The organism is Mesorhizobium sp. B2-4-13 (assembly GCF_006658535.1).
Taxonomy (GTDB): Bacteria; Pseudomonadota; Alphaproteobacteria; order Rhizobiales; family Rhizobiaceae; genus Mesorhizobium; species Mesorhizobium australicum.
Genome location: NZ_VFVB01000007.1, coordinates 54,407 through 109,744, shown reverse-complemented (window position 1 = coordinate 109,744; position 55,338 = coordinate 54,407). Strand labels below are relative to the sequence as shown.

Genomic DNA, 55,338 nt, shown 5'->3' with positions numbered 1-55,338 from the left:
GAACAGCTTCTCGACGTCCGCGTCTTTCGCCTGGTGCAAACGCAGCAGCGTGTCGTTGTGGCCGTCAAAGACGGGGACGAGGTCTGTTTCGGTCATATGGGGGATCATTCGGTCTGTTTGTCGGCGGGGCGATGTATCATATCTAGGCAAGATGTGCCGCCGGGGCAAATTACAAAGCCAACGGGACGGCAATGACCGCCCGTTTAGCTCTGTTCCTGCACATCCGCTTTGTGCTTGCGGACCCTACTGCTTCAGCACATCCGCCCATTCCGGGTGACGGCGGAACTGGGCGTTGGCGAACGGGCAGAGCGGGATGATCTTCTTGCCTGCCGCCCGTGCGTCCTCGACGGCACGGGTGACGAGCCGAAGCCCGGCGCCCTGACCGCGAAAGGCGTCCGGCACTTCGGTGTGGTCGATGATCAGCTGGTGCTCGCCGATTTTGGTGAAGGTCATCTCCGCCTCGGCGCCGCCGGCGCCGCGCAGCACGTAGCGACCCTTGGAGCCGCGATCTTCAAGTTCGATCTCTGGCAATTGATCGGGCATCTCTACACTCCTTGGGCGATGGTGGCGAAAAGCCGCCGCGCCGCTTCGATTTCGTTTGGCCGCACCTCGTGCCCGCCTTCGTGCCACTCCACTGTGACATCGGCTCCGTCGGCGCGCAAATAGGCTTCGAGCCGCGCCGTCAGGTTCGGCGGGCAGATCGGATCGCGCCTGCCGGCGGTCACCAGGATGTGACGACCGGCAAGGCTGCCCTTCACCTGCGGCTCGAACGGGATCAGCGGATGCATCAGCACCGTGGCGTCGAACAGGTCAGGGGTTTCGAACACCAGCGAAGCCAGGACGTTGGCGCCATTGGAATAGCCGAGGCCCAGCACGGCCGATGGCTTCGCCGCCTCGACATGGGCCTGGACGAAGCCCGCCATCTTGGCCGTGGCCCGCGCCAGGTCGTCCATGTCATAGACGCCCTCGCCGGTGCGGCGGAAGAAGCGCGCGGCACCTTGCTCCGACACATCGCCCCGCGGCGAGACAATGGTGGCCTGGGGCGCGAGATTGCGCCCCAGCGAGACAAGCTGGCTCTCGTCGCCGCCAGTGCCATGGAAAACGAAAAGCAGCGGACCACCCGGCGAACCAGGCAGCACCCTGTGGGCGTAAGCGTCCTTGCTCATCGTCTCAGCCCTCCAGCTTCTGCAGATGCTGTTCGAGATATGGCCGCAGATGCTGATGCTGCGTCGGCAGCTTCAGCGCCTCGCCGAGATGGGCGGTGTCCTCGTCCTTGTCGAAACCCGGCTCATTGGTGGCGACTTCGAACAGCACGCCGCCCGGCGTGCGGAAATAGATCGCCCAGAAATAATCGCGGTCGATCACCGGCGTCACCCCATAACCCGTATCCATCAGCGCCTTGCGCACTTCGAGCTGCTTGGCGCGATTCTCGACGGCGAAGGCGACATGATGAACGGAGCCGGCGCCGAGATCGGCGAAGGGTGCGGTCGGCAGCGTTTCGATATCGACGAAATCGGCGCCATTGCCGTTCTTGACGGCGAGCCGCCTGACATTGCCTGACTTGTCGACCTCCTCGTAACCCATGAACTTCAACAGCTCCTCGGTGGCGCCGCCATCCTTCAGTCTCAGCGAAACCGAGTGAAAGCCGCGGATCGCCTCGTCCGCGGCAATACCGCCCTTCACCCAGGGCGCTCTGCCGTCGGCCTTGTCCTCGACCAGTGCAAAGCCATCGCCGTCCGGGCCGGCAAATGCGAGCCGCTTCTCGCCAAAGCTTTCCTCGCGGGCGACATTGGTTACGCCTTCGTCGGTGAAGCGTTTTTCCCAAGAGGCGAGCGTGCCTTCCGGCACGGAATAGACCGTGGTGCCGACTTCGCCGACACCAGGACGGCCCTTGCCGATGTTGGGAAACGGGAAATAGGTCATCACCGAACCGGGTGTGCCGGCCTCGTCGCCATAATAGAGATGGTAGACGTCGGGCGCGTCGAAATTGACCGTCTTCTTGACCCGGCGCAGGCCGAGCTTGTGGGTGAAGAAATCATTGTTCTGCCGTGCATCCCTGGCCATCGAGGTGACGTGATGCAGGCCCTTGATCTGGTCGAGCATGGTCTCTGCTCCTTCCCTTGGTGTTTGTGCGGCCCTCGCCGCTCTCCTGGCCAATATGAGGATACGAGCGAGTATGGCAAAGGCTGCAAACACAGGATGGACTGTGCCTTAAAAGTGAACAATCCCAAGATCCTTGTTCACCGTTTAGCAAACAGCCCTGGTCTTGCGCGGTGGATGGAATCGGTTCCATGTGCGCATTCGACGTGCTGGAGAGGGGTAAGCGCAAGTGACTGGAAAAGGCAGGCGGCCGAATGTCCTTCTCATCACTTGCGACCAGTGGCGCGGCGATTGCCTGTCGGCTGTCGGCCATCCCCAGGTGAAGACGCCGAATGCCGATGCGCTGGCCGCCGACGGCGTGCTGTTCAAGCGCCATTACGGCGGCGCGGCGCCTTGCTCACCGGCCCGTGCCTGCCTCTACACCGGCCTCTATCAGATGAACAATCGTGTCTGCCGCAACGGCACGCCGCTCGACGCCCGCCATGGCAATATTGCGCTCGCCGCGCGCAGCGTCGGTTACGATCCGACCTTGTTCGGCTATACCGATGTGTCGCTCGATCCGCGCCAGCTTGCACCGGCCGATCCGCGGTTGCACAGCTATGAGGGTGTTCTGCCCGGCTTCACGGCGCGCCAATTGCTGCCCGAACATCAGAAGCAGTGGCTGTCCTGGCTGAAGCAGCAAGGCATCGATGCCGGCGCTGGAAGTCCTGACATTCATCGTCCGGTGGGCGAGGTCGACGGTGCGGTGACCGAAGCGCCACCCGTCTACTCCAGGGACCAGACGCCGACGGCCTTCCTTGCCGGCGAGTTCATCCGCTGGCTGGGCGAGCAGGACGAGGCCACGCCGTGGTTTGCGCATCTTTCCTTTATCAGCCCGCATCCGCCCTTCATCGTACCGGAACCGTACAACACTCAATACGATCCCGCGGACGGCCCCGCTTTTCACCGCGCGGAAAGTTGGCGCGCCGAATCTCAGGGCCACCCCTACGTCGCCTATGATCTCGATCGCCAAAAACGAGCGAAGTTCCGCCCCGGCGCCACGGGCAAGGTGCACGACTGGAGCGAGGATGATTTCCGCCGCATCCGAGCGATCTATTACGGCATGATCTCGGAGGTGGACGCGCAGCTCGGCCGCCTGTGGCAAGCGCTGAAGACCGAAGCCGCGTGGGACAACACCATCATCGTGCTCACCTCCGACCATGCCGAAATGATGGGCGACCACTTCATGCTGGGCAAGGGCGGCTATTTCGACGGCAGCTACCATATCCCGCTGATCATCCGCGATCCACGCCACCGCAAGGCCGCCGGCGGCGCTGTCGATCGCTTCACCGAAGCGGTGGACATTTTGCCTACGCTCATCGACCTGCTCGGCGTGGCTCCCGAACCGCACCTTGACGGATGCTCGCTGAAACCCTTCCTGAGCGGTGGAACGCCCGCCATTTGGCGCGACGCCGCGCACTGGGAGTTCGACTTTCGCTCGATCGCCGGCGGTGAAGCCGAACGGCATTTCGGCATCACCTCGCGCCAGTGCAACCTCGCTGTCATCCGCACGAAGAAATTCAAATACGTGCATTTTGGCGGCGGCCTGCCGCCGCTGCTTTTCGACATGGAGGACGACCCTGGCGAATTGAAGAACCTCGCCGGCAGCCCGGCACATCGTTCGACCCGGCTGGAATTCGCCGAAAGGCTGCTCGCCTGGCGGGCCGAACATCTCGACCAGTCGCTTGCCCTTTTGGAACTGACGGAAAACGGGGTGGCTGGATATTCCAGATCGCAAGCAGGGCGGTAGGGGGATTACCCTACCGCCCTGGATCCTTGCCTATCGAAGCATCTTGCCTAAGGAAGAACCCTTGCCTACCGGACGATCAGACGCTGCTCGTCCCGCTTCTGGGCGTAGGAGCCCTTGTCGTAAGCCGCTTGCTTCTCGAGTTGCTCCTTGGTGAAGGTCGTATAAAGGTACTTCTTGCCGTTCTTGTCGGTCATGAACTTCAAATTATCCATGCCGACCGCGACCTCCTTCTCGCCAATACCGAGGAAGCCGCCGACATCGACGATCACGGCGTCGGGTTTCTTGTCGGGCGTCAGCACCACATCGCCGATCTCACCCACCTTGGCGTCGTTGGCGCCATAGACCGTCGTGCCCTTCAGGTCGTCGCCCCTGATCTCTCCAACCGGCATCTCGGTAAGCTTGGACTTGTCGATGGCCGCGGTCTGTGTCTGGTCAGGAGCCGTGGCGTCAGCCGGCGCCGCCGCGGTCTTGTCCGCCGGAGCGGCGGCGGGAGCTGTCGCGGCGGACGGCGCCGCTGCGGGCGCGGTTGGCGCCGGTTCATTGGATGCCGTCGTTGCCGGCGCCGGATCATAGGCCTTGCGGTTGAAATCCGGCTGCGCCTGCAGCTCTTCCTTGGTGGTCTGCGCCACCAGCCAGCGGTCGCCGTTCTTCTGTGCCCACTGCGCCTTGGCGAAATCATAAGCCACGTTCTTTTCGCCCATGCCCAGGAACCCGCCGACGCCAATAATCAGCGACTGCGCCTTGCCTTCCTTGGTCAGCACGATGTCGTTCACATCGCCGATCTTCTGGGCGTCATCGCCGGTGCCGTTGTAGACATTTTCACCGATGATGTTTGTGGCCAAGTTGCCATCAGCCTGTTTGACCGGCTCGGCGTTCGTGGACTGCTGTGCGGTGTCGGTCGATGTGGCCGGCGCTTGTGCGGTCGTCGCTGCGGCCGGGGCCGGCGCGTAAGCCTTGCTGTCGAACTCCGGATGCGCCTTCAGTTCGTCCTTGGTGGTCTGCGCCACCAGCCAGCGATCGCCGTTCTTCTCGGCCCATTGCAGCTTGTCGTAGTCGAAGGCGACATTCTTGGTTCCCACGCCAAGGAAACCGCCGACGCCGATGACGACGGATTTCGCCATGCCGTCCTTGTCGAAGACCACGTCAGTGACCTTGCCGATATTCTCGGCATTGTCGCCAGTGCCATTGTAGACGGTTTCGCCGATGATGTTGGTGACGATGCTGCCTTCAGCGCGCGGTACCGGCGCCGTCGCGGCCGGCTCCTGGGCGGCGGGCTGGTTCGCGGGGGCTGGGGTTGCAGCGCTCTGCGCGAAGGCGCCGGTTGCAACCATTGTCGCAAGGGCGGTCGTCGCTAAAAGGGTGCGGATCATGATGGTCTCTCCTCGTGCCTGATTTCGTACATGCCGCGCCCGGTTGAACCCCTCGCTGGGGATCGGACGCGACATCTCTGCAGGTTCACAACGTCGTGACCATGCTGTTGTTCCGACAAAACCGCGATGGCCGAAGTCAAAATCCAAGAAGCGTATCTGACCGCCCGCTGCCGAAAACCAGGGTATGGCCATAGATTCCAGCCCTGCCGGAACTATTCCTGGTTTGCCGCGTTTCAGCCGTCGGCTGGGGTACCCCGGCCCGTATGAAGTGAGCAGCGGAGCGGGGCATGAAATTCGCAGCGGTGCTGAACCGGGACGGAGGCACCTTGCGCACCACCGATCTCGCCGCCTTTTCGGACCGGATGCGTCAGACGCTGGAATCGGCGGGCCACTCTCTAAGCATCGACATCGTTGCCGGCAAGGACGTCGTGGACACTCTCGACAGCGCTGCGTCGCGCCACACCGTCGACGTCGTGCTCGCCGGAGGCGGTGACGGCACCATCTCGGCCGCGGCCGCCAGGCTGATGGGCAGGAAAAAGGCGCTCGCCATATTGCCGGCCGGCACCATGAACCTGTTCGCGCGCGGCCTTGGTATTCCGCAGTCGCTCGATGCGGCGCTGAAATCCTTTGCCGACGGCGAAATCATCGCAGTCGACATGGCTACGGCCAATGGCCAGCCTTTCGTTCATCAGTTCTCGATCGGCATGCATGCCAAGATGGTGCAGCTGCGCCAGGGCATGGAATTCGGCTCACGCCTGGGCAAGATCGGCGCTTCCGCCAAGGCAGCCTGGGCAACGATCAAGAACCCGCCGGCAATGAAGGTCACGCTCGGCATCGGTGAAGCGGAGATGACTGCCCGCATATCCGGCCTCGGCGTGACCAACAATCTCTTCGGCGAAGGTCACCTGCCCTATGCCGACAATCCGGCCGGTGGCGTGCTCGGCATTTACGTCACGGTAGCGCAGCAGCGCGCCGAACTGGTCAAGTTTTTGTTCAACGTGGCGCGCGGCAAGTGGCGTGACAACGAACATGTCGAAATCCACCAGGCCGACAGGGTGACCCTCAAAATCCATTCCGGCGGCAGGAAATTCCGCGCCGTCATGGACGGCGAACTGGTCAGGCTCGATCGTGAGACGACGATCGAAATCAAACCTGGAGCGCTCAATGTGCTGGTGCCGGCCAGCGTCGCCCAGGTGAAGGCCGCCTGATGCTGTGTGAAGTCATCAAGGGACTGACTTCAGCCGGAGGGCGCCGGACTGGTGCTCGGCGGCGTGGGGACATGTTGCTCGTCGCTGTTCGGCGCCTTGATCAACACGCCGTAGATCTCGGCGACGCCCCAGGCGACGAGCACCAGGAGCAGTCCGGCGATCAGGATTCGGAACCCATGCCAGCCCCACCGCCCCTGACGCGCTTTGTTTTCGGGAATGTTCCTGGCCATGGCGGGTCCTCGTCTGGTTTCGCGTCGGCTGACGCGATCGGCAAATCACGCTCGGGTAACGGTCCCTCGCAAGGATGGTTCCGGCTGCAGGGCTGTCCCGGGCCGGCGACGGCGAGGACATCAGCGCAAGCCACGGGAACTTGGTTTGAATAGCAGCGTGGAAACAGCAGCCGATCTGCCGGCCGAGGTTGCGCGCGCCGTGCAGGACGAGCACCGGCTGGCCGTGTTGCACTGGCTTGAGATGCTTGATACGGCGCCCGACCCGGATTTCGACCGCATCGGCGGCTTTGCCGCCGCCGTGATGCGCGCGCCAATCGCCCTGGTCACACTTGTCGACCTCGATCGGCAATGGTTCAAATCCTGTTCTGGCATGGAAGAAACACAGATTACGACAGCCATTTCCTTCTGTGCGCACGCCATCGCCGCTGGCGATGAGCCGATGGTGGTGACGGACGCAGCGGCCGACCAGCGTTTCCACGCCAATCCGCTGGTGACCGGCAAGCATCATGTGCGCTTCTATGCCGGCGTCCCGATCATTGTCGCGGGAGCGCGGATCGGAACCCTGTGCGTCATGCACCGCAAGCCGTGTGCCCACCCGTCCCGGTCCAAGCTGGACCAGTTGAAAACGCTCGCTGGCCTCGCCGGCAGCCTGTTCACCCTGAAGCACGCGACCCGCACCGGCGCTGTCGCCGAAGCCGCGCTCGCGCGCGAGGAAAAGCGGCGCGCCGTCGCCCTCGATGCTGCTTCGCTGGCAAGTTGGGCCTGGGACGTCCGCACCGACGTCATCGACTGCGACGTCCGATTGCCGGAATTGTTCAACCTGCCGCGCTCGACAAGGTTGCGGGCCCGCGATGTTCTGACAGCCATCGATCCACGCGACGTCCACCAGACCGAAACCAGCTTTCGTGATGCCTTGACCGGCAGTGACGACTATTTTGGCGAATACCGGGTGAATGGCTTCCATCCACCGCGATGGGTGGCCACGCGCGGCCGTGTCATCGAGCGCGATGGCGAAGGCAAGCCGACGCTGATTTTCGGCGTCAACTACGACATTTCGGAACGCAAGCTCGGTGACGAACGGCAACGGCTCCTGCTGCGTGAACTCAACCACCGGGTCAAGAACACGCTGGCGACGGTCCAGGCGCTGGCGACGCAGACCGTGCGCCATGCCCGCCAGCCGAGCGAATTCCTCAAAGCCTTCAGCGCGCGGCTTCAGGCCCTGGGTATCGCCCATGGTCTGCTGTCCGACCGCGAGTGGCGCGGTATCGGCATCCGCGAACTCGTCCAGATCGAGATCCGGCCTTTCGACAACGCCGCCCAGCCGCGGCTGGCAATCTCGGGCGCCGATCTGCTGCTGTCGCCCGATCAGGCCGTCGGCCTCGGGCTGATCTTGCACGAACTGGCCAGCAACGCGCTGCAGTATGGGTCATTGTCGGTCGCGTCAGGCAAGGTTGATCTCGACTGGAAAGCGCAAGGCAAGAATGGTGACAGGCGCCTGGTGTTCACCTGGCGCGAAAGCGGCGGTCCTGAAGTAGCGCCGCCCGAGCGGCAAGGCTTCGGCTCGATCATCATCCGGCGCAGCCTGGCCAAGGTCATTTCGAGCGAAGTAACCCACGAATTCCGGCGCGATGGGGTCTTCGCCGAAATATCGATGCCGCTGGAAGATCTGTCGAGATGACGTGAGCATGGCCGCCGGCGCGACTACCCCTCGCCGGCATCCGGGTGGTGGTCGGTGTCGGACTTCACATTCTCGCGGTAGATGGCATAGGCCGCGAGTGCCACGGCCGGACCAAGAATAACCCCGAGCCCACCTTTTCCCTTGAGCCCACCTTTGAGCCCACCTTTGAGCAATGCCGGCAGCACAGCGAGCGCGGCCGTAATGCCGATCGCTTTCATGTCGGTCTTGCGCCGCCTAGCCTCGCGGCGCATCCGCGTGCCCGACATCAGCCGATGGGTCAAAAGAACAAGGCCTGCGATGACCAGAAAGCCGACACCGAAACCAAGCGCCGCCGCCAGCGATCCATAGCGGGCCGATGCCCAGATATAGGCCGCGCCGACCAGGAAGCCGATACCGCAAAACACCGCCAGCGCGGCAAGCATATAGACGATGGCCGCCGTCCGTGCTCGACGTATGGCAGCCATGGTTTCGCCCGAGGCGAAACCCGAGAGCAACGAGGCCAGCAGTCCCATCTCGGCGGAACTAGCGACGCGTGAGCAGCGCGAACAGGAAGCCGACGCCCGCGGCGATAGCCAGCGACGTCACCGGCTTTTCGCGTACGCTTGCCACCATCTGCGCCTCGATATCCCTGGCATTACCGCGCAAGCTGTCGAAGGCGGCCTCCCCTTGGGCGCGCAACTGTTCGACGCCTTCGGCCGCCGCGCGCCGCGCCGTGCCGTAGCCGTGTTCACCGGTCTTGGCCAATTGCTTGGTGAGCTTGTCGATATCGGCCTTCAACTGCCTGATGTCGGCTTCCAGATCCGGATTCGTCCGCGCTTCGTTGGCTGTCTTCCCTGCGACGGTGGCCATTGCTTAACTCCTTGTGATTGCTCGATTTCAAACGCGCCTTGCGTCTCAAGGTTCCGATGTCGGGACAAACTACCCGAAAACCCGGTCACGCGCACCCGATCCGCCCCGGCAAGGTGTCGGTCAGATCAGCGGCCGGCGGCCCTCGGACAGCCCCTCCCAGCCGGCGAGCTGTTTCAGACCTTCAATGTCGACGACGCCGCAACCGCCGTCGCGCCAGACGATCAGCTGACGGTCCATCAGCTTGCGGATCGTCTTGTTGGTGTGAACCAACGACAGGCCAAGCGTATCGGCGATGTGCTGCTGCGTGATCGGTATCTGGATGGACTGCGTGCCGTTCAGGCCCACGACCTTGGCGCGGCTGGCGATGAAGGCGACAAGATAGGCGGCGCGTTCGATTGCGCTGCGGCGGCCGACACTGAGCAGGTTCTCGTCCAGCATCCGCTCTTCACGCGAAGCGATCCAGGTGATGTCGTAGGCGAGGCCCGGATGGTTGCGGTAGATCTCGAGCAGATTGTCGCGTTCGAACACGCAAAGCAGCATTGGCGACAGCGCCTCGACGGAATGCTGCATTTCCCCCATGACGCTGCCTTGCAGACCGATGAGATCGCCGGGCATGAGGTAATTGAGGATCTGCCGGCGGCCGTCCTGCAGCAGCTTGTAGCGGAACGCCCAGCCGGACAGCACCGTGTAGAGATGCGCGCTGTGGCTTCCTTCCACGAGAACCGTGGCACCCTTGTCGACCGCGAGTTCTCCCTTCTTGAACTTGCTGATGAAGGCCAGCTCCGGCTTCTCGAACTCCCGGAACACCGGCAGGGACCGCAACGGGCATTGCTCGCAGGGGTATTGACGGCTTGAGGAAGAGCGCCCGGTCTGGCTCGGCATTTCGACCCCCTGCGAATGCCTGCCGTGAGCAGGTCTGTTTTTGCGTGTTGCCGAGATCGGCCTGTCGGCGGATGTCTTTTTTAAATGACAACACACCAAATTGCGATCATGACTCCCGGCGTTTCAAGGAGCAATTGCCTGTGCCCCAATTACTTGATGGATTGCGCATTCTTGTCCTGGAGGATGAATTCCTCATCGCCATGGATGTCGAGCAACTCTGCCGTGACCACGGTGCAGGCGAGGTGGTGGTTGCCCGCGATTTGGCCGAGGTCGATGGCCGGAAGGTCGCGAAGGATTTCGACGCGGCCATTGTCGACCTGATGCTGGGTGGCGCCTCGACGCTCGAATTTGCCGCGGGCCTTCGTGAGACCGGCGTCCCGTTCGTGTTTGCGTCCGGTTATTCGGATGCGGATGAGATCAAGGCGTCCTTCCCGGGGGTGAGGCTGGTCACCAAGCCCTATTCGGGCGAAGACCTCGTCGAGGCCGTGGCGCTGGCCTATGGTCGCGGCTCCCCTGGCTGAGACTGACGCGACAACGTCCGAATCGCCGTTATGCGGCCCCGCATTTCAATGCGCGGCCGTCCCCGTGACCTGAGCCGAAATCGCGTCGGGGCCATACTCGTCCTCACCTGAGATTTTCAGGATTTCCTGCAGGCGCGTGCGGGCCCTGCTGACGCGGCTTTTGATCGTTCCGACCGCGCACCCGCAGATTTCGGCGGCCTCCTCATAAGAAAAACCCGATGCGCCGATCAGGATGATGGCTTCGCGCTGGTCCTCCGGCAATTGCTCGAGTGCCCCGCGAAAATCCTTGAGGTCGAGCTGGCCGTGCTGGGCCGGGTGCACTGCAAGCCGGGCCGTCATGATGCCGTCGCTGTCCTGCACCTCGCGACCGCGCTTGCGCATTTGCGAATAGAATTCATTGCGCAGTATCGTGAAAAGCCATGCCTTGAGGTTGGTGCCGGGCTGGAAGCTTTCATGCTTGTCCCAGGCCTTGACCAACGTTTCCTGAACGAGGTCATCGGCCTTGTCGGCATTCTGCGTCAGCGACACGGCAAAGGCCCGCAAGCTCGGGATCGCCCCAAGCAGATCGGTCTTGAAGCCTTGGGAGACCGCTGCCATGTCCCTAGTCCTTCTTCTGTGCGGGTTCGGCCTGTTCCAGTTGGCTGAGCAACTGGGCGAAGCGATCCGGCACATTGTCGGAGACCAGCTCGTCGTAATATTGTTTGAGTTTGCGTCCGATTTCGGAATTCGGCCCTAACGGATCGCCGTCGCCGTTCCGGCGCCTGCCCGTGACGCCAGCCAGAATATCTTTGGTCATGTCCTTCATTTCGCCCTTTATTTCCCAGAACTCAAGCCGCTCACAACACAACACAAGGCAAGCGGCACCCTCGTCTGGTTGCCCATCCCGGCACTAAACGCCATTGCCGGTGATTCGTTCCATATCGGCGGAACTTTTTCAGAAAAGCGGCGTTGTTTCCCACGGGGCTTGCAATCGGCATAGCCTGGAATCCGTTCAACGGTCATCTGAGGGAGACGTCTATTATGAGCTTGTCCGCCACCATCGCTCCGCATCTGCCGTTCCTGCGGCGCTTTTCGCGTGCCGTCTCGGGATCGCAGGAGAGCGGCGACGCGCTGGTCGCCGCGATGCTTGAGGCGATCATTGCCGATGTCGACATCTTCCCCGAGGCGTCGAGTGACCGGATCGCACTATACAAGGTTTTCGCCAAGCTCTTCACATCGGTTGCCATCCGCGTTCCGCAAGAGCAGACACAGGCGGGCTGGGAACAGCGCGCGGCCGCCAATCTCAATGCGATCGCGCCGCTTCCCCGCCAGGCCTTCCTGCTGGTTGCCGTCGAAGGTTTCAGCGAGGACGAGGCGGCCGAGATCCTCGATGTCGGCGACCAGCAGTTCTCCGAGCTGCTTGCCCAGGCAAGCAACGAGATTTCCCGTCAGGTGGCGACCGACGTGCTGATCATCGAGGATGAGCCGCTCATTGCCATGGATATAGAGGAGATGGTCGAGAGCCTCGGCCATCGGGTGGTGGGCACGGCGCGCACCCATGCCGAAGCGGTGACGATGTTCGGCAAGACCCGACCGAAGATGGTGCTGGCCGACATCCAGCTCGCCGACGGCAGCTCGGGCATCGAGGCGGTGAACGAAATCCTCTCGTCGACATCGGTGCCGGTAATCTTCATCACCGCTTTTCCCGAGCGTCTGCTGACCGGAGAGCGTCCGGAGCCTGCTTTCCTCGTGACCAAGCCGTTCAATCCCGACATGGTGAAGGCGCTGATCAGCCAGGCGCTCTTCTTCGACCGGCAGGCCAAGGCCGCTGCATAAATCGCGGCCTCCGCGAGCCGGACAAGGACATAAAAGGCCACTGGCTGCGACGCATTCGGTGGCCTTCTTGACAAGCCGGATCGGCCGCCAGCGAATTTCCAGCCCGCGCTGCCTGGAACGGTTTGCAAGCATCGGCTTTTTCGGCGAATGGTGGAACAAACCGCATTTACCCACGTTTTCACCGTATCATTGGAAGGAGATGAACCATGCTTTACTGGGCGCTCGTATTTCTCGTCGTGGCGATTATTGCCGGCGCGCTTGGTTTCGGCGGCATCGCCGGCACATCCGCCGGTATCGCGCAGATATTGTTCTTCATCTTCCTCGCATTCCTGGTCATTTCGCTTTTGGCCGGCCTTTTCAGACGGGCGTGAGCCTGGCGACTGAATAGAGGAACACTGGAAGCCGCACCCCTCAAACGGTTTCCAGCCACCGCCGGGCGGCGTCCTTTACTGGACGCCGTCCGGCGGACCGCTTTAGGAAGGGTGGTTATCCCGATTCATTTGGAACCGATGTGGCAGGTGAGCGGTTCAGTCTGAGTTGGGGTGGACAGGTTGACCGATGCGCTCGAGGACTTCAGATAGAGAGGAAGGCGCACGGGGCGATGAAGTGATCGCCTTGCATCCCGCGGAGAGCGGCATGCAGCTTGGCCGGGCTCTTCTCCACGCGCTCCACAATGCCGGCATTTCCGTCCTCTATCAGGATCGCGAGATGAAGACCGTGTGGGCCCGCAACATGCGCGCCCCGTGGGCCTCCGACGATGTCGATGGCAACGGCATTTTGCCGACGGCGCAGACCGACCGCATCGGCGCCGCCAAGCGCGATGTGATCGCGACCGGCAATCCCCAGCGCCTTGAAATCAGTGTCCCGGTCGAGAATGGCGTTCGCTGGTTTCAGATTTGGGTCGACGCGGACCGAGGCGACGATGGCGATGTACAGGGCGTCGTCACCACCATGGTCGAGACGACCGAGCAAAAGCGGCGTGAACAGACGTTGACGACGCTGCTGCGGGAAGTCAGCCATCGCTCGAAGAACCTCCTGGCGATCATCCAGAGCATCGCGACCCAGACCGGTCGCTATTCCGACGGCATCGGCGATTTCCTGACGCGCTTCCGCGGCCGGCTGCAGTCGCTGGCCTCCTCCCAGGATCTGGTGACATCCTCCAATTGGCGAGGGGCAGCCCTTCATGAACTGGTGGCGGGCCAGGTCGGCCGCTATGGCGCGAACCCGTCGCACAGCCTCCGTTTTCGTGGCGCCAATCCTTACCTCAATCCCAACGCCGCACTGCATATCGGGCTGGCGATGCATGAACTTGCCGTCAACTCGTTGAGCTACGGCGCCCTGTCCCGGCCGGATGGCTTCGTCGAGGTCACCGCCCAACTCGACGCTGCTGCCACGGGGGAGGTTGCGCTGTCGCTGACATGGGCCGAAACGATAGAAGTCAATCGCGGTGGTGGCGGTCAACGGCGATTCGGCAGCGTCGCGTTGGAGCGGGTGGTGCCGGCATCCCTGAACGGAACCGCGAACCTGGATATCGGCGAGGGCCACCTCGAATATCGCCTTGTCGTGCCGCACAGCAATTTCGAGACGCAGTGAGAGCCTGGCAAACAACAATCCTTAACCGGCTGTTCACCATAAGCGCGGATGCTGTTTTTCCCAGATACCGTCGGAACCTGCCCCGCCTTCGGAGATTGTTGGCAGGCTCGAAGCACGGTACGGGAGGAATGTCTTGACGATTGCCGACATGAACAGATTGGAACAAGCCGCCCGTATTTCGATGGGCGAATTTCTGGAATCCGAACCCTCCATGGAGGCACTCCCTGAAGCAGGTAGGGGGTTGATGAAGGGGATCGTTCTTGCCGCGGCCGCGATCATGGTGCTGGCCATTTTCTGGCAGTTGACCTGACTAAATCTGCTCTCCTCTCCGTCGCGCCAATTGAAGTCGCCGGGCAGGCCAACGCCGCGGCGTGAGGAGCCGCGGTTTTCTCCGAACTATTCGCGTAACGCCGTTGGAATGACAGGAACTTTTTGACGATGCCGGCCGTTAATGCGGCCAGAGGAACATCTGTCATGGAACACATAGCCGCGTTGTTGCTGGTGATCGGTTGCTCGAACACGATGGCCGAATGTCGGGAATTGCAGGTCCCTGTCAGTGTTTTTGCGACTGCTGACGAATGCACCGCTGAGCGCCCCTTCGCGATGGGCGACGTGCAGGGGCAGGCGCAGCATGTCGTCGCCAAATGCCTCGCGGTCGATCCCGCCTTGGAGGACGACTACGATCAGATTGTCTGGAAGGTGCGGCCAGATGGTAGTCTTGACGCTTCGTTGGCCGTATCCAACGTCGTCATGGCATCGAACACGAACCGCCCAGAAAAAGACGACCTTAGCCAACAATAAATTGCAGCAGCAAAGGCCGTCGTTTCGTGCTAAATGGCGGTTGGAGCTTACCAAAGTGTGGACACAAGTGAGGAGTGACTCTATGCGGAAAATACTTATTGCCATGGTTGCGGTGGTTGCCGTCAGCGGCTGTACCTCGACCGAGCAGGACGTCGTCGGCGGCGGCTTGATCGGCGCGGGCGTGGGTGGGTTGGTCGGCGGCGGCAAGGGTGCCTTGATCGGCGCGGCCGTCGGTGCCGGTTCCGGCCTGCTGGTTCGCAACCTGCGCAACGGCTACTGCCAGTATCGCGACCATCGCGGCCGGATCTACACGGCCCGCTGCAACTGATTCAGCGATAACAAGTCAAAATCCGGAGGCCCCTGGGCCTCCGGATTTTCGTGGCTGGGAGTCGGCCGCTAGGGCCGCTGACGGGTGGGTTTCAGCCGGCCAGTGGAATTTTGATTTCCACCTTGAGGCCATCGGCCTGAAAATCGCGTCTGATCGTGCCGCGCAGCTCGCGCGTGACATTGAGATCGATCAGCTTGGTGCCGAATCCCGTCCGCGATGGCGCCTCTACCCTCTTCTTCCCCGCCTCCCGCCAGTTCAGCGCCAGCGTCCGCTCGCGCCCCCGCCCTTCCAGCGACCAGTTCACCTTGAGAGCGCCAACGAAATTGCCGGCTTCGCCGTATTTCAGCGCGTTGGTGGCGAGTTCATGAAAGGTCAGCCCAAGCGCCTGCGTCGTTGTTTCATCGAGCAGCACCTCCGGGCCTGACAGGAGCCCGTCCGGCAGTTCCTTGCCGAACACCTGGCCAAGCTCGATGCGCAGCAGATCAGCAAGGTCGGCTTTCTGCCAGCGCGAGCGCGTCAACATGTCCTGCGAGGCGGCCATCGCCTGCAGCCTGGCCGAGAAGGAAGCGGAAAACTCATTGACGTCGGTTGCCCGCGAAGCCGTCTGCCGCGCGATCGCCAGCACCCTGGTGATGGAGTTCTTGATGCGATGCTTCATCTCCTGCAGCATCAGGTCCTTTTCGAGCAGGCTTTTTTCCGTCGTCTCGTGCAAGGCCGACACTGCGTCATAGGCTCGCTCCTGATAGCGCGCCACCAGCGCGATGGCGCCTGCCAGGAGCAGGCCGAACAGCCCCAGCATCACGGGGATGGCGCGCGAAGAGGGTTGCGAGAAGGCGCTGGTTGGCCTGAACAATACCGTCCAAGGGCGTCCCGCCACGGTCATCTTGCGGGTGACCAGCAGCCGGTCTCCCAGGGATGAGGCCGGTGGCGTCTCCGAGCGGAACAACAGGTTGTCGCCGTTCACCGCTCCATCATAGATCTCGGTGTTGACCGGCAGCAGCGGCGCACGGCTGAGCGCGATCTGGAACAGGTCCCGGGCCCGAAAGGCCGCATAGAGAAAGCCGGCGGTCGAGGACCGCGATGCGTTGATGACCTCCGGTGCGGTTTCCACATTGAGCCGCACATAGACCAGGAAGCCCGTGAAAGTCTGCGCCACGCCCGTGCCCTGGCCGAGTTGCACCAGCCCGCTCGCATGCTGCTGGTCATCGGCCATGGCTTTTTCGATCGCCGCACGCCGCACCGGCTCGCTGAACATGTCATAGCCGATGATGGTCTGGTTGGACGGATCGAGCGGCTCGAAAAGCGCGATCGGCGTGCGCCAGGCCTGCGTCGTATCCGGATAGACCGGATGACTGGCGCCGAAATCGTGGAGGGTGTCGCGTTCCACCGCTGCCTCGTCGCCCGTCCTGACCAGCCGCAGGAAGCCGATGCCTCGCAGGCCGGCGAAATTGTTGTCGACATCCAGCGCCTTGAAGAATGCCTTGAACTCGTTCTGGGAAATATCGCCGTTGCGTGCGTCGAACAGGGCCTGTGTCGAGCGCAGCAGCGACAGGTGCAGGTCGATGCGGCTCTCGATCCGGTTGAGGGCGTCATCGGCCGCCCCTTCGAACTTGATGCGGGCGGCTTCCTGCGTCGCGAAATAAGCGAACCCCGCCATGGTCATGCTGATCAGTGCAACGGCAATGAACGCGACGATTGGAAAAAGCTTCTTCAACGGATGATGCGGTCCATGAGCAAAACAGGACCTTTTATGGGCAAGTCGCCGCGCCAACACAATGGTCAGGCCACACCATCGTGATCACTGGCATATCACGTGACCGGCAACGGGGCGTGCCCGAAGCGGCCTGACCGGCCTCAGGCGGCGATCTTCAGCGCGCCCGGCCCCGGTATGGCACCTGGAGGACATTTGCCCAGGATGATCATCCCAAGCACCTCGTCCTGCGTGACGTCAGTCGTGCGGGCGGTACCGACCACCTGGCCATTCTTCATCACGCAGACACGGTCGGCCAGCTCGAACACGTCGTGGATGTCGTGGCTGATCAGGAAGATGCCGATGCCATCGGATTTGAGCTGCCTGACCAACTCGCCGACCTGGGCGGTTTCCTGGGGCCCAAGTGCCGCCGTCGGCTCGTCCATGATCAGGATGCGGGCATTGAACAGGATCGCGCGGGCGATCGCCACCGATTGCCGCTGACCGCCTGACAGCTTGATCACCGGCTCCTTGAAGCGCTGGAAGCGGGGATTGAGCCGCCCCATCACCTTGCGCGCCTCGGCCTCCATGGCGACGTCGTCGAGCGTGCCCCAGGCGGTCATCAGTTCGCGGCCGAGGAACAGGTTGGCGGCGGCATCGACATTGTCGGCCAGCGCCAGCGTCTGGTAGATCGTCTCGATACCGTATTTCTTGGCGTCGCGCGGGTTGGAAATCGCTGCCTCCTCGCCATTGACGAAGATCTGGCCCGCATCGCGCTTGTAGGCGCCGGACAGGATCTTGATCAGCGTCGACTTGCCGGCGCCGTTGTGGCCGAGCAGTGCCACGACCTCGCCGGGGAAAAGATCGATCGAGGCGTCGTCGACGGCGCGGATGCCGCCGAAGGCGATCGAGATGTTGCGCATGTCGACCAGCGGCGTGCCAGTGAGCGCAGTTGTGAGGGCCCTTACGGGAGCGGTTTTGTCAGCCATGGTCGTATCCCTAAACCCGCTTGCGATAGACGGTGTCGAGCCAGACGGCGATGACCAGCACGGCGCCGACGACGATGCTTTGCAACGGCGAATCGACACCGAGCAGCACCATGCCCGACTGCAGCGACTGCATCAGCAATGCACCGAGCATGGCGCCGATGATGGTTCCCGAGCCGCCGGCAAGCGAGGTGCCGCCGATGACGGCCGCGGCAATGACCAGCAGCTCATCCAATGTTCCCAGCACATTGGTGGACGAGTTCTGCCGGGCCGACGAAATGGCGGCGGCGATCGTGGCCAGCACGCCCATGATCATGAACACCTTCATGGTGATCCAGCGCGTGTTGATGCCGGCGAGATTGGCCGCTTCCGGATTGCCGCCGATAGCAAAGACATAACGGCCGAAACGGGTGCGGTTGGTGATGAAGGTCATGACCAGACCGACGGCGACCGCCATCAGCACCGGTATGGCGATGCCGTGGGCGATGAACAGCCCGCCCTCCGGCACGGTGATGTTGTTGGCGGCCGCGTACCGGTTCACGATCCCGATCGGCCATGGATAGGAGTTGGCTAGCCAGACCGCGCCCATGATGACGGCGCAGGTGACGACGCCGAGCAGCGTCTCGGCCCAGATCGGCCGCAGGGGGAAGCGGAAGCGCTTGCGCTGAACCCGCCCGTTGAACAGCGCGAACACCACGGCCAGGCAGGCGACGATGCCGACGACCCAGCTCCAGGTGGCGCCGATCGATCCGGCCGGTCCGCCGCCCATAAGCTGGAACGTGGCGTCGAGCGGTGCCACCGTCTGGCCTGACGTGACCCACCAGGCGGCGCCGCGCCAGACCAGCAGGCCACCCAGCGTGACGATGAAGGCCGGCACTTCGAGATAGGCGATGACGAAGCCCTGGAAGGCGCCGATCAAAAGCCCGAGCGCCAGACCGATGACCAGTGCCAGGACCCAGATCCATGGGTTGCCGAGTTCAAGTCCTACGAACCGAACCAGGAAATGTACCTGCGCAAAGCCCATGACCATGCCGATCAAGCCCTCGGCGGAACCGACGGACAGGTCGATGTTGCGCATGACGATGACCAGCACCATGCCGCAGGCCATGATGGCGACCGCGGACGTCTGCACCGACAGGTTCCACAGATTGCGTGGCGTGAGGAACGTGCGGCTGTCGAAATCGAGCGGATTGACACCAAGACGCAGGCTCGAAATCACATGCAGCGCGACCCAGATCAGCAGCAGCGCGCCGATCATGCCGAGCATGCGGGTATCGATCTCGGTCGCCTTCAGGAAACGCGCGACCGCGCCGAGTTCCGACGCACGCGCCGTATCGGCCTGCGAGGTTGAGGTCGTGTCGGTCATGATGTCCTCCCAGCGGCTTGCCGTCTGACGCGGAGCCGGACCAGAGCCCAGAAGTTAGCCGCCAGCGGCGGAAACACAAATCTTGTCGGGAAAACGCCGCGGCTTGGAAGCAATTCCAGGAAAAGTGCGTAAGGGTTTTTGTCCGGAATTGCGAAGACAAGGAAATTGGAACGGCCAGTGTTCAGAACACTGACCGTTCCACGCCGCGGCGTTTCCGACTTTTCAGGCGATCAAGCTCAGTTGCAGGCCGCGACGCTGCCCGCGGCAACGCCCGTGCAGACTTCGTCCTTCTTGATCCAGCCGGCGTCGATGACGAGGTTGAGATTGTCCTTGGTGATGGCCACCGGGGTCAGGAACAGCGACTTGACGGTGTTGCCGCCAGGCGTCGTGAAGTCCTTCACGCCGGCGATGTCGGTCATCTTCTTGCCGTCGGCGAGTTGCGAGGCGATCTCGGCGGCGTTCTTGCCGAGTTCGCGCGCGTCCTTCCACACCGACACGGTCTGGGTGCCGAGCGCGATGCGGTTGAGCGCGGCGTGGTCGCCGTCCTGGCCGGAGACCGGCACGGTGCCGGCGAGCCCCTGCGCCGTCAGCGCCGCGACGACGCCGCCGGCGGTGCCGTCATTGGCGGCGACCACGGCGTCCACCTTGTTGTCGTTGGCGGTGAGGAACTGTTCCATGTTCTTCTGGGCGTTGGCGGGCAGCCAGCCGTCCGTATAGGCTTCGCCGACATTCTTGATCTTGCCGCTGTCTATGGCCGCCTTCAGCACTTCCATCGAGCCCGAGAACAGGAAGTCGGCATTCGGATCGGCGCCGGAGCCCTTGATGAAGACGTAATTGCCCTCAGGCTTCACCTTGAACACTTCGCGGGCCTGCATGCGGCCAACTTCCTTGTTGTCGAAGGTCAGGTAGAAGACGTCCTTGTTCTCGATCAGGCGGTCATAGCCGACGACCGGAATGCCCTCGTCGAGCGCCTTCTGTACCGCCGGGCCGATGGCCGACGCGTCCTGCGCCAGGATGATCAGCGAATTGGCACCCTGCGAAATCAGGCTCTCGACATCGGTCAGCTGCTTGCCGGGATTGGACTGCGCATCGGCGGAAATGTACTTGTCGCCCGCGGCCTCGATCGCCTTCTTCATGGCCGCCTCGTCGGTCTTCCAGCGCTCCTCCTGGAAGTTGGACCACGACACGCCGATGACCTTGTCCTTTGCCTGCGCGACCGACGCCAGCGTCAGCGACATGGCGACACCCGCCAGAATGGCGACTGTGAATCTCTTCATGATATCCTCCCTGCGCCCGCGTGTGGCGCGACCAAACTGGCCCTAAGGCCGGCACAAAGGCCCTAATTTTTTCGAGCCTCGAAAAAACACTGGTCCATCGCCGGAACACTGTCAACATCGATTCTGACGGATTTTGAGGTGCCGGAAGCCTTTTTTCGAGCCCCGCAATAAATAAATGACAGCCCCAGCCGCTTCTGCCAGTATTCGACCCGTTGCCGGAGGTGTTCGAGGGGGCGTCAAGAACCGCGGCGACGGGGAGGGAAATCATGTCGGTCGGAATCCGCCACGACGATCTGCGCCGGCGCAACCGCGCAATGGTGATTGGAGCCGTGCGCCGGGGTGGCCAGCCCTCGCGCACCGAGATCGCCGCCACCACCGCCCTGAGCCACTCGACCATATCGGCGATATCAGCCGACCTGATCGGCGAAGGTATCCTGAGCGAAGGCAAGCCGAACGAGGCCGGCTCACTGAAACGCGGCCGGCCGCAGGTTGGCCTTGGTCTCAACCCCGAGGCCGCGGCGGTCATGACCGTGGTGCTGTCGCTGAATTTCCTCTCCGTCGCCGTCATCGACTACGCCGGCCAGGTGATATCGGAGGAGCAGCGCCGGCTGGACACGCTGACCATGTCCCGCGAGGCGCTGATCGGCGAATGCGTGGCCATCGTCCGCCGCCGCCTCGAAGATCCCGACCTCGACGTCGCCAGCATCGCCCGCATCGCGCTGGCGATCCAGGGTATCACCGACACCGAGGCGCGCGCCATGCTGTGGTCGCCGATCACGCCGCAGACGGACATTGCCTTCGCCGACATACTCGAAGCCGAATTCGGCATCCCCGCCACCATGGAGAACGACTGCAACATGATGGCTGTGGCGCTGCGCTGGCGCGACCCCGAGCGCTACCGCGACGACTTCATCGCCATCCTGCTCTCGCACGGCATCGGCATGGGGCTGGTGCTGAAGGGCGAGCTGTTCACCGGCACCCATTCCTCGGGCGGCGAGTTCGGCCACATGATCCATCGCCCCGGCGGCGCGCTCTGCCGCTGCGGGCGGCGCGGCTGCGTCGAGGCCTATGCCGGCAACTATGCCATCTGGCGTAATGCAGGACAGCTGGGTGAGGACGCCAAACCGGTCGACGTCAGCGACGCCGACATGCGCGCATTGGCGGCTACGGCGCGCGAAAGAGACGGACCGGAGCGCGAGGCCTATCGCAAGGCCGGCGAGGCGCTGGGCTATGGCCTTGGCAGCCTGTTCGCGCTGATCGATCCGGCGCCGGTTGCGATGGTCGGCGTCAGCGCCGCCGCCTTCGATCTGATCGAGCCGGCCTTGCGCGAGGCCATCGCCCAGACCGCCGGCGGCCAGCATTCGAAATCGATTTCCTTCGATACAGAGCCGAACGAATTGCCGCTGATCCGCGAGGGCTGCGCCATGCGCGCGCTCACCTTCGTCGACCAGGAGATTTTCGCGCCGGGCGTGCAGGTGAGATCCGGCAAGAACGTGGCCTGATCTCAATCCTCGCGGATTGCGTAGCCTGCGCCACGGATGGTGCGTATCACATCGGGCATGCGGCCATTGTTGACCGCCTTGCGCAGGCGGCCGACATGCACATCCACGGTGCGCTCGTCGATGTAGATCGTCTCGCCCCAGACATTGTCGAGCAACTGGCTGCGCGAGAACACGCGGCCGGGATGGCGCATCATGAATTCGAGTAGCCGGAACTCGGTCGGTCCGAGCCGGATCTCGCTCTTCTTGCGATAGACCCGGTGCGATTCGCGGTCGAGCACGATGTCGCCGACCTTGAGCACGCTGGACAGCACTTCCGGTTTGGCGCGGCGCAGCAGCGCCTTGACCCGGGCCATGAATTCCGGCGTCGAGAACGGCTTGACCAGATAGTCGTCGGCGCCGGTCGAGAGGCCGCGCACGCGATCGCTCTCCTCGCCGCGCGCCGTCAGCATGATGATCGGCAGTCGCTCCGTCTCGGGCCGCATGCGCAGGCGCCGACAGAGTTCGATGCCGGAAACCGCCGGCACCATCCAGTCGAGCACCAGCAGGTCGGGCACGTTTTCCTGGAGGCGTATCTCGGCTTCGTCGCCGCGTGTCACCACCTCGACCTGGTAACCCTCGGACTCCAGGTTGTAGCGGAGGAGCACGCCCAGCGGCTCCTCGTCCTCCACCACCATGATGCGTGGCGCGATCATCGATCGATCATCCCTGCCGTCAAGCCGCCGGCACCGACATCGCCGTCTCGTCCTGCTTCGGACGGTTGGCGGGCAGTTGCGTGCCGGTCAGCACATAATACGCATTCTCGGCGATGTTGGTCACATGGTCGCCGATGCGTTCGAGATTCTTGGCGCAGAACAAAAGATGCGTACAAGCCGTGATGTTGCGGGGATCCTCCATCATGTAAGTCAGGAGTTCGCGGAAGACCGAAGTGTATTTGACGTCGATGCGTTCGTCGTCATTCCTGAGCTTGGCGAGGGCGGCGGCATCGCCGGCCGCATATTCCTCGACGACGCCCTGCACCTGGATCAGCACCAGCTGCGCCATGGAGTCGATGGAATGCGACAAGTCGCGCGGCGTGGCGGTGAGGCCTACCGAGCCGACGCGCTTGGCGATGTTCTTGGCAAGGTCGCCGATGCGTTCGAGATCGCCCGCCATGCGGATCGAGCCGACGACATGACGCAGATCGTCGGCCATCGGCTGGCGCTTGGCGATCAGGGTGATGGCGCGATCATCGAGTTCGCGCTGGCGCGCGTCCATGATGGCGTCGTCGGAGACGACGCGCTGTGCCAGCGCGTTGTCGGAATTCAGCAGCGCCTTGGTGGCGCCGCCGACCATCGTGCCGGCGAGATCGCCCATGTCGCTGATCAGCTTGCTGATCTGTCCGAGATCCTCGTCGAAGGCTGCGACTGTGTGTTCGGCCATGATCCTGGTCCTCGTATGCGTGAGATCAGCCGAAGCGGCCGGTGATGTAGTCCTGCGTGCGCTTCTCGCGAGGCGACGTGAAGATCTTCTCGGTCTTGTCGAATTCGACCAGCTCGCCCAGATACATGAAAGCCGTCTGCTTCGAGACGCGCGCGGCCTGCTGCATGTTGTGGGTGACGATGACGATCGTGTAGTCGGCCTGCAACTCGTCGATCAATTCCTCGATCTTGGCGGTCGACAATGGGTCGAGCGCCGAGGCCGGTTCGTCGAGCAGGATGACCTCCGGCTTGACCGCCACGGTGCGGGCGATGCAAAGCCGCTGCTGCTGGCCGCCCGACAGGCTGAGGCCGCTGGCATTGAGCTTGTCCTTGACCTCGTTCCACAGCGCGGCGCGTTTCAACGCCTGCTCGACACGGCCGTCCATCTCGGCCTTGCCGATCTTCTCATAGAGCCTGACGCCGAAGGCGATATTCTCATAGATCGACATCGGGAACGGCGTCGGCTTCTGGAACACCATGCCGATCTTGGTGCGCAACAGGTTGAGGTCCTGCGAGCGGTCGAGAACGTTCTGGCCGTCGAGCAGCACCTGACCCTCGGCGGTCTGCTTGGGGTAGAGCTCGTAGATGCGGTTGAAGACGCGCAGCAGCGTCGACTTTCCGCAACCCGACGGTCCGATGAAGGCCGTCACGCTGCGCTCGGGCAGCGACAAGGTGATGTCTTTCAGCGCCTTCGACTGGCCGTAGTAGAAATTGAGGTTCTTGACCTCGATCTTCGCCTTGGCGGCTGCCTCTGTCGCAATCGTCATGTCTGGAGACAACATCTGGCTCATTTGTCCTCTCTGCGTCCGGTCAGGCTGCGCGCAAAGATGCTGAGCGCGAGAACCGTCAATGTGATTATGAGTGCGCCGGTCCACGCCAGTTGCTGCCACTCCTCGTAAGGGCTGAGAGCGAACTGGAAGATGGTCACCGGCAGGCTGGCCATCGGCGCATTGAGATTGCTCGACCAGAACTGGTTGTTGAGCGCTGTGAAGAGTAGCGGCGCCGTCTCGCCGGAAATGCGGGCAATGGCCAGCAATATGCCGGTGACGATGCCGGACATCGCCGCGCGGTAGGCCACCGAACGGATCACCACCCAGCGCGGCGCGCCAATCGCCGTGCCGGCCTCGCGCAAAGCGTTCGGCACAAGGTTGAGCATGTCCTCGGTGGTACGCACCACGACGGGAATGACCAGGATGGCCAGTGCCACGGCACCGGCGATGGCCGAGAAATGCCCCATCGGCCGTACCATCAATTCGTAGACGAACAGGCCGATGATGATTGAGGGCGCCGACAGCAGGATGTCGTTGATAAAGCGCACCACGGTGGTGAGCTTCGAAAAGCGGCCATATTCGGCCATGTAGGTGCCGGCCAGCACGCCGATCGGCGTGCCGACGACGATGCCGATAATGGTCATCACGATGCTGCCGTAGATGGCGTTGAGCAGGCCACCGGCATCACCGGGCGGCGGGGTCATTTCCGTGAACACTGAGAGCGAAACGCCCGACAGGCCCTTATAGAGCAGCGCGCCGAGGATCAGCGCCAGCCAGGCAAGGCCGATGCCGGCGGCGATGACGCAGAGCGTCATCATCACGCCGTTCTTGCGCTTGCGGCTCTGGTGAAGCGATGCGGCTGTCGACATCGGTCAGACTCCGGTACGGGCATCGATGCGCATCAGCATGTAGCGGGCGACGGCAAGGATGAGGAAGGTGATGACGAACAGGATCAGGCCGAGCGCCACCAACGAGGAAGTGTAGAGATCGCCGACGGCTTCGGTGAATTCGTTGGCGATGGTTGCCGAGATCGTCGTTGCCGGCGCGAACAGCGAGGCGCTGATCCGGTGGGCGTTGCCGATGACGAAGGTGACCGCCATGGTTTCACCGAGTGCACGGCCGAGCGCAAGCATGACGCCGCCCATGATGCCGATGCGGGTGTAGGGGACGACGACCCGGCGTGTTACCTCCCAGGTCGTGCAGCCAATGCCGTAGGCGGACTCCTTCAGCACCGGCGGCACCGTATCGAACACATCCTTGGTGATCGAGGTGATGAAAGGCAGGATCATGATGGCCAGGATCATCGCCGAGGTCAGCAGGCCGATGCCATAAGGAGGCCCGGCAAACAGGCTGTTAAGGCCGGGAATGCCGTGGAACACGTTGATGATGAAAGGTTGCACTGTCGTCTGCAGGAACGGTGCCAGCACGAACAGGCCCCAGATGCCGTAGATGATCGAGGGGATGCCGGCCAGCAGTTCCACGGCCATGCCGATCGGGCGCCGGAGCGGACGCGGGCAAAGCTCGGTGAGAAAAATGGCGATGCCGATACCGAGCGGCACAGCGATCAGAATGGCGATGGCCGAAGTGATGATGGTGCCATAGATCGGCGCCAGGGCGCCGAATTTCTCGGTGACGGGATTCCAGCTCTCGGTGGTCAGAAAGGAGAAGCCGAAGGTCGACAGTGCCTGCCAGGAACCGGCGAACAGCGAGATAGCGACGCCGCCGAGCAGCACCAGCACGAGAATGGCGGCGGCGCGGGTCAGCCCATGGAAGATCGAATCGGTCAACGCGAACCGTCTGACGGTGGCGTCGCGTGAACCTCGAATGGCTGGCAAGGCTTCGTGGGCAGCGCTCATGTCAAGCTCGGCTCTTTGTGTTGATTGAAAAGGAGCGCCGCGGGGCGGCGCTCCTCCAGAAAGATATTACTCGCCGGCGTAGACGGGCTTGCCGTCGGCCTTGATGTCGGCCTTCCACGAAGCCTTGATCAGGTCGACGACGCTATCGGGGATCGACACATAGTCGAGCGCCTTGGCGGTTTCCTTGCCGTCCTTGTAGGCCCAGGCAAAGAACTTGAGCGCTTCGCCGGTGGCCGCGGCATCGTCCGGGGTCTTGTGGATCAGCACCCAGGTCGAGGCAGCGATCGGCCAAGTGGCGTCGCCCGGCTCGTTGGTGATGATGACGTTGAAGTTCTTGGCGCCCTTGAAGTCGGCGTTCGAAGCAGCCGCGCCGAAGGATTCGAGCGACGGCTCGACGACCTTGCCGGCGGCGTTCAGCATCTTGGAGTAGGAGAGATTGTTCTGCTTGGCATAGGCATATTCGACATAGCCGATGCCGCCGTCGGTCTGCTTGACGGTGTTGGCAACGCCTTCGCTGCCCTTGGCGCCGACGCCGGTCGGCCATTCGACGGCCGTATCCGAGCCGACCTTGTCCTTCCAGTCGGGCGAGAGCTTCACGAGGTAGTCAGTGAAGTTGAAGGTCGTGCCCGAGCCGTCCGAACGATGAACGACGGCGATAGCGGTCGACGGCAGGGTGAGCGAGGGGTTCAGGGCCTTGATCGCGGCATCGTCCCAGGTGGTGATCGCGCCGAGATAGATCTGGGCCAGCGTCTTGCCGTCGAGGACGAGTTCGCCCGGCTTGATGCCCGTGAGGTTGACGATCGGCACGATGCCGCCCATCACCATCGGGAACTGCACGAGGCCGTTCTTTTCGAGATCGGCGTCGGACATCGGCTTGTCGGTGGCGCCGAAGGTCACGGTCTTGGCGATGACCTGCTTGATGCCGCCGCCCGAGCCGATCGACTGATAGTTGAGGCCGATGCCAGTATCCTTCTTGTAGGTGTCGGCCCATTTGGCGAACACCGGATAGATGAAGGTCGAGCCGGCGCCGGAAAGGTCAGCTGCCATTGCTGCGGAAAGGGTGAGGGTGGACGCCGCAGCCATTGCAATCGCAACGGCCGCCGAGCGGATGAAATGTCTCATGTGGCCTGCTCCTGTTCGGAAGATGGTCTCTCGGCGCCACTTCTTGCCGGCGCCCGCTGAGGCCAATAGCCTTCGATTATAACAGTCGCATGACAGTTTCATGTCAGCCCGGTAACGCGTTGCCGGTAACGCGAAAGACGCCGGTCTCGGGCGCTCGCGGCGCGGTCCGAGTTTGCCGCCGGAATCAGGGGCTTGAGCCCTCCGACGGCTGGAATCACCCCGGACTCGACCAGGCTTTCCCAAATGAAGAAAATCCGGACGGGAGCGCGTTGCTCGCAGCCAGAGCGTGTCATGGCCGGGCCATCGCCAAAAACAGGTCCGTTGGGGTAGAGTGACACTGTTTCTTGCAGGCGGTCGCTGCTCCCGCCCGTAACTGAGAAGAGCGGAATTCGATTTCGCTATTGTTCCGGCTGGACACCGCCTTTGATATGGCGCGATCGCACCATAGTCATTGCACGCAGCGGTAGCAGCGAATCTCCTGCTGATTCCTTGATTGCCTCGCCGGACCCGCAATCCAGGCGACGCGGGCTCTATCCCGCGTTGCGGTGGACCTGACGGCCGGCGCCGACCCAGCGCTCGACCTTCTCGAGCAGGGCCCTGGGGCTGATCGGCTTGGGCAGATAGTCGTCCATGCCTGCCTCCAGGCAGCGCTCGCGGTCGCCCTTGAGCGCATGCGCGGTGACGCCGACGATCGGCACATGCGTGCCGGTCTCCTGCTCCAGCAGGCGGATCGCGGCCGTCGCTTCGAGACCGCTCATCTCCGGCATCGAGACATCCATCAGGATCATGCACGGATTGAGCGTACCGAAGGCGTCGAGCGCCTTGCGGCCATTGCCGACGATCTCGAAACCATAGCCGGTCTCGCCGAGGATTTGCGTGAACACCATCTGGTTCACCTCATTGTCCTCGGCCACCAGTATATCCAGCCTGTGCCCGCCGGCCGTCGCAGGCAACCTGGGGCGAACCTGTGGCAGCTGCAATTGCGCGCGCTGCTCGGATGGCGCCAGGGGCGGCGGCCGGGAAGCCTCGGACGCCTCGCCCGCGAGCGGTTGAACGGCGTGGCCGCTGGTGGCGTGGCGATGGCGCTGGATGGTCGCGACCAGTGTTTCCAGGAGCACCGAGGAGCGCGCCGGCTTGATCAGCTGGGCGTCGATGCCAAGATCGCGGTAGCTGGTGTTGGCAAGCGACTGGTCGACCGATGTCAGCATGATGATCGGCGTGTCCGCGAGGCCCTCGGTGTTGCGCACGATACGCGCCATTTCGGCGCCGCTCATCTCAGGCATCTGGTAGTCGAGCACGACGCAGTCGACCGCCACGCCATAAGCTGCCGCGGCGATCAGCACCTTGAGACCTTCGGCGCCGCTTTCGGCCGCGCAGGAATCGAACGTCCACGAGGTCATCTGCTCGGTCAGGATGGCGCGGTTGACGGCGTTGTCGTCGACGATCAGCACGCGTGCGCCCGTCACGTCCACCGGCGTGATGCGCTGCCCGCTCTGCTGCCCGGCCCCTGGCAACGTTACGGTGAACCAGAAGGTTGACCCCTTGCCTTCGGCGCTCTCGACGCCAATGTCGCCGCCCATCAGGTCGACCAACCGCGAGGTGATGGCAAGGCCAAGCCCGGTGCCCTCGTGGCGCCTTGTCGAGGACGTATCGACCTGGCTGAATTTCTCGAACACCAGTTTCAGTTTTTCCTCGGGGATGCCTATGCCGGTATCGGTGACCGAGATCGTCAGCCTGGTTCCCGTTGGAACCCGTTCGCCGGTCACGTCGACCAGCACGTGGCCTTCATCGGTGAACTTCACCGCATTGCCGAGCAGGTTGGTGACGATTTGCCGGATGCGGCCGACATCCCCGATGAACAGGCTTTCGAGCCGCGGCTCGATGCGCACGATGAGCTCGAGATCCTTTTCCTTGGCCCGTGTCGACACCAACGTCGCCACGTCCTCGATCGCCTCGGCGAGATTGAAGGGCGCCGGGTCGAGCACCAGCTGGCCGGCATCGATCTTGGAGAAATCCAGGATGTCGTTGATGATGGTCAACAGCGCGTTGCCCGATTTGACGATGATGTCGGTGAATGTCTTCTGCTTGGGATCGAGATTGGATTTGGCCAGGAGTTCAGCCATGCCCAGTACGCCGTTCATCGGCGTGCGGATCTCGTGGCTCATATTGGCGAGGAACTCCGACTTGGCGCGGTCGGCGAGCACGGCGCGCCGGCGCGCCTCGCTGAGCTCCGCCTCGCGCTGCTTGAGTTCCGTGATATCGGTGGTCGAACCGATCAGGTAGAGCGAACCGTCGGAGGCGATCATTGCGCCCTTGCGGGCGAACTGATGCCTGACGCTGCCGTCTGGAAGGCGCACCGTCTCCTCGATCTCCTGGGTTTCGCCTGTACGCAGCACGGCGAGATCGCTGGCCACGAAGGCCTCGCCATCCGGCCCGAAGATCTCGACGTCGGTCTTGCCGATCGCCTCCTGCTTGCTGAAGCCGGTGAGATCGCACCAGCCCTTGTTGACATAGAATTGCCTGAGATCGGAGCGCTTGGCGTAGATCGACACCGGCACGTTGTCGATCAGGCTGCGGAACACCTCGTTCTCGCGCATGCTCTCTTCCAGAGCTTGCTCGCGCGCCTTGACGTCGGTGATGTCGGTGCTGGAGCCGACCAGATGCACCGATCCGTCCGTGGCCACCAGGCGGCTCTTGCGCGTCATCAACTGCCGCACCGTTCCGTCACGATGGGTGACGGGCTCCTCGACCTCGCGCACATTGCCGTTCGTCACGACATCGGTGTCGTCCTGGCTGAAGCCCTCTGCTTCCTCGCCGCTGAACAGCTGACGGTCGGTCCGGCCGATGACGTCGTCCTTGGCGAGACCGGTCAGCGCGCACCAGGCCTTGTTGACGAATTCGATGCTCAGGTCCTGCGCCTTGATGAAGGCGGCTACCGGCAACTCGTCCATGACATGGCGGAAGAGATCGATCTGGCGCATCGAGTCATGAAGCGCCGCCTCGCGGCTCTTCAGGTCGGTGATGTCGACGCGCACCCCGATGAACGTGCCGTCGCCTGTGCGCATATCGTAGACCTGGTACCAGCGGCCATCGGCATTGAGGCGCTCATAGGAGGAATTCGGCAGACGGTAACGCGCCAGGATGCCGTCAAGCCAGCGTTCGGAATCGCCTTCGTACAGGCTGTCGATCCCAGGATCGCCACTCGAACGGAAATAACCCACCGAATGGCCGAACTCCAGCGCTTCGCGGAAGGTGCGGCCGGGCTGCCACAAAGGCTTCAGCGCCGGCAACGTATCCTGCAGCCTGTGGTTGGCGAAGACGAACTTGTCGTCGCGGTCGTAGATGATGACCCCCGCCGGCAGCGATTCCAGCACGCTGGCGAGATGCTTGCGCGCATCTTCGGCTTCGGTCTCGCGCCGCTTCATGTCGGAGATGTCGAACAGAAAGCCGGCGACATAGTCGCGGCCGCTTGCCATGCGGACGCGGTTCTTCCTGACGATACGCGAACGGGTGCCGCCGCCGGCTTCGAAGCTTTCTTCCACTTCGTATTGCTGTCCGCCGGCCAGCACCTCGCGTTCGCTGCTTTCGAACAGCGCGACCTCGTCCGGCCCGAGGAAATCGCTTCCCGGCCTGCCAAGCATGGCCTGCGGCGCCTGCTTGAACAGCGCCGCGAAGGCCTCGTTGACGAAGACGAAGCGCAGATTGTCGTCCTTGACGAAGATCGGATCCTTGACCCCGTTGATTACTGCTTCCGCCAGCCGCGCCTTTTCCAGCGCTTCGGCAAGTTCGGCCTCGCGATCCTTCATGTCGGTGACATCGACATAGGAAATGAACCGCTTGCCGCCGGCCAGCGGCGCCATCGACGAGATCAGCGTCCTGCCGTCATTGCGCGGGAACTGCCTCGCTCCAGCTGTGCCGGCTCTGATTTCAGCCTCGCGTTCGGCGACATGCCGGTGCCATGTCGCGTCGTCCGAACCATACGGGTCGATGTCGCGGCTGGCTTCCATCAGATCGCGGAAGCTGCAGCCGGTCTCGGCGCGCCGGGCGTCGATCTGCCAGAAATCGTAAAAGGCGCGGTTGATGACCTCGGCACGCATGTCGGCATCGAGGACAAGAACACCGATCGGCATCTGATCGACCATGGTGCGGAGATTGGCGAAAGTCTCGGCTATCTTGGCGTTGGCATTCTCGATTTCGGCGTCCCGCCGCTTGACCTCGGTGACCTCATAGTAGGTCAGCAGGCGTTTGCCTCCCGAAAGAGCCGTGACGGAGAACATCATGGTGCGCCCGTCGGTGTGGGCAAACTCCCGAGGTGCGACGGTGCCGGCCTTGATCTCTTCGATGCGCGTGGCGAGGTAGCGCTGCCATTGCTCTTCGTTGATGTCGCCATAGATGCCGTTGCGGCGATTAAGTTCCATCAGCAGGCTGAACGGCGCGCCTACCGTCACGGCCCCGTCCGGAATCCTGGAGAGATCGCGGTAGGCCTTGTTGACGATGAGCGTATCGAGCCTGGCGTCCAGAAGCACGACGCCCATATGCATGGCGTCCATCGTCCGCTCGAGATCGGCGAGATGCTGGACGGCATCGCCGCCAGCCGCCGGCTGCATGGCCTCGAAGGCGCTGGCCAGCGCGGTGACGTTGCGGCCCAGGCCGCGATAGCCGACGAATTTTCCCTCGCTGTCGAAACGCGGGAAGCCTGACGTCAGCACCCAGCGGCAGTCGGGGCGGCCCCCCTTCAGTTCGTAGACGAAGTCGCGGAACGGCCGGTGCGCCTGCAAATCCTCCAGATGCGCCGCCGCACCGCGGTTGCCCTTCAGGACCTGGTTGAGAAAATCGAAGCGGAACCGGCCAAGCACCATTGCCGGATCGATACCGGTTGCCGCCTGGTAATCTTGGGAAAGCCAGGAAAAGCGCAATTCCGCGTCGGTTTCCCAAATCCAGTCCGAGCCCGCTTGGACGAGTTGGCGCAGCGCGTCGGCGCAATCCATGTCGACGCCGGATGGCCCATCGCCGCCAGGCGCGGCTGCCTTGCCGGGCTTGCGCTTGCCGCGCACGCCGATTGCTTCGTCCGATTCCGCCATGCTGTCCCCACCCCGAAAATCAAGGCCGAACCCTCCCTCCGCGGTCCGTCGGCGGAATGTGCCGCAGAAGCATTAACGATCCGCTAACCTTAACGGCGCAACCGGCCTGTTCCTGCTGCGTTATTCCGTCCGGTTGTGGCGCGGAGCAAGGCCGCGCTATAAGCATGCGCAGGGGTGTTGCTAATGTACGGACGGATAGGGCCTTTCTTGCTGGGCGTGGCGCTGCTTTTCGGCGGCGGCTGCTCTCGCAGCTATGACGGCACGGTGGTTATTCCGCGGCCGCTCGACGCCAGGCGGATCTGGGACCGGCCGCCGCCCAATGTCGACTACCAGCCGCAGGTCGACAACAGCGCCTTTCCGGGTCCACCCCAGCCTCCTGGGCGGTTTTACGAGCGCAGGGTCGTTAAGCCTGCGCCTCACAGACGGTCTCAGCCCAGGGCGACAACGTCCTCTCCTCCGTCATCGGGCCCCGAAAAACAATTGGCATGCAGGAACGTAAGCGCTCCCGGCCAAAGAGTTCGCATGGTTTGCGACTAATGCATAAAAACAAAGACCTAAAGCGCGGCGCCTGAATCCGCTTCGACGCGGCGTGCTTTGGAACGGTTCGGCTCTATAGCGTTGCCGCGCCCTTCCTCGGTTCCTTGGCGCCGAGCTTGTCGAGAGCAAGCCGAACCTGGCGCAGATCGTCCTGCCAGCCGTCATCGTCGCCCATCGGGCTCTCCGACGCCGCCCGTTGCAGCCCGCGCGCCTCGGATTCGATCTTGCGCAATTCAGCGATCTTCTGGTCGGAAGTCAGGGAGCCGTCTTCGACGATCTCCAGTACCCGCATTTCCCTGAACGTGGCCATGGCGCTCCTCCCTGCCTGATATCGACCACAACGCCGGGAAGCGGACCCCTGTTCCGAAGACGGCCGTTCCCGCGAGAACACTCGTGGGTCATTCAGCCGGGAAAAAGGCGGGGCCGACCACACGCACCGTCCGCTGGCCGGCCTCGATCGACTGGAGCTGGGCGGCCGTCGGCAGGCCGATGCGTCGAGCCTGCGATCAATCAGGCGTTACCGGTGCCCGGCGCTGAAACCTTTGCCCGTGCTGCTGCGTTGAGGCGCAAAGGAGAACGCGGGATGTCGATGCATTTCACCGTATCGGAGCTGACAAGAAGCCTTTTTCACTCCCTCGGGCTGGATCACGGGCGTGCCCCACGGCCGCTCAACCCCGAGCAAAACCTGTTACTGGAGTGCTATCTGGCCGGGCAGATTCCGGAATCGGCCTGGAGCGACTACGTCTTCGAGACCCCGGATCTGGCACGGCATGCCGAAGCACGGCGCCTGAGCCATTGATCTGCGGCGATCGGGGGAAACGACACCCGACCCGGTTCTCCGGTTCGACGAACACCCGTGCCGATGCCCGCTCCATGGCAGGCGTTCTTTGGGCGCTACCGCTATTGCTTGGGCGAAACGAATTGCTGCGTGAACACGTTGCCGGCAATCCCTTGCGACAGCTCCGGCGATAAACTCAGCGGCGTGCAATTCTTCACCGCCGCTATTGCCGCATCGATGAACGCCTTACGTGCCTTGTCGTCGCCAGCCACCTTGGCGGCGGTTGGTCGCGGCGGCCCTATCAGAGTACCGTCGCGCTTGAAACTGAAACTCAGGGTTACAGTCGAATCTCCGGCACCGGCAGGCGGTGTCCAGCAGGACTGGATCGCGGTCCCGACATCGTCCATAGTGTTGAGCGTTGCGGCAGATGCGCATACGACACCTGCCGACATCACACCCGCAATCGCCAGTTTTGCAGCACGTTTCATCGCAAGCCCTCATCGTCACGACGGTCCGGCAACCCGCCGGACTGCTGTGATCGATGGTAGAGCCGACATGGGCAATGACAATATCCCTTGCCAAAAAGTTGTTCGAAGAAAGCCGACTGCGAAGCCGCCCTGGCGCCTGGCCGATGCGAGCCATGTAGCCCGAAAAAGCAAAAAGGCCGGCACGGAGCCGACCTTTCCTTTCCGCCTCGGCAACTGCGCCAGTACATCCGTGGTCGCAGGCCGAAAGCGAATTGTCCCCAGTAGACAGGCTATTGGTAAACCAAACCTTAACCTGCCTGCCATCCCCACCCGCAAGGCTAGGAATAGATGGCCGCTATGTCCATGATTGTCGCGATAGGACGGCCTACGCGACGGCCCTGAACTCGGTTTCTGGTATCGTTCCAAGCCCGGCACACTGCGCGCATATCATGGTCTTTCCCGGGCAACCGCTTTGATGTGTCCCGTGCGGGCAGCAATACCCTTTTGAGGCACGCCATCTCGAGCAGTCGAAAACCTTTCCACCGCCATGGCAGTGCGTGCATGTCGTCCCAACAGAGGCCATTCCAAACTCTACCCGACCCAAAACCCGCGTTGCCGCGAAAGCTATCCCCGCACCGCAAGTATCAGAGATCGCAGTGCTTTCAAGCGTCGCGGCTTGACTTAAATTGGGTGGATTCGGGGTATGGGAAGCCCGGGCTCTCGCAGGCTTTGCGCGCTCTTTCGAGGCATGCGGAGCCCATGCGGGACGGGTCCGAAACTGCAGGATTGTCTGGAGGTCAACGACAGGACCGCTGCCTGGTACGCCCAAGGGGAATCGAACCCCTGTTCCCGCCGTGAGAGGGCGGTGTCCTGACCGCTAGACGATGGGCGCGCTCAAGAAGGGGCGATATAGGCTGACGGCCGGGAAAAAGCAACTGGGGTTCGGCGGCTTTGCCGCATCGAATGAAAAGCCGCCCCCGCGTTACCGTTTCGGCTGGATCAGGTCCCACAGATTGCCATGCAGATCGGCGAAAACCGCCACCGTGCCATAGGCTTCGTGACGCGGCGCCTCGCGGAATTCGACGCCCTTGTCCAGCATCGCTGCATGGTCGCCGGCAAAATCGTCGGTTTCGAGGAAGAGAAAAACCCGGCCGCCGGTCTGGTTGCCGATGCTTTTCCTCTGCGTCTCGTCGGACGCCTCGGCCAGCAGCAGCCTGGCGCCCTGCCCGTCGGCCGGCGCGACCGTGACCCAGCGTTTGCCGCCGCCGAGATCGACATCCTCGGTCAGCGTAAAACCCAGCCGCTCGACATACCAGGCGATCGCCTCGTCATAGCTGGCGACGACCAGCGCCACCGTCGCGACACGACGGTGTTCGGCGAAGCCGGTCATGTCCGTGGCAAATGTGTTTGCCGCATTGGCGCCTGCCTATTTGTTGCGGATCGCAAAACGGCCGATCAGGCGGCGCTCGGCGATATCGTAGACGAAGATCGCACGGCTGCCGTCGGCAAGCTCGGCGTCGATCGAAAGGCGGTTGCCCGACAGTGACTGACCGACCACCCTGGCGCCAACCGGCAGCACGATGTCCCCGCTGAGCGGTTCGCCGGCGGGCACCTGAACGTCGCCGGCCAGCGGCGGGCTCACCGGCGTTGCCTTGCGTGATTTGTAGACAATCGCCGCGATCACCACCATAAGAGCCAGAAAGAGCAGGCCGAGATTGATGGCCATGAAGCGGATGAGCTTGCCGCGCAGCTTGTCGACTTCGGGGGCGAGCGGTTTTTCCTGCTCTTCATCGGCATCGGGCCGGGCCATGGCAAACATTCCGGAATGGTTTTTCGATGAGCGCTCATAGCGAAGAGGCCCCCGAATTGATAGAGGACCTGTTGATAGAGGCCGCGCCCACCTTGCTGGTCGCCGGCGCGGATGCGGCCGGCCAACGGCTCGATCAGTGGCTGGCGGCAGCCCTTGGCCCGGACATGTCACGCAGTCGCGTGCAGATGCTGATCAGGCAAGGCGCCGTCGTCATCGACGGCAAGCCGGTCGACGAAACCAAGCGCAAGATGCGCGCGGGCGAAAATGTGTCCGTAGCCATGCCGGAACCGGAGCCGGCGCAGCCGCAGGGCGAGAACATTGCGCTCGACGTGCTCTACGAAGACGACGAGTTGATCGTCATCAACAAGCCGGCGGGGCTCGTCGTGCACCCCGGCGCCGGCAACTGGACCGGCACGCTGGTCAATGCGCTGATTCATCATTGCGGCGACAGCCTGTCAGGCATTGGCGGGGTGCGCCGCCCGGGCATCGTCCATCGCCTCGACAAGGAGACCAGCGGCGTCATGGTGGTCGCCAAGACCGACCGTGCTCACAAGGCTCTGTCGGAGGCGTTCGCCGACCACGGCCTGACCGGCGATCTCGAGCGCGCCTACCTGGCGCTGGTCTGGGGCATACCGCAGAGGCCGACCGGCACGATCGATGCACCGCTTGGCCGCGCCTCCGACCGGGTTCGCCGCGCCGTGGTGCCGGAAGGCCGCGACGACGCACGCCACGCCGTCACCCGTTTTGCCGTGCAGGAGCGTTTCGGCGAGGGCCAGCGGGAATTCGCTGCCGCTAGCCTCGTCGAATGCCGGCTGGAAACCGGTCGCACCCACCAGATCCGCGTCCACATGGCCCATATCGGCCATCCCGTGATTGGCGACCCGGACTACGGGCTAGCCTTCCGCACCAAGGCCAATCGGCTGCCCGAACCGCTGAAACGCCAGGTCGAGGCATTTTCCCGGCAAGCTTTGCATGCATGGCTCCTTGCATTTCGGCACCCGACTACCCATCTAACGATGAGGTTCGAGGCGCCGTTACCGGGGGACATGGAGGAACTCGTCGGCGGCTTTCGGAAGCTCTGAACCTGCCATCAAAAACCTGAGTGGCATTGTTCACTTAGCGTGACACACTGTTTCGTGTTGAACAAATGCCTGTCTTTTCTGGTTTTGTTCCTGTATAAGATCTGTTGTCGCGAGCGAGCCTTTTGGTGTTCGCGTCACATGCCTGCCGCGTTTCGGGGGCATCACTCCAATAGAGAGGGGGCGCTATCATGGCCCAGTCATTACCCAGTATCGTTTCCGGTGAAGGCGGCCTCAGCCGCTATCTGGAAGAAATCCGCCGCTTTCCCATGCTTCAGCCGCAGGAAGAGTACATGCTCGCCAAGCGTTACGCCGAGCATGAAGACACCACGGCCGCGCACAAGCTCGTCACCAGCCATTTGAGGCTCGTCGCCAAGATCGCCATGGGCTATCGCGGCTATGGCCTGCCGATCGGCGAAGTGATCTCGGAAGGCAATGTCGGCCTCATGCAGGCCGTCAAGAAATTCGAACCCGAGCGCGGTTTCCGCCTCGCCACCTACGCCATGTGGTGGATCAAGGCCTCGATCCAGGAATACATCCTGCGCTCGTGGAGCCTGGTCAAGATGGGCACGACCGCCAACCAGAAGCGTCTGTTCTTCAATCTCCGCAAGGTGAAGGGCAAGATCCAGGCGCTGGACGATGGCGACCTCAAGCCCGACCAGATCGCCGAAATCGCCACGCGGCTGAACGTTTCCGAGGCCGAAGTGGTGTCGATGAACCGCCGTCTGTCCGGCGACGCGTCACTCAACGCGCCGATCCGGGCGACGGAAGGCGAGTCCGGCGAATGGCAGGACTGGCTGGTCGACGACCACGAAAGCCAGGAAGAGATGCTGATCGAGCAGGACGAGCTGGAAAACCGGCGCGGCATGCTGTCGGGCGCTCTGGCCGTGCTCAACGATCGCGAGCGGCGCATCTTCGAGGCGCGCCGCCTCGCCGAGGAGCCGCTGACGCTCGAGGAACTGTCGGCCGAGTTCGACATCAGCCGCGAGCGCGTGCGGCAGATCGAGGTGCGCGCCTTCGAGAAGGTGCAGGATGCGGTCAAGGCCGCCGCCAAGCGCCAGATGCAGGCGCTGCGCACGATCGAGGCACAGCCGGCGGCTTAAAGCCGGCTTCGCGCAGGAAGTAGCAGGGCGGCGTCAGGAAACTGGCGCCGGCTTTTTTTGTACGCCGCAGCCGGGACGACCGTTGCCTCAAAGCGAATCCAGCGGAAATTTGAGGTAGCGCCGGCCATTGGCTTCCGGCTCCGGCAGCCGCCCCCCATTGATGTTGACCTGCAGCGCATGCAGGATCAGCCGCGGCATCGGCAATGTGCGATCGCGCGCCTCGCGTAGCGCGACGAACTCGGCCTCTGTACGCGCGGCGACAAGATGGATGTTGGTCGCCTTCTGCGCCGCGACCGTGCTTTCCCACATCGGTTCGCGCCCGCCGGCCTGGTAATCATGGCCGACGAACAGCCGGGTTTCCTCCGGCAACGCCAGGATGCCTTGGATCGAGCGCCACAACCGCGCGGCGCTTCCACCGGGAAAATCCGTTCTTGCCGTGCCGCTGTCGGGCATGAACAGGGTGTCGTGGATGAAGCCGGCGTCACCGATCACATAGGTGATCGATGCCAATGTATGTCCAGGCGAGAACAGCACCTTGACCGGAAGGGTTCCGATCCGGAAGGTCTCGCCCTCGGCGAACAGCCTGTCCCATTGTGAGCCGTCAGCCCGAAAGTCCGGCCAGTTATAGATCACCTTCCACAGTGCCTGGACGTCGACGACCTTGTCGCCGATCGCCATCGGCGCGCCGGTCCTCTGTTTCAGGTAATGCGCCGCCGAGAAATGGTCAGCGTGGGGATGGGTATCGAGAATCCACTCGAGCTCCAGCCCGTTTTCCCCAATGAAATCGAGCAAGCTATCCGCGCTCATCGTACTCGTCGCGCCGGATTTTTCATCGAAGTCGAGGATCGGATCGATAATGGCGCATCGCTTCGTCGCCGGGTCAGCGACGACATACTGGATGGCCCCGGTCGGCTCGTCATAAAAGCCGCTGACCTGCGGCTTCGCCAAAGTTATCTGCACGTCCGGCTTCCCCAGACCTAGCCGGCAGGAACGATTTTCTCCGCCGGAACCCACCGTGAGCATGGTTGTCCGCCCCGACGAACCAGTCAAGCATGACTTGGTTCGCAGGAGCGGAAACGCCGGAAACCATTCCGGCGTGCTGGCTCAGGCGGAGGGCTGCTTGGTCTTCCTGAGATAGGGCAGGATGGTCTCGTAGGCGCCGAAGCGCTTGATCGCATCCTCGTTGGAAACGGCGGCGGTGATGATGACGTCCTCACCCTGTTTCCAGTTCGCCGGCGTCGCCACTTGATGCTTGGCGGTGAGTTGCATGGAATCGACCGCCCGCAGGATCTCGTCGAAGTTGCGCCCCGTGGTCATCGGATAGGTCAGCACAAGCTTGATCTTCTTGTCCGGCCCGATGACGTAGACCGAGCGCACGGTGGCGTTGTCGGCGGGTGTGCGGCCTTCCGAAGTTTCGCCGGCACCGCCTGGCAGCATGTCATAAAGCTTGGCGACCTTGAGGTCCTTGTCGCCGATCAGCGGGTAATGCACCGAATGGCCGGTCGCCGTCTTGATGTCGTCCTGCCATTTGCCATGGCTTTCGACCGGGTCGACCGAAATGCCGATGATCTTGACGTTGCGCTTCTTGAACTCGCCCTCGAGCCCGGCCATCGTGCCAAGCTCGGTCGTGCAGACCGGCGTGAAATTCTTCGGATGGCTGAACAGGATCGCCCAGCCGTCGCCGATCCAGTCATGGAATTTGATGGCTCCCTGCGTGGTCTCGGCGGTGAAGTCCGGCGCGATATCGTTGATACGAAGACTCATGACCTATCCCTACCCCTTGTGAATGTGGCCGGATCTTCGCCGCCCGGCGCCCGGCACCTGATCGTAGCACCGCAGCGCGACTGATTAAACGCTGGAGATGACGGCCATTCACTCGATGGGCAAAAATTTTTCCCCACACGCGGGATCAGGCCAAAAATACGTCGTGGTATCGGGCATGAGACAAGCGGCAGGGATCAGCGAAGACGCCTCAGGCCTTGTTGATTGCCAGCGTCGCCGACAAATCTTCCATACGCTGCGCCAGGGCGCCGAGCGCGCTGGTCAGCACGCTGTCGCTCTTGTCGGCCTTGGTCAGCGCCTCGTCGCGCGTCTTGCGCAAGGTCAGCACTTCGCTTTCCATGCCCTTGACGCGCTTCTGCAGCTCGGAAAGCTCGTCCATCACCATGATGCCGGCCATGACGGTCAGCCGCTGGTCGCCGATCTCGCCGAAGGAATCCTTCAGGTGCGAGACATAGCGGTCGAAACGCTCGGCGAGATCAATCAGATGCTCTTCCTGGCCCTCGTCGCAGGCCATGCGGTACTGCTTGCCGTCGATTGAAACCGTGACCTGTGCCATCGGGCCAGCTCCTATCTGTCCAACACGGCGCGGATGGTTTCCATCGCGGTCACCAGCCGTCGCGACACTTCCTTGTTGGCGTCTTCCAGCCGTTCGGCGCGCGCTTCGGAATTGTCGAGTTCCTGCGCCAACCGCGAGCGGTCGGCATTCATCCGCTGTACTTCGGCCTCGGCTTCCGAATAGTCGCGTTCATGCTCGAGCTTGGCCGCGACGGCGTTTTCCAGCCCTTCGATGGCCTTGCTCAGCCTGGCGATCACTTCCTTGAGCGTGGTTTCCCCGGTCATGGCTTCGTCCTGTGCCCTGCCCATCACCGAATCGTTCGCGTTCAGAACGCGTTATCCCGGAAACATTAGGCACCGGGTGAAGGCAACGTCAATAAAGCTCTCGCGACTGTCCCCCGCTAACGCTAAAGTAGGTCCACCGCCGACATCACAAGACCGGCAAATCTGCACCCGATTTGTTGACTAAAAGCCCGCGCCTGCTATGTGTCGCGCACCCTTTTCAAGGGCTCTCCCAAGCCCCCAAACCCCCACCCTGGAGGTACCATGACGTCGCGTGAACAACATGACCGGATGGCCAATGCGATCCGTTTTCTCTCCATGGATGCCGTCGAGAAGGCGAATTCCGGCCATCCCGGCCTGCCCATGGGCTGCGCCGACATTGCCACGGTGCTGTTCACCCGCTTCCTGAAATACGATCCCAAGGCCCCGCATTGGGCCGACCGTGACCGCTTCATCCTGTCGGCGGGCCATGGTTCGATGCTGCTCTATTCGTTGCTGCACCTGACCGGCTACGAAGACATGACCATCGACCAGATCAAGCACTTCCGCCAGTTGGGCTCGAAAACCGCCGGCCACCCCGAATATGGCCACGCCACCGGCATCGAGACCACGACCGGCCCGCTGGGCCAGGGCCTCGCCAATTCGGTCGGCTTCGCGCTCGGCGAGCGCATCATGAACGCCGCGTTCGGCAACGACCTTGTCGACCACTACACCTATGTGCTGGCCGGCGACGGCTGCCTGATGGAAGGTGTTTCCCAGGAAGCCATCGCCCTTGCCGGTCACCTCAAGCTCAACAAGCTGATTGTCTTCTGGGACAACAACAACATCTCGATCGACGGTCCGGTGTCGCTCGCCGACAACACCGACCAGGTCGCGCGCTTCCAGGCCTCCGGCTGGAACGCCAGCCACATCGACGGCACCGATCCGGAAGCGATCGCCTATGCCATCGAGGCCGCCCGCCATTCCGACAAGCCGACGATGATCGCCTGCAAGACGACCATCGGCTTCGGTGCTCCGACCAAGGCCGGCACCAACAAGGCGCACGGCTCGCCGCTCGGCCCAGACGAGATCGCTGGCGCGCGCAAGTTCTTCAACTGGGACTCGCCGCCCTTCGAGATCCCGGCTGACATTCTCGATGCCTGGCGCACCGCCGGCAAGGCCGGCGTCAAGGCGCGCACGGATTGGGAAGGCCGTCTGGCCAAGGCCGATCCGAAGCTGAAGGCCGAGTTCGAGCGCCGCACCAGTGGCAAGCTGCCGGCGAATTTCGACGCCGTCATCGCCGACTACAAGAAGAAGCTTTCAGCCGACAAGCCGAAGGTCGCGACCCGCAAATCGTCGGAAATGGCGCTGGAAGTCATCAATGGCGCGGTGCCGGAAACCATCGGCGGCTCGGCCGACCTGACCGGCTCCAATAACACCAAGACCAGCCAGACCAAGAACATCACGCCGGACGATTACGGCCAGCGCTATGTCCATTACGGCATCCGCGAACACGGCATGGCTGCCGCGATCAACGGCCTGACGCTGCATGGCGGCCTTATCGCCTATGGCGGCACCTTCCTGTGCTTCTCCGACTACGCCCGCCCCTCGATGCGGCTTGCCTCGCTGATGGGCATCCGCTCGATCTTCGTCATGACCCATGATTCCATCGGTCTGGGGGAAGACGGGCCGACCCACCAGCCGGTCGAGCACATGGCGGCCCTGCGCGCCATTCCCAACCACAATGTGTTCCGTCCGGCCGACGCGGTGGAAACCGCCGAATGCTGGCAGATCGCGCTCGAATCCGAAAAGACGCCGTCGACCCTGGCGCTGACCCGCCAGAACCTGCCGACGGTGCGCACCGAGTTCACAGAAAAGAACCTGAGCAGCCAAGGGGCCTATGAGCTCGCCGCCGCCAGCGGCGAGGCCGCCGTGACGATCTTCGCCACCGGTTCCGAGGTCGAGATCGCGCTTGGCGCACGCGACCTTCTGGAAAAACATGGCCATCCGACCCGTGTCGTCTCGGTGCCTTGCTTCGAACTGTTCGACAAGCAGACCGACGCCTATCGCAAGAAGACGATCGGCGACGCACCGATCAAGATGGCGATCGAGGCCGGCATCCGCCAGGGCTGGGATCATCTCATTGGCTCGGACGGCATCTTCATCGGCATGACCGGCTTCGGTGCGAGCGGTACGATCGAACAGCTTTATCCGCATTTCGGCATCACCGCCGAGGCGGCCGCCAAGGCGGCGGAAGCCCGCCTGCACGGCGGATGAGGCCCCGGCATGTCGCCCAAAAGTGTGTCGCGGTCTTGAGATAACGACATGCACGAAACAAAATACCCGGCGAGATCGCGTGAAAAGCGGTTTTGCCAGGCTGGCCCAACCTAATCGATTTAAATCCAGCCCGCTGCGGCTGGATTCTTTGCCCGTCCGCCGCTATGAAGCTGCGGATCAATCGTCTGCCCTCCAGCTCCCCGGGAGAGAAAAATGACTGTCAGAGTTGCCATCAACGGATTTGGCCGCATCGGCCGCAACATCCTGCGCGCCATCCATGAGTCCGGCCGCAAGGATATCGATGTCGTCGCCGTCAACGATCTCGGTCCGGTCGAGACCAACGCCCACCTGCTGCGCTTTGACAGCGTGCACGGCCGCTTTCCGCATGAAGTGTCGGTCGACGGCGACCAGATCAGCGTCGGCAAGGAGAAGTTCAAGGTCACCGCGATCAAGGATCCGACGCAGCTGCCGTGGAAGGAACTCGGCATCGACATCGCGCTCGAATGCACCGGCATCTTCACCGCCCGCGACAAGGCCGCCGCGCACCTGACCGCCGGCGCCAAGCGCGTGCTGGTCTCGGCGCCCGCCGACGGCGCTGACTTGACCGTCGTCTACGGCATCAACCACGACAAGCTGACCAAGGACCACATCGTCATCTCGAATGCGTCCTGCACCACCAACTGCCTGGCGCCGCTGGCGGCCGTCCTGCATGAGACGGTCGGCATCGAAAAGGGAATGATGACGACGATCCATTCCTACACGGGCGACCAGCCGACGCTGGACACCATGCACAAGGATCTCTACCGCGCCCGCGCCGCCGCCCTGTCGCAGATCCCGACCTCGACCGGTGCCGCCAAGGCGATCGGCCTCGTCCTGCCCGACCTCAAGGGCAAGCTCGACGGCATCTCGATCCGCGTGCCGACGCCGAACGTCTCGGTCGTCGACTTCAAGTTCATCGCCAAGCGCTCGACGACGGTGCAGGAAATCAACGAGGCGGTCATCGCCGCCTCCAACGGCAAGCTGAAGGGCATCCTCGGCGTCACCCATCACCCGAACGTGTCGATCGACTTCAACCACGATCCGCGCTCCTCGATCATGGCGCTCGACCAGACCAAGGTGATGGACGGCAACTTCGTTTCGGTGCTGTCCTGGTACGACAATGAATGGGGCTTTTCCAACCGCATGGGCGACACCGCGGTCGCTTTCGGCAAGACCATCGCCTGATCGAAGATCGATCTTCCCGACACTCGAAACGCCCGGCCTCGTCCGGGCGTTTTCATTTGCCGGAGCAGCAACGCGAAAATCGGCGGCGCCGGGCAAAAAACCACCCTCCCGCCTTGCACTGGTCACGCCTTCGCCCCACTCTGCCGCGAAGCCAGGAGGCAGAGGAATTCGAGGGGCAAATCACGGATGGAGCATGCGATCTATCTCGTTACGCTGGTCGGCACGGCGCTTGTTGTCGCCGCGGCGTTTTCGAGCCTGATCGCCTTTCGCTTCGGCGCCCCGCTCCTGCTCCTGTTTCTGTGTATCGGGCTCGCCACCGGAACCGACGGGCTCGGTATCCAGTTCGACAATGCCCGCATCGCTTATTTTGCCGGCTCACTGGCGCTCGCCGTCATCCTGTTCGATTCCGGTTTCGGCACGCCGCTTAACGCCCTGCGGCAGGCGGCAGGACCAGCCCTGTCGCTGGCGACCTTCGGCGTCCTTCTCACCACTGGCCTGTTCGGCGCCGCCGCCTACTACCTGCTCGACCTCAGCTGGCTGGAATCCTTCCTGCTTGGCGCAGCCGTCGCCTCGACCGACGCGGCGGCGGTGTTCTTCCTGCTGCGCGCCGGCGAGATCAATCTGCGCGAGCGCGTGCGCTCCACGCTCGAGGTGGAATCGGGAACCAATGATCCGATCGCCATCTTCCTGACCATCACGCTGGTCGAGATCATCGCCGCCCACGCCAACCCCGAAGCCAATGTCCTGGTCACCAATCTGATCCTCGGCTTCCTCATCAACATGGGGCTTGGCGCGATCGTCGGCGTGCTCGGCGGCCTCGCCATCGTGCGCCTTGTCGATCGGCTCAACCTCGACCATGGCCTGCTGCCGATCTTCGTGCTGACCCTGTCCTTGATGGTCTTTGCCGCCGCCGGCGCCATCGGCGGCTCCGGCTTCCTGGCGGTCTATATCGCCGGGCTCATCGCCGGCAATTCCGACATCCGCGCTGTCACCATCCTGAAGCGCTTCCAGGACGGCATGTCGTGGCTGGCGCAGATCATCATGTTCCTCATCCTCGGCCTGTTCGCGACGCCCTCGCAGTTCCCGGCGATCATGGTGCCTGCGATAGCGCTTGGCCTGTTCTTGATGTTCGTCGCCCGTCCTGTCGCGGTCTGGCTCTGCCTGGTCCCGTTCCGCCTGCCGCGTCCCGAAGTCGCCTTCGTCTCCTGGGTCGGCCTGCGCGGCGCCGTGTCCATCCTGCTCGCCATCACACCGCTGCTCGGCGGGCTGGAAAACGGCCGCACCATCTTCAACGCCGCCTTCATCATCGTTCTGGTGTCCCTGGTCATCCAGGGCTGGACCGTCGGCCCGCTGGCGCGGCGCCTCGGCCTGATCGTGCCGGCCCGGCTCGGACCGCTGGACAAGGTCGAACTGGAACTGCCCGGCTCCGCGCATCACGAACTCCTTGCCTATCGTGTGGCGCCGGGCAGTCCGGTGGCGCGCGGCGAACGCATCCCGCGATGGGCGCGGCCCTCGCTGGTGCTGCGTGACGGCCGCTCGATGCGTTTCCAGGACATGGGCCGGCTCGCCGCCGGCGATCAAGTCTACATCTTCGTGCCCGATCGCTATCCCCGCCTGCTCGACAAGCTGTTCGCCAGCCGCGCCGTCGTCGATCCCGAGGATGCCGATTTCTTCGGCGCCTTCGCCGTCGATCCAGCGCGTTCCGCCGCCGAACTGGAAGCCGCCTATGCGCCCGGTCTCAGCGAGGCCGAGCAGAAACAGACCGTCGGTGCGCTGGTCACGGCGCGGCTCGGCGGCCATGCCGAATATGCCGACCGCGTGCTGCTTGGTCCGATCGAGCTGATTGTGCGCGACGTCGACGACAAGGGCAAAATCACCGGGCTCGGCCTGTCCTTCGAGCCGACCGCGCCGGTGGCGCGCGTGCCTGTCTTCCTGAGCGCCGGCGAGATCGGCGACCGTCTCGCCGCCTTTATCCGCAGCTGGCGCAAGCCGGCTGAGGCGCGGGGGGCAACACAGGCGGATGACGCCCCTGAGCCCCCGGTCGAGAAAGCGTCGGCCGAAAGCTGAGGCGGGCGACCGTTTGCCCGCTGACATAGGCCGGGCGGTCTTCACGGACTATGTCCCCGTCCGCCTCAAAATTTCGCACCCGGCCCCAGCCAAAGCCTTGCATCGTCATTGATGCGAGGTATGGTCCCGGCGATTTCAGACGAAAGGGAACCGGCATGGCTGTCTTCAAGACACTGGACGATATCGGCAACATCAGCGGCAAGCGCGTGCTGGTGCGCGTCGACCTCAACGTTCCCGTCGCTGAGGGCAAGGTCACCGACGCCACCCGCATCGAACGCATCGCGCCGACCATCGCCGAATTGTCCGGCAAGGGCGCCAAGGTCATCCTGCTCGCCCATTTCGGTCGGCCCAAGGATGGTCCCTCGCCCGAATTCTCGCTGGAGCCGATCGCCAGGGCGACGGCTGAGGTGCTCGGCCGTCCCGTTGGATTCGCCTCCGACTGCATCGGCGACACGGTAGGCAGCGCTGTCGCCGCCATGGACAAGGGCGACGTGCTGCTCCTGGAAAACACCCGCTTCTACAAGGCCGAAGAGAAGAACGATCCGGCTTTTTCCGAACGGCTCGCCGCCAATGGCGACATCTTCGTCAACGATGCCTTTTCCGCCGCCCACCGCGCCCATTCGTCGACTGAAGGGCTGGCGCACCTCTTGCCCTCCTTCGCCGGCCGCACCATGCAGGCCGAACTCGAGGCGCTGGAGAAGGGCCTGGGCAACCCGGTCCGTCCAGTCGTTGCCATCGTCGGCGGCGCCAAGGTCTCGACGAAGATCGACCTGTTGATGAACCTGGTGAAGAAGGTCGATGCGCTCGTCATCGGCGGTGGCATGGCCAACACCTTTCTCGCCGCGCGCGGCACCGACGTCGGCAAGTCGCTGTGCGAGCACGACCTGGCTCCGACCGCCAAGCAGATCATGATCGAAGCGGCAGAGGCCGGCTGCGCCATCATCCTGCCGGTCGACGGCGTCGTCGCCAAGGAATTCAAGGCGGGTGCGGCCTGCGAGACCATCGCCATCTCCGACGTGCCGGCCGATGGCATGATCCTCGATGTCGGCGCCAAGACCGTGACGACGATCGGCGAGTGGATCGACCGCGCCGCGACGCTTGTCTGGAACGGACCGCTCGGCGCCTTCGAGATTGAGCCGTTCGATCACGCCACGGTGGCGGCGGCCAAGCATGCCGCAGCGCGCACAAAGGCGGGCAAGCTGGTTTCGGTCGCCGGCGGCGGCGATACCGTGGCTGCATTGAATCACGCCGGTGTCGCCGACGACTTCACCTATGTCTCGACCGCCGGCGGCGCCTTCCTGGAATGGATGGAAGGCAAGCCATTGCCCGGCGTGGACGTGCTGAAGCGCTGAGGGCACGACGGCCCACCGGCAATTCGATCAACTCGAAGGGAGCTGGCGGCAGCGCCGGCCACTTTCGCTCGATTCGAGCTTTCCGGCGTCATTCCTTTGGCGGTAGTGTCCTGCTGGCCGATACCAACCGGTTAGGAGAAGCATGATGAGCGAACGTCTCGAAGACATTGCCGCCGCGATTGTGGCCAACGGCAAGGGCCTGCTGGCCGCCGATGAAAGCTCCGGCACGATCAAGAAGCGCTTCGACGTCATCGGCGTCGAATCTACCCCCGACAGCCGCCGCGACTACCGCGAGATGATGTTCCGCGCCAAGGACGCGATGGCCAAATACATTTCCGGCGTCATCCTCTATGACGAGACCATTCGCCAGAAGGCCGCCGACGGCACGCCGCTGGTCGACATCATCAAGGCGGCGGGCGCAATTCCAGGCATCAAGGTCGATGCCGGCGCCAAGCCGCTGGCCGGCTTTCCCGGCGACACCATTACCGAAGGCCTCGACGGCTTGCGCGAGCGGCTTGCCGACTATTACAAGCTCGGCGCCCGCTTCGCCAAATGGCGCGCGGTGATCGACATCGACACCGGCAAGGGCGTGCCTTCGGTCAATTCGATCAACTCGAACACCCATGCGCTTGCCCGCTATGCCGCACTTTGCCAGGAGGCCGGCATCGTGCCGATCGTCGAGCCCGAAGTGCTGATGGACGGCGCTCACGACATCGACACTTGTTTTGAGGTCTCCAAGGCGACGCTGATAAAACTCTATGACGAGCTCCACGCTGCCGGTGTTGTCCTCGAAGGCACGATCCTGAAGCCCAACATGGTGCTTTCTGGCAAGAAGTCGGGCACGGTGGACAGTCCTGAGCAAGTCGCGGAGAAGACGATAAAGCTGTTCCGCGAGACGGTGCCGGCCGCGGTGCCGGGCATTGCCTTCCTCTCCGGCGGTCAGGAGGACGAGGAGGCGACCGCCAACCTCAATGCCATCAACGCCATCGGCCCGCATCCGTGGAAGCTGACCTTCTCCTATGGCCGCGCGCTGCAGGCCGCCCCGCAGAAGGCATGGAGCGGCAAGGCCTCGAACATCGCCGCCGGCCAGGCCGCCTTCACCCACCGCGCCCACATGAACCACCTGGCGGCACTTGGGAAATGGAAGGCGAGCCTGGAACAGGCTGCCTGAAGCCCCTGCTATCCGTCCCTTCGAACCCGGGCAGACGTGCCCGGGTTTTGTTTGGCGCACCGGCCTTGGGTCAAGGCATTCGAATTCTTATTTTCTCTGAGCATTCCTGACAGCGGCGATGTCGGGGCGAGCCCATCCCGTACGTCCTTGGGGTGCAGACAGGGAGAAGTTCATGCATCGCAACAAGGTCGTTTCGCGCGAAGAATGGTTCGAGGCTCATAAGGCACATCTGGCCCGCGAGAAGGAACTGACGCGGCTTCGCGAGCGCGTCGCGGCCGAGCGGCGCGAACTCCCCTGGTTGAAAATTCGCAAGGACTACGTCTTCGGGACCGAAAGGGGGCCGAAGAAACTTGCCGATCTGTTTGGCGCCAACAGCCAGCTGATCGTCTACCATTTCATGTTCGGGCCGGGCTGCGTCAATCATTGCGAAGGCTGCTCCTTTCTTGCCGATCATATCGACGGTGCCAACCAGCACCTCATGCACCACGACGTATCGCTGGTAGTGATCTCGCGCGCGCCGCTGGACGAGCTTGTAGCCTACAGGCAGCGCATGGGCTGGAAGTTCGACTGGGTGTCGTCCTATGCGTCGGATTTCAACTTCGACATGCAGGTCTCCTTCACCGACAGGCAGATCGCGGCTGGCGACACCACCTACAATTTCGAGACCCGACCCCGGACATCGAAGGAGCTTCCGGGCGCCAGCGTTTTCTACAGGGACGAGAACGGCGATATCTTCCTGACCTTCGTTTCGCGTGCCCGTGGCGGCGAACAACTGATCGGCGCCTACCACTATCTGGACCTGACGCCGAAGGGCCGGGGTGAGACCGGCCTCTACCGCAATCTGATGGATTGGGTGCGGCTGCATGACGAATATGCAGGCGAGCCGCAAGCGGAGCACGATTGCCACGATGGCTGACCAGCAAAAGTGCGGAGCGCCTTCGGAATTGCGTAAAACAAAGGGGTAGAGCGTTCGAGGCGATCCTGTTTTCGCCGGAAATGCTCGTTCACCTCTCTCGCGACATGCGTTAGATGCTGGTCGCAAACCAGTTCAATGGACCAGCGATGCGATGCTTTCCGACCTTCCTCACCTGGCTCGCCTTCCCGATCTATGTCTGGCAGGGCTTGGGTGTCCGCCGCCGCACCTCGCGCATGCTGCCGGCGCGGGGACCGGTCATGCACGAGATCTCGGGCCAGGCTCCGGCGATCTCGCTGTTGGTGCTGGGCGATTCCTCCGCCGCCTCGGTCGGCATCGGCAATTCCGAAAACGGGCTTGCCGCGCAGCTTGCCGTCATGATTGCACAGCGCACCGGCGGCGCTGTGCGCTGGCGTGCCGCCGGCTTCAATTCGGCGACATCTGGTCAGATCCGCGACCATGTCCTGCCCAATCTGTCGGCTGATCCGTGGACGCATATCGTGCTCGCCATCGGCACCAACGACACCAAGAATTTTCATTCCGTGCCGCGCTTCAAGAAGGAGTTCGGCGGCCTCCTCTACGCGCTGCGCGCCAAATGGCCGGAGGCGCGCGTGGTATGGTCGCCGGTGCTGGAGTTCACGCGTGCGCCGGCCATGCCATCGCTGCTCGGCAAGATCCTAGAGATCCGCGCTACCGCGATGAACCGGATGGGCGAACGGCTCTGCCTGGAGCGCGGCGCGGTGCCGGCACCGCGCCTGCCGATCACCAACCCCGAGGTCGGTTTTGCTTCCGACGGGTTTCATGCCTCGGAGGCCGGCTACCGGGCCTGGGCGGAACATCTCGTCGGCCCAGTGCTTGCCGACTGAAGAGCGACCGCGGCTGTCACCAAGGCCTATGTCAAGTGCCCGAGCACGGCCGCCAGTGAGATCGCCGCCATGGCGAGCAATGCCAATTTCCAGAAATCGCCGCGGCGCCTGAGCCCCGGCCAGCCGAGCGGCTTGATGAGCTGGATGACCATGAACCCGACGATGACAAGGGCGAGGAGTTTCGTCATGCTGCCTTTGACCAGCAACGCTTGCGCCTGTCAAAGCGGTTCGTTCGGTCTCCGGGAAAGAAAAGGCGCCGCGAACCCGAAGCGGAACGCGACGCACGCCTTGACCGCGCAGCAATCTACTTCAGCGGCTTGAGGCCAGCCTCGATCGATGCGCGTTTTGCCTCCAGGAACGGCGGCAGGGCAAGGCTTTCGCCCAGCGTCTCCAGCGGCTCGTCGGCTGTGAATCCTGGCCCGTCGGTGGCAATCTCGAACAGGATGCCGTTCGGCTCACGGAAATAGAGCGAGCGGAAGTAGTAGCGCTCGACCTCGCCGCTTGACGGCAGCCGGAATTCGGCCAGGCGCGCCGTCCACTGATGCAGCGTCTCCTCGTCCGGCGCCCTGAAGGCGACATGGTGAACCGCACCGGCGCCTTGCCTCGCGGGTGCCAGCCCGGGCTGCACGGCCACATGAAGCTCCGCCGCCGGCCCGCCCGCGCCCATTTCGAAGACGTGGACCTGGCCCTCGCCGTCGGGCGAGGCATAGTCGCGGACCTTGCGCATGTTCATCACCCCGGCCAGCACCGCCTCGGTGTTGGTGATGTCGGGAACACTGATAACGATCGGCCCCAGTCCGCGGATCTGATGCTCGGCCGGTACCGGGCTTTGCGCCCAGGGATGGCTGCCGCCCTGGCCCCCATCGCTGACGAGCCGCAGGCGCTGGCCTTCGGGGTCCTCGAAATCCAGCGACTTGTAGCCGCCGATATCGGCAATCTCTCCTGTCACGATGCCTTCGCTGGCAAGGTGCTGCTTCCACCAGCCAAGGCCCTCCTGGCTGCCGACCCTGAGGCTGGTCCGCGCGACGCTGTGGGTGCCGCGCCGTTCGCGGCCGATCGGCCAGTCGAAGAAGGTGAGGTCGGTACCCGGCGTTGCCTCGCCGTCGGCGTAAAAGAGATGGTAGGCCGAGGTATCGTCCTGGTTCACTGTCTTCTTGACCAGCCGTAGCCCCAGCACCTTCGTGTAGAAGTGAAGATTGCCGGGCGCATTGGCGGTGATGGCGGTCAGGTGGTGAATTCCTGTCAGTTGCAAGCTCATGGTGGTCTCCCTGTTTTTGGGAAGAATTTTCTCCTTTCATATCAGAACTCCGGTCACTTCGCTGAAGGCCGCCTATCCCGACAGTCCGTCACCCCGCTATGAACAATGCTGCCCGATTAGTTCTATCCGTGTGAACAATCCGTCCTCGCGTGACCCGTCACGATAAGAACGGAACAGCCGCCACACGACCTGCCATCCTCCTGACAGACTGCTGTCAGGAGGGGTGTGCGATAGTGTCTCCAGTTAGAGAGAGGAGATTGGACATGAACGGTTTTACCATTCTGCGCGGCATGCAGCATTATGTCGGCAAGATCCGCACGATGCGCAACGAGATCCGCACTCAGCGGTTCATGAACGCGCTGCCCGCAGACATTCGCAAGGATATCGGCTGGCCGGACATGTATGCCGAGCGTCGACATCACGGCAATTGAGACGAAATTTTCAACGCAGCGGTTGGATGCTCACGCGTCAGCACCCAGATATCAAGTCCGGCGCGCGAGGGATGGAGCGAGCTCATGCCCGATCAGAAGACAATCGGCTTTCTGTTCATCGAAGGTTTTGCCGACTGGGAATATGGGCTGCTGGCGGCCTCGGCGGTCGAATGGTTCGGCGCTCGCGCCGTGTCGCTGACGCCCGACGGCAAGCCGGTGACCGGAATCAGCGGTTTTAAGCTGACGCCAGACCGCTCGGCCAGCATCAATGAGAATACCGATCTCGATGCCGTGGCCGTCATCGGTTCCGACCACTGGGCGGGCAAGGCGCCGCCGGATGCTGCCGAACTGCTGATGGCTGTCGCATCGCGCGGCGGTGTCGTTGGTGGCATCTGTGCGGGAACGCTGGCCCTGGCCCGAGCCGGCATGTTTGAGAACGCCAAGCATACCAGCAATGGCCGTGACTGGATCAGCCGTCACGAGTCCGGCTATGCAGGCGACGGCAATTATCAGGATGTGCAGCATGCCGTGGCCGACGGCAAAATCGTGTCCGCGCCAGGTTCGGCGCCCGGCACTTTCGCCCTTGCCTTCCTGCAGACGCTCTACCCGGAAAAAGGCAGCGAACTCGCGCAGATGCGGACGCTGTTCGCCAAGGAGTATGCTGAAGCCTCCTGACAGTATGCTGTCAGGAGGAGCGTGCGATGGTGGGATAATGCGCATGGCCGGCCGAGGACGATCGATGAAAAACTGGAACGACAGGCTGAACGCGCCTGGCATCAACGGCGTGAAGCCAACGCCGCGCACGGTAGGGGACGTCATCGAAGGCCAGCGCTCCATCCCCGACGAAGGCGTCGAGATGGACGTTCGCGCGCCGCGCACGGCCCTTGCCATCGAGCATGGCGCCGAAGTGACATGCCCGGTCACCACGGGCTATCATCTGCGTACGGTCGCCGAGGCTGCCAAGGAGGATCTCGAGCGCGGCATGACGCTCAGCGACGTCGCTCCCTTCTGGCGCATTCTCGATGCGAAGACGCCGACAACGAGGAAACTGTCCTTCGGCGCGGAATTCATCGCCGCGCAGCGCAAGCGCGAAGGGCTGAAGCCGTAATGCATGTCATGTGGAAGTGGATCCGGTCAGGGAGCCACGGCATGCATGGGAAAAACACTGGGGAAGCAAACGATGCGCCGCGCCGACAGGCTCTTTCAAATCGTGCAGCATCTGCGTGGTGGCCGCCTTGTCACCGCCCAGAAGCTCGGCACATGGCTCGAGGTTTCCGAGCGAACCATTTACCGCGACATAGCCGACCTGCAGTCGACCGGAGTGCCGATCGACGGCGAGGCTGGCGTTGGCTATATGATGAGGGAGGGTTTCGACCTTCCGCCGCTGATGTTCACGCGTGACGAGATCGTGGCGCTGGTAGCCGGCGCCCGCATGGTGCGCGCCTTTGGCGGCGCCGCCATGGCGCGGGCCGCCGACGAGGCACTGGTCAAGATCGGTGCCGTGCTGCCCGATGCCGAGAAAGACCGCATCGCCCGTACCGAGATCCACACGCCGATGTGGGTGGTCAGCGATGCCGCCCGCGAGGCGATCGACCTGATCGAGCGCGCGGTCGAAAAGCGCCAGGTGCTGACCATCGACTACTCGGACGAAGCCGGCCGCGGCACCGCGCGCGATATCAGGCCGCTCGGCCTGTGGTTCTGGGGCAAGGTGTGGACGCTGGTCGCCTGGTGCGAGATGCGCGATGATTTCCGCGCCTTCCGCATCGACCGCATTGCCTCCGTGGTCATCGCCGGCCGGATCTTCAAGCCGGAGCGCGGCAAGCAGCTTGCCGATTTCTACCGGGCGGTGGAGCGCAGCGAGGACTACGGCATGGCGCCCGACCGCGCGGCGCGAAGCTGAGACTTGCCGGGCCGCACAAAATAGCCCGCTCGAAGCGGGCTATTTTGTTGCGTTGGCGAAAAGTCTATTCCTCGTCGTCCGTGTCGGTGTCCTTCGACTTCAGCGCCGACAGCTTGGCGAAGACGGCGTTTGCATCGAGCTCCGCGTCCTCATCCTTCGGCTTCTCCGGTGCAGGCACCAACCGCTCGGTCAATGCCGCAGGCAGCAGCGTGTCGCCGACCGGCTGAGCCTGTTCGCGGCCGCGCGAGGCGCGGTTGACTTCCATGTCGAGGTCAATCTGCGAGGCGAGACCCAGCGTCACCGGGTCCATCGGCTGCAGATTGGCCGAATTCCAGTGCTTGCGTTCGCGGATCTGCTCGATCGTCGACTTGGTGGTGCCGACGAGGCGCGAAATCTGCGCGTCCTTCAGCTCGGGATGGTTGCGCACCAGCCACAGGATGGCGTTCGGCCGGTCCTGGCGCTTCGACAGCGGCGTATAGCGCGGGCCCTTGCGCTTGGATTCGGGCACCCGCACCTTGGGATCGGAAAGCTTCAGGCGCTGGTTCGGGTCCTTCTCGGCGCGCGCGATCTCGTCGCGGGTCAGCTGGCCGGTCATGATCGGATCCATGCCCTTGATGCCTTGCGCTGATTCTCCGTCGGCGATCGCCTTGACCTCGAGCGGATGCAGCCCGCAGAACTGCGCGATCTGCTCAAAGGAAAGCGCGGTGTTGTCGACCAGCCAGACGGCGGTCGCCTTGGGCATCAGCAGCGTATTGGCCATGTGCAAATCCTTCTCGTTCGCCCGCGTTCCCGCGCGGGCGGTGGTTTAGAGCCACCAAAATGGGAAATTCGCGGCCTGTATAACCGTTCCAGACTGCTTTCGCAACGTTTTTGGAAGAGCTGGGAACGACGTGGCCAACCAAGGCACGCGGTGGCGGCTAACGTTTGCCACGGCGGTCCAAACCCTGCCACCGCATTTGCCGCGGATCGCCATGGCATATCACCCCGAAGCCGAGATGAATCCAATCCCCCAAAAGACAAAACCCGCCGGACAGGGTCCAGCGGGTTTGGAACCGGCGACGACAAGCGTCTGCGGCGGCTCTGCATTGCGACCCTGCCTTGCGGCGGGTCGCGCTTGCAATCAGATCGCCTGACGGGCGATCCGCTCGATGTCGCCGCGGTTGATGCCGAGGTCGCTGAGCTGACGTGCATTGAGGCGGTTCAGTTCGCGAACGGTCTCATTGTACATGCGCCAGT

The 55,338-nt window shown here is 63.1% G+C and carries 59 protein-coding genes and 1 tRNA gene (2 of these 60 only partly in view); 25 read left to right on the top strand and 35 right to left on the bottom strand.

What is annotated here, in order from left to right; translation table 11 throughout:
* The 4 genes from FJ936_RS19875 to FJ936_RS19860 all read right to left on the bottom strand — a co-directional run.
* A protein-coding gene (locus FJ936_RS19875) for a dipeptidase (RefSeq protein WP_140616741.1) crosses the window boundary here: on the bottom strand, positions 1 to 96 show its start. It extends 963 nt beyond the left edge of the window; only the first 96 of its 1,059 coding nucleotides appear in the window; it begins with the start codon at positions 94 to 96; its stop codon lies off the left edge, out of view.
* Between the two features lie 147 nt (positions 97 to 243).
* The gene (locus FJ936_RS19870) at positions 244 to 543 is read right to left on the bottom strand and encodes a GNAT family N-acetyltransferase (protein ID WP_015315410.1); all 300 of its coding nucleotides are present in this window, start codon (positions 541 to 543) and stop codon (positions 244 to 246) included.
* Between the two features lie 2 nt (positions 544 to 545).
* Positions 546 to 1,166, bottom strand: a complete 621-nt coding sequence (locus FJ936_RS19865) for an alpha/beta hydrolase (RefSeq protein ID WP_140789818.1) — start codon at positions 1,164 to 1,166, stop codon at positions 546 to 548.
* Positions 1,167 to 1,170: 4 nt separating this feature from the next.
* Positions 1,171 to 2,103, bottom strand: a complete 933-nt coding sequence (locus FJ936_RS19860; protein ID WP_140712723.1) for a VOC family protein — start codon at positions 2,101 to 2,103, stop codon at positions 1,171 to 1,173.
* A gap of 226 nt (positions 2,104 to 2,329) precedes the next feature.
* Here FJ936_RS19860 and FJ936_RS19855 point away from each other — a divergent pair, with 226 nt between their 5' ends.
* A complete protein-coding gene (locus FJ936_RS19855; RefSeq protein WP_140789816.1) occupies positions 2,330 to 3,889 on the top strand; it encodes an alkaline phosphatase family protein in 1,560 nt (519 codons plus the stop codon).
* 65 nt (positions 3,890 to 3,954) lie between these two features.
* Here the strand turns inward: FJ936_RS19855 and FJ936_RS19850 are convergent, their stop codons facing one another.
* Entirely contained in the window at positions 3,955 to 5,259 is a 1,305-nt protein-coding gene (locus FJ936_RS19850) for a PRC-barrel domain-containing protein (RefSeq protein ID WP_015315406.1), read from the bottom strand.
* 287 nt (positions 5,260 to 5,546) lie between these two features.
* On the opposite strand from FJ936_RS19850, the gene FJ936_RS19845 reads away from it, so the two are divergent.
* Positions 5,547 to 6,467 carry a diacylglycerol kinase family protein gene (locus FJ936_RS19845; protein ID WP_140662967.1) on the top strand — a complete coding sequence of 307 codons (921 nt, stop codon included), beginning with the start codon at positions 5,547 to 5,549 and terminating at the stop codon, positions 6,465 to 6,467.
* 29 nt (positions 6,468 to 6,496) lie between these two features.
* On the opposite strand, the gene FJ936_RS19840 is transcribed toward FJ936_RS19845, so the two are convergent.
* A complete protein-coding gene (locus FJ936_RS19840) occupies positions 6,497 to 6,697 on the bottom strand; it encodes a hypothetical protein (protein WP_023774118.1) in 201 nt (66 codons plus the stop codon).
* A 145-nt stretch (positions 6,698 to 6,842) separates the two neighbouring features.
* On the opposite strand from FJ936_RS19840, the gene FJ936_RS19835 reads away from it, so the two are divergent.
* Positions 6,843 to 8,375, top strand: a complete 1,533-nt coding sequence (locus FJ936_RS19835; RefSeq protein WP_140789814.1) for an HWE histidine kinase domain-containing protein — start codon at positions 6,843 to 6,845, stop codon at positions 8,373 to 8,375.
* 23 nt (positions 8,376 to 8,398) lie between these two features.
* Here FJ936_RS19835 and FJ936_RS19830 read toward each other — a convergent pair whose 3' ends face one another.
* The 3 genes from FJ936_RS19830 to FJ936_RS19820 form a co-directional block, all read right to left on the bottom strand.
* Entirely contained in the window at positions 8,399 to 8,887 is a 489-nt protein-coding gene (locus FJ936_RS19830; protein WP_140789812.1) for a hypothetical protein, read from the bottom strand.
* Between the two features lie 10 nt (positions 8,888 to 8,897).
* A complete protein-coding gene (locus FJ936_RS19825; RefSeq protein WP_015315401.1) occupies positions 8,898 to 9,224 on the bottom strand; it encodes a DUF883 family protein in 327 nt (108 codons plus the stop codon).
* A 120-nt stretch (positions 9,225 to 9,344) separates the two neighbouring features.
* Entirely contained in the window at positions 9,345 to 10,106 is a 762-nt protein-coding gene (locus FJ936_RS19820) for a Crp/Fnr family transcriptional regulator (protein WP_140789810.1), read from the bottom strand.
* Positions 10,107 to 10,246: 140 nt separating this feature from the next.
* Between FJ936_RS19820 and FJ936_RS19815 the strand changes: the two genes are divergently transcribed.
* On the top strand, positions 10,247 to 10,627 hold the full coding sequence (locus tag FJ936_RS19815) for a response regulator (RefSeq protein ID WP_167331110.1): 381 nt from the start codon (positions 10,247 to 10,249) through the stop codon (positions 10,625 to 10,627).
* Positions 10,628 to 10,672: 45 nt separating this feature from the next.
* On the opposite strand, the gene FJ936_RS19810 is transcribed toward FJ936_RS19815, so the two are convergent.
* Positions 10,673 to 11,224, bottom strand: coding sequence for an RNA polymerase sigma factor (locus FJ936_RS19810; protein ID WP_010911883.1), 552 nt, complete (start codon positions 11,222 to 11,224; stop codon positions 10,673 to 10,675).
* Positions 11,225 to 11,228: 4 nt separating this feature from the next.
* Positions 11,229 to 11,432 (bottom strand): NepR family anti-sigma factor, encoded by a 204-nt coding sequence (locus FJ936_RS19805; protein ID WP_140616734.1) that lies wholly within the window; start codon positions 11,430 to 11,432, stop codon positions 11,229 to 11,231.
* A gap of 215 nt (positions 11,433 to 11,647) precedes the next feature.
* On the opposite strand from FJ936_RS19805, the gene FJ936_RS19800 reads away from it, so the two are divergent.
* From FJ936_RS19800 to FJ936_RS19780, 6 genes are all read left to right on the top strand, one after another.
* Positions 11,648 to 12,442, top strand: coding sequence for a response regulator (locus FJ936_RS19800; protein ID WP_015315397.1), 795 nt, complete (start codon positions 11,648 to 11,650; stop codon positions 12,440 to 12,442).
* A 206-nt stretch (positions 12,443 to 12,648) separates the two neighbouring features.
* Complete coding sequence (locus FJ936_RS19795) at positions 12,649 to 12,813, top strand: DUF1328 domain-containing protein (RefSeq protein WP_010911886.1); 165 nt, start codon at positions 12,649 to 12,651, stop codon at positions 12,811 to 12,813.
* A gap of 187 nt (positions 12,814 to 13,000) precedes the next feature.
* Positions 13,001 to 14,035 carry a sensor histidine kinase gene (locus FJ936_RS19790; protein WP_140712711.1) on the top strand — a complete coding sequence of 345 codons (1,035 nt, stop codon included), beginning with the start codon at positions 13,001 to 13,003 and terminating at the stop codon, positions 14,033 to 14,035.
* A gap of 133 nt (positions 14,036 to 14,168) precedes the next feature.
* A complete protein-coding gene (locus tag FJ936_RS30555) occupies positions 14,169 to 14,345 on the top strand; it encodes a hypothetical protein (RefSeq protein WP_015315395.1) in 177 nt (58 codons plus the stop codon).
* 164 nt (positions 14,346 to 14,509) lie between these two features.
* Positions 14,510 to 14,836, top strand: a complete 327-nt coding sequence (locus FJ936_RS19785; protein ID WP_015315394.1) for a hypothetical protein — start codon at positions 14,510 to 14,512, stop codon at positions 14,834 to 14,836.
* 82 nt (positions 14,837 to 14,918) lie between these two features.
* On the top strand, positions 14,919 to 15,164 hold the full coding sequence (locus FJ936_RS19780; RefSeq protein WP_015315393.1) for a YMGG-like glycine zipper-containing protein: 246 nt from the start codon (positions 14,919 to 14,921) through the stop codon (positions 15,162 to 15,164).
* A gap of 91 nt (positions 15,165 to 15,255) precedes the next feature.
* On the opposite strand, the gene FJ936_RS19775 is transcribed toward FJ936_RS19780, so the two are convergent.
* The 4 genes from FJ936_RS19775 to xylF form a co-directional block, all read right to left on the bottom strand.
* Positions 15,256 to 16,878 carry a CHASE domain-containing protein gene (locus FJ936_RS19775; RefSeq protein WP_140662975.1) on the bottom strand — a complete coding sequence of 541 codons (1,623 nt, stop codon included), beginning with the start codon at positions 16,876 to 16,878 and terminating at the stop codon, positions 15,256 to 15,258.
* Positions 16,879 to 17,018: 140 nt separating this feature from the next.
* Positions 17,019 to 17,843 carry an ATP-binding cassette domain-containing protein gene (locus FJ936_RS19770; protein ID WP_140720105.1) on the bottom strand — a complete coding sequence of 275 codons (825 nt, stop codon included), beginning with the start codon at positions 17,841 to 17,843 and terminating at the stop codon, positions 17,019 to 17,021.
* Between the two features lie 10 nt (positions 17,844 to 17,853).
* Positions 17,854 to 19,206: a sugar ABC transporter permease gene (locus tag FJ936_RS19765; RefSeq protein WP_015315390.1), complete on the bottom strand. Its 1,353-nt coding sequence runs from the start codon at positions 19,204 to 19,206 to the stop codon at positions 17,854 to 17,856.
* Positions 19,207 to 19,442: 236 nt separating this feature from the next.
* Positions 19,443 to 20,483: a D-xylose ABC transporter substrate-binding protein gene (xylF, locus tag FJ936_RS19760; protein WP_140789808.1), complete on the bottom strand. Its 1,041-nt coding sequence runs from the start codon at positions 20,481 to 20,483 to the stop codon at positions 19,443 to 19,445.
* 266 nt (positions 20,484 to 20,749) lie between these two features.
* On the opposite strand from xylF, the gene FJ936_RS19755 reads away from it, so the two are divergent.
* Positions 20,750 to 21,985, top strand: a complete 1,236-nt coding sequence (locus FJ936_RS19755; RefSeq protein WP_140720102.1) for an ROK family protein — start codon at positions 20,750 to 20,752, stop codon at positions 21,983 to 21,985.
* A 2-nt stretch (positions 21,986 to 21,987) separates the two neighbouring features.
* Here FJ936_RS19755 and phoB read toward each other — a convergent pair whose 3' ends face one another.
* The 8 genes from phoB to FJ936_RS19710 form a co-directional block, all read right to left on the bottom strand.
* Positions 21,988 to 22,677, bottom strand: a complete 690-nt coding sequence (gene phoB / locus FJ936_RS19750) for a phosphate regulon transcriptional regulator PhoB (RefSeq protein ID WP_010911896.1) — start codon at positions 22,675 to 22,677, stop codon at positions 21,988 to 21,990.
* A gap of 19 nt (positions 22,678 to 22,696) precedes the next feature.
* Entirely contained in the window at positions 22,697 to 23,404 is a 708-nt protein-coding gene (gene phoU, locus FJ936_RS19745; RefSeq protein WP_140662983.1) for a phosphate signaling complex protein PhoU, read from the bottom strand.
* Between the two features lie 25 nt (positions 23,405 to 23,429).
* On the bottom strand, positions 23,430 to 24,233 hold the full coding sequence (pstB, locus tag FJ936_RS19740; protein WP_140509733.1) for a phosphate ABC transporter ATP-binding protein PstB: 804 nt from the start codon (positions 24,231 to 24,233) through the stop codon (positions 23,430 to 23,432).
* Complete coding sequence (pstA, locus tag FJ936_RS19735; protein WP_015315385.1) at positions 24,230 to 25,081, bottom strand: phosphate ABC transporter permease PstA; 852 nt, start codon at positions 25,079 to 25,081, stop codon at positions 24,230 to 24,232. The genes pstB and pstA overlap by 4 nt, the downstream gene beginning before the upstream one ends.
* A 3-nt stretch (positions 25,082 to 25,084) precedes the next feature.
* Complete coding sequence (pstC, locus tag FJ936_RS19730; RefSeq protein WP_140789806.1) at positions 25,085 to 26,068, bottom strand: phosphate ABC transporter permease subunit PstC; 984 nt, start codon at positions 26,066 to 26,068, stop codon at positions 25,085 to 25,087.
* Between the two features lie 66 nt (positions 26,069 to 26,134).
* Complete coding sequence (gene pstS, locus FJ936_RS19725) at positions 26,135 to 27,190, bottom strand: phosphate ABC transporter substrate-binding protein PstS (RefSeq protein ID WP_140662988.1); 1,056 nt, start codon at positions 27,188 to 27,190, stop codon at positions 26,135 to 26,137.
* A gap of 530 nt (positions 27,191 to 27,720) precedes the next feature.
* A complete protein-coding gene (locus FJ936_RS19720; protein WP_181763153.1) occupies positions 27,721 to 32,271 on the bottom strand; it encodes a PAS domain-containing protein in 4,551 nt (1,516 codons plus the stop codon).
* Between the two features lie 610 nt (positions 32,272 to 32,881).
* Complete coding sequence (locus FJ936_RS19710) at positions 32,882 to 33,118, bottom strand: hypothetical protein (RefSeq protein ID WP_140789802.1); 237 nt, start codon at positions 33,116 to 33,118, stop codon at positions 32,882 to 32,884.
* Between the two features lie 273 nt (positions 33,119 to 33,391).
* Between FJ936_RS19710 and FJ936_RS19705 the strand changes: the two genes are divergently transcribed.
* Positions 33,392 to 33,607 (top strand): hypothetical protein, encoded by a 216-nt coding sequence (locus FJ936_RS19705; RefSeq protein WP_140616727.1) that lies wholly within the window; start codon positions 33,392 to 33,394, stop codon positions 33,605 to 33,607.
* Between the two features lie 101 nt (positions 33,608 to 33,708).
* Here the strand turns inward: FJ936_RS19705 and FJ936_RS19700 are convergent, their stop codons facing one another.
* The 4 genes from FJ936_RS19700 to FJ936_RS19685 form a co-directional block, all read right to left on the bottom strand.
* Entirely contained in the window at positions 33,709 to 34,074 is a 366-nt protein-coding gene (locus FJ936_RS19700) for a hypothetical protein (RefSeq protein ID WP_140720097.1), read from the bottom strand.
* Positions 34,075 to 34,870: 796 nt separating this feature from the next.
* A tRNA-Glu gene (locus FJ936_RS19695) sits at positions 34,871 to 34,945 on the bottom strand.
* A 90-nt stretch (positions 34,946 to 35,035) separates the two neighbouring features.
* Entirely contained in the window at positions 35,036 to 35,443 is a 408-nt protein-coding gene (locus FJ936_RS19690; RefSeq protein WP_140712697.1) for a VOC family protein, read from the bottom strand.
* Between the two features lie 36 nt (positions 35,444 to 35,479).
* Positions 35,480 to 35,863 (bottom strand): fimbrial protein, encoded by a 384-nt coding sequence (locus tag FJ936_RS19685; protein WP_140789800.1) that lies wholly within the window; start codon positions 35,861 to 35,863, stop codon positions 35,480 to 35,482.
* Positions 35,864 to 35,889: 26 nt separating this feature from the next.
* Between FJ936_RS19685 and FJ936_RS19680 the strand changes: the two genes are divergently transcribed.
* Positions 35,890 to 36,945: an RluA family pseudouridine synthase gene (locus FJ936_RS19680; RefSeq protein WP_140616706.1), complete on the top strand. Its 1,056-nt coding sequence runs from the start codon at positions 35,890 to 35,892 to the stop codon at positions 36,943 to 36,945.
* A gap of 188 nt (positions 36,946 to 37,133) precedes the next feature.
* On the top strand, positions 37,134 to 38,045 hold the full coding sequence (gene rpoH / locus FJ936_RS19675) for an RNA polymerase sigma factor RpoH (protein ID WP_015315375.1): 912 nt from the start codon (positions 37,134 to 37,136) through the stop codon (positions 38,043 to 38,045).
* A gap of 87 nt (positions 38,046 to 38,132) precedes the next feature.
* Here the strand turns inward: rpoH and FJ936_RS19670 are convergent, their stop codons facing one another.
* The 4 genes from FJ936_RS19670 to FJ936_RS19655 all read right to left on the bottom strand — a co-directional run bounded on the left by FJ936_RS19670 (position 38,133) and on the right by FJ936_RS19655 (position 40,667).
* Positions 38,133 to 39,005, bottom strand: a complete 873-nt coding sequence (locus FJ936_RS19670) for an MBL fold metallo-hydrolase (protein ID WP_140789798.1) — start codon at positions 39,003 to 39,005, stop codon at positions 38,133 to 38,135.
* Positions 39,006 to 39,149: 144 nt separating this feature from the next.
* Positions 39,150 to 39,809 carry a peroxiredoxin gene (locus FJ936_RS19665; protein WP_015315373.1) on the bottom strand — a complete coding sequence of 220 codons (660 nt, stop codon included), beginning with the start codon at positions 39,807 to 39,809 and terminating at the stop codon, positions 39,150 to 39,152.
* Between the two features lie 208 nt (positions 39,810 to 40,017).
* Positions 40,018 to 40,383, bottom strand: coding sequence for a cell division protein ZapA (locus FJ936_RS19660; RefSeq protein WP_015315372.1), 366 nt, complete (start codon positions 40,381 to 40,383; stop codon positions 40,018 to 40,020).
* Positions 40,384 to 40,394: 11 nt separating this feature from the next.
* The gene (locus tag FJ936_RS19655) at positions 40,395 to 40,667 is read right to left on the bottom strand and encodes a DUF4164 domain-containing protein (RefSeq protein ID WP_015315371.1); all 273 of its coding nucleotides are present in this window, start codon (positions 40,665 to 40,667) and stop codon (positions 40,395 to 40,397) included.
* 261 nt (positions 40,668 to 40,928) lie between these two features.
* Here FJ936_RS19655 and tkt point away from each other — a divergent pair, with 261 nt between their 5' ends.
* From tkt to FJ936_RS19620, 7 genes are all read left to right on the top strand, one after another.
* Entirely contained in the window at positions 40,929 to 42,920 is a 1,992-nt protein-coding gene (gene tkt / locus FJ936_RS19650) for a transketolase (RefSeq protein ID WP_140789796.1), read from the top strand.
* A 213-nt stretch (positions 42,921 to 43,133) separates the two neighbouring features.
* A complete protein-coding gene (gap, locus tag FJ936_RS19645; protein ID WP_015315369.1) occupies positions 43,134 to 44,144 on the top strand; it encodes a type I glyceraldehyde-3-phosphate dehydrogenase in 1,011 nt (336 codons plus the stop codon).
* Between the two features lie 186 nt (positions 44,145 to 44,330).
* Positions 44,331 to 46,211, top strand: coding sequence for a potassium/proton antiporter (locus tag FJ936_RS19640; RefSeq protein WP_140720087.1), 1,881 nt, complete (start codon positions 44,331 to 44,333; stop codon positions 46,209 to 46,211).
* Positions 46,212 to 46,366: 155 nt separating this feature from the next.
* The gene (locus FJ936_RS19635) at positions 46,367 to 47,563 is read left to right on the top strand and encodes a phosphoglycerate kinase (RefSeq protein ID WP_140789794.1); all 1,197 of its coding nucleotides are present in this window, start codon (positions 46,367 to 46,369) and stop codon (positions 47,561 to 47,563) included.
* 145 nt (positions 47,564 to 47,708) lie between these two features.
* Positions 47,709 to 48,734, top strand: a complete 1,026-nt coding sequence (locus FJ936_RS19630) for a class I fructose-bisphosphate aldolase (RefSeq protein ID WP_140663001.1) — start codon at positions 47,709 to 47,711, stop codon at positions 48,732 to 48,734.
* Positions 48,735 to 48,906: 172 nt separating this feature from the next.
* Positions 48,907 to 49,650, top strand: a complete 744-nt coding sequence (locus tag FJ936_RS19625; RefSeq protein ID WP_140789792.1) for a thioredoxin family protein — start codon at positions 48,907 to 48,909, stop codon at positions 49,648 to 49,650.
* Between the two features lie 146 nt (positions 49,651 to 49,796).
* Positions 49,797 to 50,513, top strand: coding sequence for an SGNH/GDSL hydrolase family protein (locus FJ936_RS19620; protein ID WP_140789859.1), 717 nt, complete (start codon positions 49,797 to 49,799; stop codon positions 50,511 to 50,513).
* Positions 50,514 to 50,539: 26 nt separating this feature from the next.
* Here the strand turns inward: FJ936_RS19620 and FJ936_RS19615 are convergent, their stop codons facing one another.
* Positions 50,540 to 50,701: a hypothetical protein gene (locus FJ936_RS19615; RefSeq protein ID WP_015315363.1), complete on the bottom strand. Its 162-nt coding sequence runs from the start codon at positions 50,699 to 50,701 to the stop codon at positions 50,540 to 50,542.
* A gap of 116 nt (positions 50,702 to 50,817) precedes the next feature.
* Positions 50,818 to 51,771: a ring-cleaving dioxygenase gene (locus FJ936_RS19610; protein ID WP_140789790.1), complete on the bottom strand. Its 954-nt coding sequence runs from the start codon at positions 51,769 to 51,771 to the stop codon at positions 50,818 to 50,820.
* 263 nt (positions 51,772 to 52,034) lie between these two features.
* On the opposite strand from FJ936_RS19610, the gene FJ936_RS19605 reads away from it, so the two are divergent.
* The 4 genes from FJ936_RS19605 (at position 52,035) to FJ936_RS19590 (ending at position 54,102) form a co-directional block, all read left to right on the top strand.
* Positions 52,035 to 52,202: a hypothetical protein gene (locus FJ936_RS19605; RefSeq protein ID WP_015315361.1), complete on the top strand. Its 168-nt coding sequence runs from the start codon at positions 52,035 to 52,037 to the stop codon at positions 52,200 to 52,202.
* Between the two features lie 84 nt (positions 52,203 to 52,286).
* Positions 52,287 to 52,877, top strand: coding sequence for a DJ-1/PfpI family protein (locus FJ936_RS19600; protein WP_140789788.1), 591 nt, complete (start codon positions 52,287 to 52,289; stop codon positions 52,875 to 52,877).
* Between the two features lie 64 nt (positions 52,878 to 52,941).
* Positions 52,942 to 53,310, top strand: coding sequence for a hypothetical protein (locus FJ936_RS19595; RefSeq protein WP_140789786.1), 369 nt, complete (start codon positions 52,942 to 52,944; stop codon positions 53,308 to 53,310).
* Between the two features lie 72 nt (positions 53,311 to 53,382).
* Positions 53,383 to 54,102 (top strand): YafY family protein, encoded by a 720-nt coding sequence (locus tag FJ936_RS19590; protein ID WP_013529238.1) that lies wholly within the window; start codon positions 53,383 to 53,385, stop codon positions 54,100 to 54,102.
* A gap of 64 nt (positions 54,103 to 54,166) precedes the next feature.
* On the opposite strand, the gene FJ936_RS19585 is transcribed toward FJ936_RS19590, so the two are convergent.
* Positions 54,167 to 54,862, bottom strand: coding sequence for a DUF1013 domain-containing protein (locus FJ936_RS19585; protein WP_015315358.1), 696 nt, complete (start codon positions 54,860 to 54,862; stop codon positions 54,167 to 54,169).
* A 360-nt stretch (positions 54,863 to 55,222) separates the two neighbouring features.
* Positions 55,223 to 55,338, bottom strand: partial view of a DUF1127 domain-containing protein gene (locus FJ936_RS19580; RefSeq protein ID WP_013892619.1) — the 3' portion only. Its footprint extends 25 nt past the window's final position; only the last 116 of its 141 coding nucleotides appear in the window; its start codon lies beyond the right edge, outside the window; the stop codon is at positions 55,223 to 55,225.

Bases quoted from the DNA above. Each gene is read 5' to 3' on its own strand.
- FJ936_RS19860 (WP_140712723.1), bottom strand. From the start codon at position 2,103: ATGCTCGACCAGATCAAGGGCCTGCATCACGTCACCTCGATGGCCAGG.
- pstS (WP_140662988.1), bottom strand. From the start codon at position 27,190: ATGAGACATTTCATCCGCTCGGCGGCCGTTGCGATTGCAATGGCTGCG.
- FJ936_RS19590 (WP_013529238.1), top strand. From the start codon at position 53,383: ATGCGCCGCGCCGACAGGCTCTTTCAAATCGTGCAGCATCTGCGTGGT.
- FJ936_RS19865 (WP_140789818.1), bottom strand. From the start codon at position 1,166: ATGAGCAAGGACGCTTACGCCCACAGGGTGCTGCCTGGTTCGCCGGGT.
- FJ936_RS19800 (WP_015315397.1), top strand. From the start codon at position 11,648: ATGAGCTTGTCCGCCACCATCGCTCCGCATCTGCCGTTCCTGCGGCGC.
- phoB (WP_010911896.1), bottom strand. From the start codon at position 22,677: ATGATCGCGCCACGCATCATGGTGGTGGAGGACGAGGAGCCGCTGGGC.
- gap (WP_015315369.1), top strand. From the start codon at position 43,134: ATGACTGTCAGAGTTGCCATCAACGGATTTGGCCGCATCGGCCGCAAC.
- FJ936_RS19685 (WP_140789800.1), bottom strand. From the start codon at position 35,863: ATGGCCCGGCCCGATGCCGATGAAGAGCAGGAAAAACCGCTCGCCCCC.
- FJ936_RS19665 (WP_015315373.1), bottom strand. From the start codon at position 39,809: ATGAGTCTTCGTATCAACGATATCGCGCCGGACTTCACCGCCGAGACC.
- tkt (WP_140789796.1), top strand. From the start codon at position 40,929: ATGACGTCGCGTGAACAACATGACCGGATGGCCAATGCGATCCGTTTT.
- FJ936_RS19705 (WP_140616727.1), top strand. From the start codon at position 33,392: ATGTCGATGCATTTCACCGTATCGGAGCTGACAAGAAGCCTTTTTCAC.
- FJ936_RS19870 (WP_015315410.1), bottom strand. From the start codon at position 543: ATGCCCGATCAATTGCCAGAGATCGAACTTGAAGATCGCGGCTCCAAG.
- FJ936_RS19635 (WP_140789794.1), top strand. From the start codon at position 46,367: ATGGCTGTCTTCAAGACACTGGACGATATCGGCAACATCAGCGGCAAG.
- FJ936_RS19790 (WP_140712711.1), top strand. From the start codon at position 13,001: ATGCGCTCGAGGACTTCAGATAGAGAGGAAGGCGCACGGGGCGATGAA.
- FJ936_RS19585 (WP_015315358.1), bottom strand. From the start codon at position 54,862: ATGGCCAATACGCTGCTGATGCCCAAGGCGACCGCCGTCTGGCTGGTC.
- FJ936_RS19810 (WP_010911883.1), bottom strand. From the start codon at position 11,224: ATGGCAGCGGTCTCCCAAGGCTTCAAGACCGATCTGCTTGGGGCGATC.
- FJ936_RS19615 (WP_015315363.1), bottom strand. From the start codon at position 50,701: ATGACGAAACTCCTCGCCCTTGTCATCGTCGGGTTCATGGTCATCCAG.
- FJ936_RS19620 (WP_140789859.1), top strand. From the start codon at position 49,797: ATGCGATGCTTTCCGACCTTCCTCACCTGGCTCGCCTTCCCGATCTAT.
- FJ936_RS19755 (WP_140720102.1), top strand. From the start codon at position 20,750: ATGTCGGTCGGAATCCGCCACGACGATCTGCGCCGGCGCAACCGCGCA.
- FJ936_RS19795 (WP_010911886.1), top strand. From the start codon at position 12,649: ATGCTTTACTGGGCGCTCGTATTTCTCGTCGTGGCGATTATTGCCGGC.
- FJ936_RS19840 (WP_023774118.1), bottom strand. From the start codon at position 6,697: ATGGCCAGGAACATTCCCGAAAACAAAGCGCGTCAGGGGCGGTGGGGC.
- pstB (WP_140509733.1), bottom strand. From the start codon at position 24,233: ATGAGCCAGATGTTGTCTCCAGACATGACGATTGCGACAGAGGCAGCC.
- FJ936_RS19605 (WP_015315361.1), top strand. From the start codon at position 52,035: ATGAACGGTTTTACCATTCTGCGCGGCATGCAGCATTATGTCGGCAAG.
- pstA (WP_015315385.1), bottom strand. From the start codon at position 25,081: ATGTCGACAGCCGCATCGCTTCACCAGAGCCGCAAGCGCAAGAACGGC.
- FJ936_RS19630 (WP_140663001.1), top strand. From the start codon at position 47,709: ATGAGCGAACGTCTCGAAGACATTGCCGCCGCGATTGTGGCCAACGGC.
- FJ936_RS19600 (WP_140789788.1), top strand. From the start codon at position 52,287: ATGCCCGATCAGAAGACAATCGGCTTTCTGTTCATCGAAGGTTTTGCC.
- FJ936_RS19625 (WP_140789792.1), top strand. From the start codon at position 48,907: ATGCATCGCAACAAGGTCGTTTCGCGCGAAGAATGGTTCGAGGCTCAT.
- FJ936_RS19845 (WP_140662967.1), top strand. From the start codon at position 5,547: ATGAAATTCGCAGCGGTGCTGAACCGGGACGGAGGCACCTTGCGCACC.
- FJ936_RS19805 (WP_140616734.1), bottom strand. From the start codon at position 11,432: ATGAAGGACATGACCAAAGATATTCTGGCTGGCGTCACGGGCAGGCGC.
- FJ936_RS19780 (WP_015315393.1), top strand. From the start codon at position 14,919: ATGCGGAAAATACTTATTGCCATGGTTGCGGTGGTTGCCGTCAGCGGC.
- FJ936_RS19700 (WP_140720097.1), bottom strand. From the start codon at position 34,074: ATGAAACGTGCTGCAAAACTGGCGATTGCGGGTGTGATGTCGGCAGGT.
- FJ936_RS19825 (WP_015315401.1), bottom strand. From the start codon at position 9,224: ATGGCCACCGTCGCAGGGAAGACAGCCAACGAAGCGCGGACGAATCCG.
- FJ936_RS19640 (WP_140720087.1), top strand. From the start codon at position 44,331: ATGGAGCATGCGATCTATCTCGTTACGCTGGTCGGCACGGCGCTTGTT.
- FJ936_RS19720 (WP_181763153.1), bottom strand. From the start codon at position 32,271: ATGGCGGAATCGGACGAAGCAATCGGCGTGCGCGGCAAGCGCAAGCCC.
- phoU (WP_140662983.1), bottom strand. From the start codon at position 23,404: ATGGCCGAACACACAGTCGCAGCCTTCGACGAGGATCTCGGACAGATC.
- FJ936_RS19830 (WP_140789812.1), bottom strand. From the start codon at position 8,887: ATGGGACTGCTGGCCTCGTTGCTCTCGGGTTTCGCCTCGGGCGAAACC.
- FJ936_RS19595 (WP_140789786.1), top strand. From the start codon at position 52,942: ATGAAAAACTGGAACGACAGGCTGAACGCGCCTGGCATCAACGGCGTG.
- FJ936_RS19655 (WP_015315371.1), bottom strand. From the start codon at position 40,667: ATGACCGGGGAAACCACGCTCAAGGAAGTGATCGCCAGGCTGAGCAAG.
- FJ936_RS19710 (WP_140789802.1), bottom strand. From the start codon at position 33,118: ATGGCCACGTTCAGGGAAATGCGGGTACTGGAGATCGTCGAAGACGGC.
- xylF (WP_140789808.1), bottom strand. From the start codon at position 20,483: ATGAAGAGATTCACAGTCGCCATTCTGGCGGGTGTCGCCATGTCGCTG.
- FJ936_RS19690 (WP_140712697.1), bottom strand. From the start codon at position 35,443: ATGACCGGCTTCGCCGAACACCGTCGTGTCGCGACGGTGGCGCTGGTC.
- FJ936_RS19770 (WP_140720105.1), bottom strand. From the start codon at position 17,843: ATGGCTGACAAAACCGCTCCCGTAAGGGCCCTCACAACTGCGCTCACT.
- FJ936_RS19785 (WP_015315394.1), top strand. From the start codon at position 14,510: ATGGAACACATAGCCGCGTTGTTGCTGGTGATCGGTTGCTCGAACACG.
- rpoH (WP_015315375.1), top strand. From the start codon at position 37,134: ATGGCCCAGTCATTACCCAGTATCGTTTCCGGTGAAGGCGGCCTCAGC.
- FJ936_RS19765 (WP_015315390.1), bottom strand. From the start codon at position 19,206: ATGACCGACACGACCTCAACCTCGCAGGCCGATACGGCGCGTGCGTCG.
- FJ936_RS19680 (WP_140616706.1), top strand. From the start codon at position 35,890: ATGAGCGCTCATAGCGAAGAGGCCCCCGAATTGATAGAGGACCTGTTG.
- FJ936_RS19610 (WP_140789790.1), bottom strand. From the start codon at position 51,771: ATGAGCTTGCAACTGACAGGAATTCACCACCTGACCGCCATCACCGCC.
- FJ936_RS19850 (WP_015315406.1), bottom strand. From the start codon at position 5,259: ATGATCCGCACCCTTTTAGCGACGACCGCCCTTGCGACAATGGTTGCA.
- FJ936_RS19820 (WP_140789810.1), bottom strand. From the start codon at position 10,106: ATGCCGAGCCAGACCGGGCGCTCTTCCTCAAGCCGTCAATACCCCTGC.
- pstC (WP_140789806.1), bottom strand. From the start codon at position 26,068: ATGAGCGCTGCCCACGAAGCCTTGCCAGCCATTCGAGGTTCACGCGAC.
- FJ936_RS19660 (WP_015315372.1), bottom strand. From the start codon at position 40,383: ATGGCACAGGTCACGGTTTCAATCGACGGCAAGCAGTACCGCATGGCC.